This window comes from Cellulomonas sp. ICMP 17802 (assembly GCF_041295535.1).
Taxonomy (GTDB): Bacteria; Actinomycetota; Actinomycetes; order Actinomycetales; family Cellulomonadaceae; genus Cellulomonas.
On sequence record NZ_JBGFQZ010000007.1, the window covers coordinates 1 to 57,671 of the forward strand.

50 protein-coding genes, 2 tRNA genes and 1 pseudogene (1 of these 53 running past the window's edge) are annotated in these 57,671 nt (G+C 72.3%); 40 read left to right on the top strand and 13 right to left on the bottom strand.

Going from position 1 to position 57,671, the window contains the following annotated elements:
* Window positions 1–789: pseudogene (locus AB5970_RS08320) on the top strand (hypothetical protein); the annotation flags it as partial.
* Between the two features lie 53 nt (window positions 790–842).
* Window positions 843–915 (top strand) — tRNA-Ala (locus AB5970_RS08325).
* 57 nt (window positions 916–972) lie between these two features.
* Here the strand turns inward: AB5970_RS08325 and AB5970_RS08330 are convergent.
* The gene (locus tag AB5970_RS08330) at window positions 973–1,248 is read right to left on the bottom strand and encodes a GlsB/YeaQ/YmgE family stress response membrane protein (RefSeq protein WP_370503463.1); all 276 of its coding nucleotides are present in this window, start codon (window positions 1,246–1,248) and stop codon (window positions 973–975) included.
* 99 nt (window positions 1,249–1,347) lie between these two features.
* On the opposite strand from AB5970_RS08330, the gene AB5970_RS08335 reads away from it, so the two are divergent.
* Both AB5970_RS08335 and AB5970_RS08340 read left to right on the top strand, forming a co-directional pair.
* The gene (locus AB5970_RS08335; RefSeq protein WP_370503464.1) at window positions 1,348–2,334 is read left to right on the top strand and encodes a bile acid:sodium symporter family protein; all 987 of its coding nucleotides are present in this window, start codon (window positions 1,348–1,350) and stop codon (window positions 2,332–2,334) included.
* 64 nt (window positions 2,335–2,398) lie between these two features.
* A complete protein-coding gene (locus AB5970_RS08340; RefSeq protein WP_370503465.1) occupies window positions 2,399–3,865 on the top strand; it encodes a family 20 glycosylhydrolase in 1,467 nt (488 codons plus the stop codon).
* On the opposite strand, the gene AB5970_RS08345 is transcribed toward AB5970_RS08340, so the two are convergent.
* Window positions 3,862–5,613, bottom strand: coding sequence for a dolichyl-phosphate-mannose--protein mannosyltransferase (locus AB5970_RS08345; protein ID WP_370503466.1), 1,752 nt, complete (start codon window positions 5,611–5,613; stop codon window positions 3,862–3,864). The two genes, AB5970_RS08340 and AB5970_RS08345, sit on opposite strands and share 4 nt — an antisense overlap.
* A 66-nt stretch (window positions 5,614–5,679) precedes the next feature.
* Between AB5970_RS08345 and rsmI the strand changes: the two genes are divergently transcribed.
* The 13 genes from rsmI to AB5970_RS08410 all read left to right on the top strand — a co-directional run bounded on the left by rsmI (window position 5,680) and on the right by AB5970_RS08410 (window position 20,142).
* Window positions 5,680–6,537, top strand: coding sequence for a 16S rRNA (cytidine(1402)-2'-O)-methyltransferase (rsmI, locus tag AB5970_RS08350; RefSeq protein WP_370503467.1), 858 nt, complete (start codon window positions 5,680–5,682; stop codon window positions 6,535–6,537).
* A gap of 52 nt (window positions 6,538–6,589) precedes the next feature.
* The gene (locus AB5970_RS08355) at window positions 6,590–7,744 is read left to right on the top strand and encodes a PQQ-dependent sugar dehydrogenase (protein ID WP_370503468.1); all 1,155 of its coding nucleotides are present in this window, start codon (window positions 6,590–6,592) and stop codon (window positions 7,742–7,744) included.
* Between the two features lie 370 nt (window positions 7,745–8,114).
* Window positions 8,115–8,975 (top strand): DUF559 domain-containing protein, encoded by an 861-nt coding sequence (locus AB5970_RS08360; RefSeq protein WP_370503469.1) that lies wholly within the window; start codon window positions 8,115–8,117, stop codon window positions 8,973–8,975.
* A 345-nt stretch (window positions 8,976–9,320) separates the two neighbouring features.
* Complete coding sequence (gene metG, locus AB5970_RS08365) at window positions 9,321–11,114, top strand: methionine--tRNA ligase (RefSeq protein WP_370503470.1); 1,794 nt, start codon at window positions 9,321–9,323, stop codon at window positions 11,112–11,114.
* A complete protein-coding gene (locus AB5970_RS08370) occupies window positions 11,114–12,031 on the top strand; it encodes a TatD family hydrolase (RefSeq protein ID WP_370503471.1) in 918 nt (305 codons plus the stop codon). Before metG ends, AB5970_RS08370 begins: the two co-directional genes overlap by 1 nt.
* Before the next feature lie 232 nt (window positions 12,032–12,263).
* A complete protein-coding gene (locus tag AB5970_RS08375) occupies window positions 12,264–13,397 on the top strand; it encodes a ubiquitin-like domain-containing protein (RefSeq protein WP_370503472.1) in 1,134 nt (377 codons plus the stop codon).
* 326 nt (window positions 13,398–13,723) lie between these two features.
* Window positions 13,724–15,007, top strand: coding sequence for a ubiquitin-like domain-containing protein (locus AB5970_RS08380; RefSeq protein WP_370503473.1), 1,284 nt, complete (start codon window positions 13,724–13,726; stop codon window positions 15,005–15,007).
* A 77-nt stretch (window positions 15,008–15,084) separates the two neighbouring features.
* Complete coding sequence (rsmA, locus tag AB5970_RS08385) at window positions 15,085–16,023, top strand: 16S rRNA (adenine(1518)-N(6)/adenine(1519)-N(6))-dimethyltransferase RsmA (RefSeq protein ID WP_370503474.1); 939 nt, start codon at window positions 15,085–15,087, stop codon at window positions 16,021–16,023.
* Entirely contained in the window at window positions 16,020–16,958 is a 939-nt protein-coding gene (locus tag AB5970_RS08390; RefSeq protein WP_370503475.1) for a 4-(cytidine 5'-diphospho)-2-C-methyl-D-erythritol kinase, read from the top strand. Before rsmA ends, AB5970_RS08390 begins: the two co-directional genes overlap by 4 nt.
* Window positions 16,959–17,009: 51 nt before the next feature.
* Window positions 17,010–17,345: an ArsR/SmtB family transcription factor gene (locus AB5970_RS08395; protein WP_370503476.1), complete on the top strand. Its 336-nt coding sequence runs from the start codon at window positions 17,010–17,012 to the stop codon at window positions 17,343–17,345.
* On the top strand, window positions 17,342–17,800 hold the full coding sequence (locus AB5970_RS08400) for an SRPBCC domain-containing protein (protein ID WP_370503477.1): 459 nt from the start codon (window positions 17,342–17,344) through the stop codon (window positions 17,798–17,800). Before AB5970_RS08395 ends, AB5970_RS08400 begins: the two co-directional genes overlap by 4 nt.
* A gap of 22 nt (window positions 17,801–17,822) precedes the next feature.
* Window positions 17,823–18,290: an SRPBCC family protein gene (locus AB5970_RS08405; protein WP_370503478.1), complete on the top strand. Its 468-nt coding sequence runs from the start codon at window positions 17,823–17,825 to the stop codon at window positions 18,288–18,290.
* 64 nt (window positions 18,291–18,354) lie between these two features.
* On the top strand, window positions 18,355–20,142 hold the full coding sequence (locus AB5970_RS08410) for an ABC-F family ATP-binding cassette domain-containing protein (protein WP_370503479.1): 1,788 nt from the start codon (window positions 18,355–18,357) through the stop codon (window positions 20,140–20,142).
* Here the strand turns inward: AB5970_RS08410 and AB5970_RS08415 are convergent.
* From AB5970_RS08415 to AB5970_RS08430, 4 genes are all read right to left on the bottom strand, one after another.
* On the bottom strand, window positions 20,139–20,942 hold the full coding sequence (locus AB5970_RS08415) for an MBL fold metallo-hydrolase (protein WP_370503480.1): 804 nt from the start codon (window positions 20,940–20,942) through the stop codon (window positions 20,139–20,141). The genes AB5970_RS08410 and AB5970_RS08415 overlap by 4 nt on opposite strands.
* 67 nt (window positions 20,943–21,009) lie before the next feature.
* Window positions 21,010–22,185 carry an MFS transporter gene (locus tag AB5970_RS08420; protein WP_370503481.1) on the bottom strand — a complete coding sequence of 392 codons (1,176 nt, stop codon included), beginning with the start codon at window positions 22,183–22,185 and terminating at the stop codon, window positions 21,010–21,012.
* A gap of 4 nt (window positions 22,186–22,189) precedes the next feature.
* On the bottom strand, window positions 22,190–22,714 hold the full coding sequence (locus AB5970_RS08425) for a MarR family winged helix-turn-helix transcriptional regulator (RefSeq protein WP_370503482.1): 525 nt from the start codon (window positions 22,712–22,714) through the stop codon (window positions 22,190–22,192).
* A gap of 35 nt (window positions 22,715–22,749) precedes the next feature.
* Entirely contained in the window at window positions 22,750–23,349 is a 600-nt protein-coding gene (locus tag AB5970_RS08430; RefSeq protein ID WP_370503568.1) for a TetR/AcrR family transcriptional regulator, read from the bottom strand.
* Window positions 23,350–23,454: 105 nt separating this feature from the next.
* On the opposite strand from AB5970_RS08430, the gene AB5970_RS08435 reads away from it, so the two are divergent.
* The 8 genes from AB5970_RS08435 (at window position 23,455) to AB5970_RS08470 (ending at window position 30,464) form a co-directional block, all read left to right on the top strand.
* Window positions 23,455–23,526, top strand: a tRNA-Gln gene (locus AB5970_RS08435).
* A gap of 16 nt (window positions 23,527–23,542) precedes the next feature.
* Window positions 23,543–23,806 (top strand): hypothetical protein, encoded by a 264-nt coding sequence (locus AB5970_RS08440; RefSeq protein ID WP_370503483.1) that lies wholly within the window; start codon window positions 23,543–23,545, stop codon window positions 23,804–23,806.
* A 64-nt stretch (window positions 23,807–23,870) separates the two neighbouring features.
* Entirely contained in the window at window positions 23,871–25,487 is a 1,617-nt protein-coding gene (gene glmU, locus AB5970_RS08445) for a bifunctional UDP-N-acetylglucosamine diphosphorylase/glucosamine-1-phosphate N-acetyltransferase GlmU (RefSeq protein WP_370503484.1), read from the top strand.
* The gene (locus AB5970_RS08450) at window positions 25,484–26,467 is read left to right on the top strand and encodes a ribose-phosphate diphosphokinase (protein ID WP_370503485.1); all 984 of its coding nucleotides are present in this window, start codon (window positions 25,484–25,486) and stop codon (window positions 26,465–26,467) included. The genes glmU and AB5970_RS08450 overlap by 4 nt, the downstream gene beginning before the upstream one ends.
* A gap of 4 nt (window positions 26,468–26,471) precedes the next feature.
* Window positions 26,472–27,143 (top strand): SIMPL domain-containing protein, encoded by a 672-nt coding sequence (locus tag AB5970_RS08455; protein ID WP_370503486.1) that lies wholly within the window; start codon window positions 26,472–26,474, stop codon window positions 27,141–27,143.
* Window positions 27,144–27,401: 258 nt separating this feature from the next.
* The gene (locus AB5970_RS08460; RefSeq protein ID WP_370503487.1) at window positions 27,402–28,031 is read left to right on the top strand and encodes a 50S ribosomal protein L25/general stress protein Ctc; all 630 of its coding nucleotides are present in this window, start codon (window positions 27,402–27,404) and stop codon (window positions 28,029–28,031) included.
* Window positions 28,032–28,207: 176 nt separating this feature from the next.
* Window positions 28,208–28,828, top strand: a complete 621-nt coding sequence (gene pth / locus AB5970_RS08465) for an aminoacyl-tRNA hydrolase (RefSeq protein WP_370503488.1) — start codon at window positions 28,208–28,210, stop codon at window positions 28,826–28,828.
* Window positions 28,829–28,952: 124 nt separating this feature from the next.
* Complete coding sequence (locus AB5970_RS08470; protein WP_370503489.1) at window positions 28,953–30,464, top strand: sugar transferase; 1,512 nt, start codon at window positions 28,953–28,955, stop codon at window positions 30,462–30,464.
* Here AB5970_RS08470 and AB5970_RS08475 read toward each other — a convergent pair.
* Window positions 30,458–31,060 carry an acyltransferase gene (locus tag AB5970_RS08475; RefSeq protein WP_370503490.1) on the bottom strand — a complete coding sequence of 201 codons (603 nt, stop codon included), beginning with the start codon at window positions 31,058–31,060 and terminating at the stop codon, window positions 30,458–30,460. The genes AB5970_RS08470 and AB5970_RS08475 overlap by 7 nt on opposite strands.
* 251 nt (window positions 31,061–31,311) lie before the next feature.
* Here AB5970_RS08475 and AB5970_RS08480 point away from each other — a divergent pair, with 251 nt between their 5' ends.
* From AB5970_RS08480 to AB5970_RS08505, 6 genes are all read left to right on the top strand, one after another.
* Window positions 31,312–36,021, top strand: coding sequence for a DUF4082 domain-containing protein (locus AB5970_RS08480; RefSeq protein WP_370503491.1), 4,710 nt, complete (start codon window positions 31,312–31,314; stop codon window positions 36,019–36,021).
* A gap of 183 nt (window positions 36,022–36,204) precedes the next feature.
* Entirely contained in the window at window positions 36,205–37,263 is a 1,059-nt protein-coding gene (locus AB5970_RS08485; protein WP_370503492.1) for a Gfo/Idh/MocA family protein, read from the top strand.
* On the top strand, window positions 37,260–38,267 hold the full coding sequence (locus tag AB5970_RS08490; protein WP_370503493.1) for an NAD-dependent epimerase/dehydratase family protein: 1,008 nt from the start codon (window positions 37,260–37,262) through the stop codon (window positions 38,265–38,267). The genes AB5970_RS08485 and AB5970_RS08490 overlap by 4 nt, the downstream gene beginning before the upstream one ends.
* Window positions 38,264–39,394, top strand: coding sequence for a DegT/DnrJ/EryC1/StrS family aminotransferase (locus AB5970_RS08495; protein ID WP_370503494.1), 1,131 nt, complete (start codon window positions 38,264–38,266; stop codon window positions 39,392–39,394). Before AB5970_RS08490 ends, AB5970_RS08495 begins: the two co-directional genes overlap by 4 nt.
* A 1-nt stretch (window position 39,395) precedes the next feature.
* Complete coding sequence (locus AB5970_RS08500; protein ID WP_370503495.1) at window positions 39,396–40,115, top strand: NeuD/PglB/VioB family sugar acetyltransferase; 720 nt, start codon at window positions 39,396–39,398, stop codon at window positions 40,113–40,115.
* On the top strand, window positions 40,112–41,224 hold the full coding sequence (locus AB5970_RS08505) for a DegT/DnrJ/EryC1/StrS family aminotransferase (RefSeq protein WP_370503496.1): 1,113 nt from the start codon (window positions 40,112–40,114) through the stop codon (window positions 41,222–41,224). Before AB5970_RS08500 ends, AB5970_RS08505 begins: the two co-directional genes overlap by 4 nt.
* A gap of 108 nt (window positions 41,225–41,332) precedes the next feature.
* Here AB5970_RS08505 and AB5970_RS08510 read toward each other — a convergent pair whose 3' ends face one another.
* A complete protein-coding gene (locus AB5970_RS08510) occupies window positions 41,333–42,898 on the bottom strand; it encodes a lipopolysaccharide biosynthesis protein (protein WP_370503497.1) in 1,566 nt (521 codons plus the stop codon).
* A gap of 190 nt (window positions 42,899–43,088) precedes the next feature.
* On the opposite strand from AB5970_RS08510, the gene AB5970_RS08515 reads away from it, so the two are divergent.
* The 5 genes from AB5970_RS08515 to AB5970_RS08535 all read left to right on the top strand — a co-directional run bounded on the left by AB5970_RS08515 (window position 43,089) and on the right by AB5970_RS08535 (window position 48,459).
* Complete coding sequence (locus AB5970_RS08515; RefSeq protein WP_370503498.1) at window positions 43,089–44,018, top strand: glycosyltransferase family 2 protein; 930 nt, start codon at window positions 43,089–43,091, stop codon at window positions 44,016–44,018.
* Entirely contained in the window at window positions 44,018–45,043 is a 1,026-nt protein-coding gene (locus AB5970_RS08520) for a glycosyltransferase (RefSeq protein WP_370503499.1), read from the top strand. Before AB5970_RS08515 ends, AB5970_RS08520 begins: the two co-directional genes overlap by 1 nt.
* Before the next feature lie 28 nt (window positions 45,044–45,071).
* Window positions 45,072–46,244 (top strand): glycosyltransferase family 2 protein, encoded by a 1,173-nt coding sequence (locus AB5970_RS08525; protein WP_370503500.1) that lies wholly within the window; start codon window positions 45,072–45,074, stop codon window positions 46,242–46,244.
* Window positions 46,245–46,545: 301 nt separating this feature from the next.
* On the top strand, window positions 46,546–47,487 hold the full coding sequence (locus tag AB5970_RS08530; RefSeq protein ID WP_370503501.1) for a glycosyltransferase family 1 protein: 942 nt from the start codon (window positions 46,546–46,548) through the stop codon (window positions 47,485–47,487).
* 39 nt (window positions 47,488–47,526) lie between these two features.
* On the top strand, window positions 47,527–48,459 hold the full coding sequence (locus AB5970_RS08535) for a glycosyltransferase family 2 protein (RefSeq protein WP_370503502.1): 933 nt from the start codon (window positions 47,527–47,529) through the stop codon (window positions 48,457–48,459).
* 29 nt (window positions 48,460–48,488) lie between these two features.
* On the opposite strand, the gene AB5970_RS08540 is transcribed toward AB5970_RS08535, so the two are convergent.
* The 3 genes from AB5970_RS08540 to AB5970_RS08550 form a co-directional block, all read right to left on the bottom strand.
* Window positions 48,489–49,157, bottom strand: coding sequence for a polysaccharide deacetylase family protein (locus AB5970_RS08540; protein ID WP_370503503.1), 669 nt, complete (start codon window positions 49,155–49,157; stop codon window positions 48,489–48,491).
* On the bottom strand, window positions 49,150–50,019 hold the full coding sequence (locus tag AB5970_RS08545) for a glycosyltransferase family 2 protein (protein WP_370503504.1): 870 nt from the start codon (window positions 50,017–50,019) through the stop codon (window positions 49,150–49,152). Before AB5970_RS08545 ends, AB5970_RS08540 begins: the two co-directional genes overlap by 8 nt.
* A gap of 217 nt (window positions 50,020–50,236) precedes the next feature.
* Window positions 50,237–51,274: an O-antigen ligase family protein gene (locus AB5970_RS08550; protein ID WP_370503505.1), complete on the bottom strand. Its 1,038-nt coding sequence runs from the start codon at window positions 51,272–51,274 to the stop codon at window positions 50,237–50,239.
* Between AB5970_RS08550 and AB5970_RS08555 the strand changes: the two genes are divergently transcribed.
* Window positions 51,258–51,389, top strand: coding sequence for a hypothetical protein (locus AB5970_RS08555; protein WP_370503506.1), 132 nt, complete (start codon window positions 51,258–51,260; stop codon window positions 51,387–51,389). The two genes, AB5970_RS08550 and AB5970_RS08555, sit on opposite strands and share 17 nt — an antisense overlap.
* A gap of 270 nt (window positions 51,390–51,659) precedes the next feature.
* On the opposite strand, the gene AB5970_RS08560 is transcribed toward AB5970_RS08555, so the two are convergent.
* Window positions 51,660–52,400 carry a hypothetical protein gene (locus AB5970_RS08560; RefSeq protein WP_370503507.1) on the bottom strand — a complete coding sequence of 247 codons (741 nt, stop codon included), beginning with the start codon at window positions 52,398–52,400 and terminating at the stop codon, window positions 51,660–51,662.
* 201 nt (window positions 52,401–52,601) lie between these two features.
* On the opposite strand from AB5970_RS08560, the gene AB5970_RS08565 reads away from it, so the two are divergent.
* Window positions 52,602–53,285 carry a hypothetical protein gene (locus tag AB5970_RS08565; protein WP_370503508.1) on the top strand — a complete coding sequence of 228 codons (684 nt, stop codon included), beginning with the start codon at window positions 52,602–52,604 and terminating at the stop codon, window positions 53,283–53,285.
* Between the two features lie 108 nt (window positions 53,286–53,393).
* Here the strand turns inward: AB5970_RS08565 and AB5970_RS08570 are convergent, their stop codons facing one another.
* Window positions 53,394–54,977 carry a DUF4082 domain-containing protein gene (locus AB5970_RS08570; RefSeq protein ID WP_370503509.1) on the bottom strand — a complete coding sequence of 528 codons (1,584 nt, stop codon included), beginning with the start codon at window positions 54,975–54,977 and terminating at the stop codon, window positions 53,394–53,396.
* Between the two features lie 398 nt (window positions 54,978–55,375).
* Between AB5970_RS08570 and AB5970_RS08575 the strand changes: the two genes are divergently transcribed.
* Window positions 55,376–56,227 carry a hypothetical protein gene (locus tag AB5970_RS08575; RefSeq protein ID WP_370503510.1) on the top strand — a complete coding sequence of 284 codons (852 nt, stop codon included), beginning with the start codon at window positions 55,376–55,378 and terminating at the stop codon, window positions 56,225–56,227.
* A gap of 52 nt (window positions 56,228–56,279) precedes the next feature.
* On the top strand, window positions 56,280–57,671 hold the 5' portion of the coding sequence (locus AB5970_RS08580; RefSeq protein WP_370503511.1) for an acyl-CoA ligase (AMP-forming), exosortase A system-associated. It continues 174 nt past the right edge of the window; 1,392 of the gene's 1,566 nt are visible here — the first part of the coding sequence; the start codon lies at window positions 56,280–56,282; its stop codon lies beyond the right edge, outside the window.

Sequence of the window (57,671 nt, forward strand, 5' to 3'; positions counted from 1 at the left end):
GGTCACGGGGACGTCGAACCGCCGCGGGTCGCTCACGTGCACCGGTCCCCGCGCCACCTGGCCGGGCTGCTGGTCGCCGCGACCGTGGTCGGCTGGGCGGCCGTCGGGCTGAGCCCGCTGGTCACGTGGGCGGCCGGCGCCGTCCCGACCGTCCTGCTCGGCTCCGTCCTCGTGCTCGGCCGGCGCGCCGTGCTCGCCGGACGGGAGGCCGACCAGGCGTGGGAGCAGAAGATCGCCGACGAGCGCCGCGTGGCCTCCGGGCCGCGCACGGGTGCGATGCGGGCGGTGGCCACCGCCTCGCGCGCCGCAACCCCGGCTCCCACCGCGAAGCCCGCTCCCTCCTCCGCGACACCCGCCGTCGCCACGCCCGAGGCGCCCCTGGCCTTCGTCACCGGCCGCGCCGTCCATCCGTCGGACGCCAGCACCGAGGTCTTCGCGCGCATCGTCGAGGACAAGGGCGAGTCCGACGGCCCGGCGCGGCACGCGTCGACCGGGCAGGTCCCCGTGGTCCGTCGGTCGGTGGCGGAGCGCTCGGCGCCCGGCGAGGAGTCCGAGGACGAGGCCTGGTCGCCGGTCCCGGTCCCGCGCCCGACCTACACGATGAAGGCGTCGGCACCCCGCCGCGAGCCGGCCCCGCTGGAGAACCTCGAGGGCTCGACGGCCGCTCGCACGGCCGAGGTCGAGGCCCCCGCCGACACCGAGCGCGCCCCGCTCGAGGCGCCCGTGGAGACCACCGGCAGCCTCGACCTCAACGCGGTCCTGGCCAAGCGCCGCGCGGCGGGGGAGTGACCCCTCGATTTCGCGATCCGGCGGCCGCTGGTGTTAGTCTTTAGGCCGCTCGCGGGGCTGTGGCGCAGTTGGTAGCGCGTCTCGTTCGCAATGAGAAGGTCAGGGGTTCGAATCCCCTCAGCTCCACCCGCACACGAAGGCGGCCCCCCATCCGGGAGGCCGCCTTCGTCGTCGTACGGGCGGTCAGAGCAGGCTGCGGCGGCGTCCGCGCGAGCCCGAGACGGCCGCGACACCGATCGCGGCGAGCACGACCTGGAACAGCAGCTCGATCCAGTCCACGCCCGGGGTGTCCTGCACGCCGACGAGGCTGGCCAGGTAGGTGCCGATCAGCGCGGCCACGATGCCGATCACGATGGTGAGCAGGATCGAGATGCGCTGCCGCCCACGGACCAGGAGCCGGCCGAGGATGCCGATCACGGCGCCGATGATGATGGCGGAGATGATGCCTTCGGGGGTCATGGGAACTCCTTGACTTCGAGGGGTTCGTTCGGGTACGACGGCTGAATCTAGGGGGGATCCTCCGGATCCGCGCGCCGAGCGCGGTGACAGACTGTCGCCGTGCTCTCGGTCGCGCCCACCGCCGGACTGGCCTCGCGGGTCCGCGGATGGGTCGACCCGCTGGTCGTCCTGATCCTCTCCGCGCTGCTGCTGGGGCTGCTGGTCCCCGCGCGCGGCACGGCCGCCGAGGTGCTGGCCGTTTTGCGGACGGCGGCGATCGTGCTGCTGTTCTTCCTCTACGGCGCGCGCATGGCCACGGACGAGATCTGGGCCGGGCTGCGCAACTGGCGGCTGCAGGGCTCGATGCTCGCGGCCACCTACGTCGCGTTCCCGGTGCTCGGCCTGCTGGTCCAGCTGCTGCCCGACGCCGTGGTCTCGCCGGAGCTCAAGACCGGCCTGCTGTACCTCTCGTTGCTGCCGTCGACGGTGCAGGCCTCGGTGGTGTTCACGTCGATCGCGCGCGGCAACGTCGCCGGGGCGATCACGGGCGCGACGATCTCCAACCTCGTCGGCATCGTGCTCACGCCGGTGCTGGTCGGCCTGCTGCTCGCGCGCACCACGGGCGGCATCGGCAACCCGGCGGGCATCCTGCTCCAGCTGCTGCTGCCGTTCGCGGCCGGGCAGGTGCTCCAGCGGTGGATCGGCACCTGGGTGCGCGCGCATGCCCGCCTCACGCGCGTGACCGACCGCGGCGCGATCGCGCTCGTGGCGTACACGTCCGTGAGCTCGGCGACGGTCTCCGGGGCGTGGGCGCACGTCACGTGGGTCGTGGTGGTGGTGCTGGTGGTGGTCTGCGCGGCGATGCTGGCGACCATGCTCGCGCTCACCTGGACGGGTGGCGGGCGGCTGGGGCTGGCCCGCGGCGACCGCGTCGCGCTGCTGATGTGCGGGTCCAAGAAGAGCCTGGCCACGGGGCTGCCGATGGCCGCGGTGCTCTTCACCCCGGCGCTCGCCGCGAGCGTCGCGCTGCCCGTGATCGTCTTCCACCAGCTGCAGCTGGCGACGTGCGCGGTGCTGGCGCGCCGGTTGGCCGCGCACGTCGAGTAGCGTCTGGCCTGGACCGGCTCGCCCGGACCGTCTCCGCCGCCGTCCCGCCTCGCCGAGGAGCTTCGTGCCCGACGTGATCGCCGTCGTCCCCCAGCCCGCCGTGCTCGACCGCACCGGGGACGCGCCCTTCCTGTTCACCGATGCCACCACCGTCGTGGTGGACGGACGCCCGGACCTCATCGGCATCGCCGTGCTGGCGGCGGACCTGCTCGGCCGCGTGAGCGGACGCGCCGTCGAGGTGCGCTACGCCGAGGCCGGGGTCTCCGACATCGTGCGGCTGCGGCTCGTCGAGTCCCTGCCGGCCGGCGACGAGGCCTACCGCGTGGTCGCGCGCAACGGGCGCGTCGACCTCGAGGCCCGGACGCCCGCCGGGCTCGTGCGCGCGATCGTCACCCTGCGCCAGCTGATCGTCACGGCGCCCGGCGGGGTGCTCCGCGTGCCGGCCGTGCGCATCGAGGACTGGCCGCGGTACGCCTGGCGGGGGCTGTCGATCGACGTCGCCCGGCACTTCGTCACCGTGCCCGACCTCAAGGTCGTCATCGGCCTGATGTCCCACTACAAGCTCAACGTGCTGCACCTGCACCTCACCGACGACCAGGGCTGGCGGCTGCACGTGCCGTCGCGGCCGCTGCTCACCCGGCTGTCCAGCAGCACGTCCGTCGGCGGCGACCCGGGCGGGTTCTACTCGCCCGAGGACTTCGCCGACATCGTGGCCTACGGCGCCGTGCGCGGCGTCCGCGTGGTGCCCGAGGTCGACGTGCCCGGCCACGTCAACGCCGCCACGCACGCCTACGGCGAGCTGACACCGTCGGGTGAGCCGACGGAGGCGTACACGGGGATCGAGGTGGGCTTCAGCCGCCTGCACGCGGACCTGCCCGCCACCGGCCCGTTCCTCACCGACGTGTTCGCCGACGTCGCCGCGATGACCCCGGGCGAGTACGTCCACATCGGGGGCGACGAGGTGCTGACGATGGAGGCCGACGAGTACGCCACCTTCGTCGCCGCCGCGTCGGCGGCGGTGCGCGCGGCGGGCAAGAAGGTGGTCGGGTGGCAGGAGATCGCGCACACCCCGCTCGAGCCCGGCACCGTCGTGCAGTACTGGGACACCCGCGTGGACCCGGCGCCGTTCGTGGAAGCCGCCCAGGCCGGTGCGCTCCTGCTGATGTCGCCGGGCTCCAAGGCGTACCTCGACATGAAGTACGACGCGAGCACCGAGCTGGGCCTCGAGTGGGCCGGGCACATCGAGCTGCGCGACGCCTACGACTGGGAGCCCAGCACCCTGATCGAGGGCGTGCCCGCCGCGTCCGTCATCGGGGTCGAGGCGGCCCTGTGGACCGAGACCCTGCGCAACCTGCCCGAGCTCCTGCAGATGCTGCTGCCACGGCTCGCGGCCGTCGCCGAGGTGGCGTGGTCGTCGCCCGAGCGCCGCGACTGGGACGGCTTCCGCGGGCGGATCTCCCAGCACGCAGCGCTGTGGGACCGCCTGGGCCTGGCCTGGTACCCGAGCCCGCAGGTGGACTGGACCCGCTAGACCCAGGTGCGCAGCCACATGTGGGCGTGCCAGAAGTTGTACGGCACCACCCAGCCGGTCCACACGGGGTAGAAGAACGCGCTGACCAGCAGGATCAGGCCGACCAGCAGCCCGCAGCCGATGATCGCCCAGCGCCTGCCGCGCGGGTCGAGGTCCTTCGGGCCGACCACCAGGCCCATGACGTAGACCAGCGTGAGCACGACCCAGGGCGTGAACGCGATCGAGTAGAACGTGAAGATCGTGCGGTGCGCGTAGGCGAACCAGGGCAGCCACCCGGCGACGATGCCGGACAGCACCGCGGCGGCGCGCCAGTCGCGGAACCGGAACAGCCAGACGACCGCCACGATGATCGCCGCCGCCGCGCACCACCAGAGCACGGGGTTGCCGAGGGCGACGATGGCCTGCGAGCAGCTGGGGGCGCCGCACGCGTCGTGGGCCGCCTGACCCGTGAGCCCGGAGATCTCGGTGGGGTAGAAGAACGACGTCGGGCGCCACTGCACGATCCAGCCGATCGGGTGCGCCGCGTAGGAGTGCGGCGTCTCGAGCCCGTTGTGGAACGCCCACATGTCCTGGTGGTACTTCCAGAACGACCGCAGCACCGGCGGCAGCCACTGCACGCCGAGGTCCGGGTTCTGCTCGGCCCAGAGCCGGCCGTAGGACTCGCGGTGCAGGAACCACGACCACCAGCTGCCGACGTAGACGACCACCGCGATGCCGACCATGGCGACCCCGGCGACGATACCGTCCTTGAGGATCCCGGCGCGCCACCAGTGACGGACGCCGATCGCGCGCCGGGCCGTGAGGTCCCAGGCCACGCTGAGCAGCCCGAACACCGCCAGGAAGTACATCGCGGACCACTTGGTGCCCAGCGCGAGCCCGAGCAGCACGGCCGCCGCGAGCCGCCACCAGCGGACCCCGAGCCGCGGGCCGTCGCCCAGGTCGCCGCCCGCGTCGAGCACGGCCGCCGCCCGGTCGGCCAGCCGTCGTCGGGCCTGGTCGCGGTCCAGCAGGAGCGCCCCGAACGCCGCGAGCAGGAAGAACATGAGGAAGGGGTCGAGCAGGCTGATGCGGGACATGACGATCGCCTCGCCGTCGACCGCCATCAGCAGGCCGGCCACGGTGCCGAGCGCGGTCGACGCGAACAGCCGCCGGCCGATGCGCGCGACCATCAGCACGGCGAGCGTGCCGCAGACCGCGGCCGACAGCCGCCACGCCGCCGAGCTGCCCACGCCGCCCCCGACGTGCATGCCCAGCGCGATCAGCCACTTGCCCACCTGCGGGTGCACCACGTACTCGCCGACGTGGGTCAGGCCGCTGGTGTCGCCCGCCTCGAACGCCGGGTTCGGGTTGTCGCCCCACTGCGCCTCGAAGCCGTTGACCAGCAGCGAGTAGGCGTCCTTGACGTAGTACGTCTCGTCGAACACGAGGCGGTGCGGCCGGCCCAGGTCCCAGAACCGCAGGAGCCCGGCGAGCACGGTCACCCCGAGCGCCCACAGCCACCCGGTGAGGCGCGCGCGGGGGTCGCGGTCGAGCGCGAGCGTGTCGTCGCCGAGCAGCCGCCGCAGGAACCGGCCGCGGTGCGACTCCTCGGGCCCCTCGACGTCGCGGACGGGGCTGTCCACGAGGCTCGTCGCGAGGTCGTCCGCGGGCTCCTCGTGCGGCGTCGGCAGCTCGGGGCCGGGGGAGGCGGTGGCGCCGCCCTGACGGTCGGTCAGGGTCGCGGCGTCGTCGGGTCCGGTGGGCGGCACGCGGTCATCGTAGGGGCGAGGACTGTGCGGCGGGAGAGGGCCGGTGGGAGGTGGCAGGCTGACCGCGTGAGTCCCACCGAGCAGACCCCGGGCCGCCTCGTGCTGGCCGCGACGCCGATCGGCAACACCGAGGACGCCTCGGCGCACCTGCGCCGGCTGCTCGCCGAGGCCGACGTCGTGGCCGCCGAGGACACCCGACGGCTGCGGGCCCTGGCGGCGCGCCTCGGGGTCGAGATCGGCGGACGCGTGGTCAGCCACCACGAGCACAACGAGGCCGAGCGGTCCGCGGACCTGCTCGAGGTCGTCGCGGGCGGCGGCACGGTCGTCGTCGTCACCGACGCCGGCATGCCCGCCGTCTCCGACCCCGGGTTCCGCGTGGTCACCGCGGCGGTCGCCGCCGGGCTGCCCGTCACGTCCGCGCCCGGTCCGAGCGCCGTGCTCACCGCGCTCGCGCTCTCGGGCCTGCCCACCGACCGGTTCTGCTTCGAGGGCTTCCCGCCGCGCAAGCCGGGCGAGCGGGCGCGGGCCCTCGAGCTGCTGGCCGACGAGCGCCGCACGATGGTGTTCTTCGAGGCGCCGCACCGGCTCGACGACACGCTCGCCGCGATGGCCGACGCGTTCGGCGCGGACCGCCCGGCCGCGGTCTGCCGCGAGCTGACCAAGACCTACGAGGAGATCGTGCGCGGCCCGCTCGCCGAGCTGGTCGCGTGGGCGTCGGCGGACCAGGTGCGCGGGGAGATCGTCGTCGTGGTGGGCGGGGCCGTGAAGGCGGTCGAGCTGTCCACCGCCGACCTGGTGGCCGAGGTGCTGTCCCGCGCGGACGGCGGCGAGCGCCTGAAGGACGCGGTCGCCGAGGTGGCGGCGGCGGCGGGCGTGCCCAAGCGCGACCTGTACGCGGCGGCGCTGGCGGCCAAGACGCGCTGACGGGTGATCCTCGCCGTCCGGTCCGGCCCCGGCGTGCAGGCCCGCGCCGGCCGTGGTCGGCTGGAGCATGGGCTGGCTGGGCAGGAGCGTCGCGGCGAGCGTGCTGGTCGTCGCGCTCGCGGCCTGTGGTCCCGACGACGCCGGCCCGGGCCCCCTGCCGTCGAGCGCGCCGTCGCCCACGTCCGCGGTGTCGGTCGCGCCGCCCAGCGGCCCGCCGAGCGTCCAGGTGACGGACGTCGAGGAGATCATCGGTGACCTCGACGTGCCGTGGGGGCTCGCGTTCCTGCCGGACGGCGAGGCGGTGGTCACGCTGCGCGGGGCCGCCGGCCTGATCCTCGTCGGCCCCGACGGTGCCGCGACCACCGTGACCGGGCCGGGCGCCGACCAGCTGGCGTCCCTCGTGGTCCCCGCCGGCGAGGGCGGCCTGCTCGGCGTGGCGGTGCTCGGGTCGTCGGGGAGCTCGGTGGACCTGGCGCTGTACGCGACGGCCGCCGACGACAACCGTGTGCTGCGCGGCACGCTCGACGGGTCGACCCTGGGCGAGCTGCACCCGATCCTCACGGGCATCCACAAGGCGGGCAACCACGACGGCGGCCGGCTGGCGGTCGGCCCCGACGGCTACCTGTACGTGACCACCGGCGACGCCGGCGACCGGCCGTCCGCGCAGGACCCCGACAGCCTCAACGGCAAGATCCTGCGCATCACGGCCGACGGCGACCCGGCGCCGGGCAACCCGTTCCCGGGATCGCCCGTGTGGAGCCTGGGCCACCGCAACGTGCAGGGCCTCGGCTGGTCGTCGGACGGGCGCATGTTCGCCTCCGAGTTCGGCCAGGACACCTGGGACGAGCTCAACGTCATCGTGCCCGGCGGCAACTACGGCTGGCCCACGATCGAGGGCCCCTCCGACGACCCGGACTTCGTGGCGCCCGTCGCGACCTGGGCCACGGACGACGCGTCGCCCAGCGGGCTGGCGGTCACCGACGAGGGCGTCTACCTGGCCGCGCTGCGCGGCGAGCGGCTCTGGCGCGTCCCGCTGACCGCCACGGGGGTCGGGACGCCCGAGGCGCTGCTGGTCGGGGAGTACGGACGGCTGCGGGCGGTCGGGGTGGCTCCGGATGGGTCGCTGTGGGTGGTCACCGGCAACACCGACGGCCGCGGCGACCCGGGCCCGCGCGACGACCGGATCCTGCGCGTCGAGGTCGGCTGACCCGTCGCTCCCTGCCGCACTGGTGACGTGTGGTGCAGCCGTCGCCGGATCGGGGGCGCACCCGTCCCACGAGCACCACGTGCGGCAGCCTCGGACGCGGGGATCGGCGGTCGTCAACCGGTCCGCCTCCGGTTCCCACCGATCGGCGTCGGACCCTGCCGCACTAGTGACCTGCGGTGCCGCCGTCGACGGATCGGGGGCGCACCCGTCCCACGAGCACCAACTGCGGCAGCCTCGAACGGGGCGAACCGGCCGGGCGCCCGCTGCCCGCCGCAGGACCGGCCGCCCACAGCCCCTGCGCGGCGCTGCCTTCTCCACAGCATCGCGCGGTCGGTTCTCTCGGGTGACGGTGCGGTAGTCGGATGCGCGGGTGCCCGATGCGATCTCTCAGCGGCTCGCCGCGCTCGGCGGGGCGGCCCGACGGAGCGAGCTCGTACGACGGCGCGGGGACGTCGATGCCCTGCGGCGAGCCGTCGACGACGGGGCGGTCGCGCGGGTGGGACGCGGGGTCTACTGCATCGAGGGCGCGCCGGACGCGCTCGTCGCAGCCGCCGCGCACGGAGCGCTGGTCGCCTGCGTCTCCGCTGTCGCGCTCGCCGGCGTCGCCGTCGTCGTCCGACCTGAACACCCCCACCTCGCGGCGCCGAGAGATCGGGGCGTGGTGCGGTCGACCGTGCGAGACGCGTTCCCGTGCGTCATCCATCGCGAGCTCGTTCCCGGCGAGCGACGTTCGCCGGGTGCCACGGTCGTTCCGCTGGCGACGGCGCTGGCGCGGATGCTGCTGTGCTGCCCGCCGGACCACGCGGTCGTGTCGATCGACAGCGGAGTCCAGAGGAGGCTGGTGACGACCGCGGCCATCGCTGACTCGCTCGGTGCCACGGCACCCGTCGGTGCGCGAGTGGTGCTGGCGAGGGCCGACGGGCGGAGCAGGTCGCCCATCGAGACGCTCGCGCGACTCGCGCTCCGGGCGGCCGGGCTCCCGGTCGAGGTCGCCGTGGTGGTCCCGATGGTCGGTGAGGTCGACCTCGTCGTCGCGGGACGAGTCGTCGTGGAGCTCGACGGTTTCGCATACCACTCCGGGCCGGTCGAGTTCCGTGAGGACCGGCGCCGGGACCGCGAACTCGCGCTGCAGGGGTACGTCGTCCTTCGTTTCACCGCGCAGGACGTCCTGCACGACGTCGCGCGCCTCGTCGCCGTCGTTCGCGCCGCAGTCGGCATGTCACGGCGATGACCGGGGATCGCCGCCGCGTCCGACGCTGCCGCACTGGTGACGAGAGAGTCCGGAGTTGCGGCTACCGAGCACCACGGCGCCCACGGTCACCCAGAGCGGCAGGGTGCGACGCCGACGCCGCGAGAAGGTTCCTCGCGGAGCGCACCAGCCTCGGGCGCGGTGGGGGCCACGGACGACGCGGAGAGCGCCGGCATCGAGTGCGGCAGGGTGCGACCGCCCGACCCGACGGCCGCGGCGACCCCGGCCCGCGGGACGACCGGATCCTGCGCGTCGAGGTCGGCTGACCGGTCGCTCCGCGACGGACGCCCCCGCGACCGGCCGGCGCGCTCACCTAGGATCGGCCGCATGTCTCGCATCCTCTCGGCCGTCGCGTGGCCCTACGCGAACGGCCCCCGCCACATCGGTCACGTCGCCGGCTTCGGTGTCCCGTCGGACATCTTCAGCCGCTACATGCGGATGGCGGGCAACGAGGTGCTGATGGTCTCGGGCACCGACGAGCACGGGACCCCGATCCTGGTGCTGGCGGAGCAGGAGGGCGTGAGCCCGCAGGAGCTGGCCGACCGCTACAACCGCGTGATCGTCGAGGACCTGACCAACCTCGGGCTGAGCTACGACCTGTTCACGCGGACCACGACGCGCAACCACTACGCGGTCGTGCAGGAGATGTTCCGCACGGTGCACAAGAACGGCTACATGATCGAGCAGTCGACCATGGGCGCCATCTCGCCGAGCACCGGGCGCACGCTGCCCGACCGGTACGTCGAGGGCACCTGCCCGATCTGCGGGTACGACGGCGCGCGCGGCGACCAGTGCGACAACTGCGGCAACCAGCTGGACGCCATCGACCTCATCAACCCGCACAGCCGGATCAACGGCGAGACGCCCAAGTTCGTGGAGTCGAACCACTTCTTCCTCGACCTGCCGGCGTTCGCGAGCGCGCTCGAGGCATGGCTGCGGACCCGCGAGGGCTGGCGCCCGAATGTCCTGAACTTCTCGCTCAACCTCATCGACGACCTGCGCCCGCGGGCCATGACGCGCGACATCGACTGGGGCATCCCGGTCCCGCTGCCCGGGTGGGAGGACAACCCGAACAAGCGCCTGTACGTGTGGTTCGACGCGGTGATCGGGTACCTGTCGGCGTCGATCGAGTGGGCGCGCCGCAGCGGCGACCCCGACGCGTGGCGCCCGTTCTGGAACGACCCCGAGGCCCTGAGCTACTACTTCATGGGCAAGGACAACATCACGTTCCACTCGCAGATCTGGCCGGCGGAGCTGCTCGCGTACGACGGCCGCGGGACCAAGGGCGGCGCGCCGGGCGAGTTCGGCACGCTCAACCTGCCGACCGAGGTGGTGTCCAGCGAGTTCCTCACCATGGAGGGCAAGCAGTTCAGCTCGTCGCGCGGCGTGGTCATCTACGTGCGCGACCTGCTCTCGCGCTACCAGCCCGACGCGCTGCGCTACTTCCTGTCGGTGGCCGGCCCGGAGAACCAGGACTCCGACTTCACGTGGGCGGACTTCAAGACGCGCACCAACACCGAGCTCGTGGCGGGCTGGGGCAACCTGGTCAACCGCACCGCGAGCCTGATCCACAAGAACTTCGGCGAGGTGCCGACGCCCGGCGAGCTGCTGCCCGTGGACCAGGGCCTGCTCGCGACGACGGCGGCGGGGTTCGGCAAGGTCGGCGAGCTGCTGGGCGGGCACCGCAACAAGGCGGCGATCGGCGAGGCGATGCGCGTGGTCCAGGAGGCCAACCGCTACATCTCGGAGACCGAGCCGTGGAAGCTCACGGGCGACCGCGACCGCCTGGGCACGGTGCTGCACACGGCCGCGCAGGCGGTGAGCGACGCCAACACGCTGCTGGCCCCGTTCCTGCCGCACTCGGCGCAGAAGGTGCACGAGGTGCTGGGCGGCACCGGCACGTTCTCGCCGCTGCCCCGGATCGACGAGGTCACGGACCTGGACGACGACTCCCGCCACTACCCGGTGATCACGGGGGACTACGAGCTCGGCCGCACGGTCGCGCCGTGGCAGTCGAACCCCCTCGTCCCAGGCACGCCGATCGCCAAGCCGGTGCCGGTGTTCACCAAGCTCGACGACTCGATCGTCGAGGAGGAGCTCGAGCGGCTGCGCCAGGCCTGATGGCGAGGACCAAGGATCGCAGCTGGCCCGCGCCCCCCGAGCCGCTGCCGGACGCGGTCGTCGACAACCACACCCACTTCGACACCGTGCTGCCCTGGCAGGCCGACGGGTGGGACGTCGACGGCCGGACGCCCGACCTCGCCGCGCACCTCGAGCGCGCCGCCTCCGTCGGCGTGACCCGGATGGTCCAGGTGGGCTGCGACCTCGACGCCATCGCCTGGACCGACGCGGCCGTCCGTGCGCACCCGCAGCTGCTCGGCGCCGTGGCCGTCCACCCGAACGAGGCGGTGCGCCACGCGGGCGTCGTCGAAGCGGCCCCCGACGGGCTCGACCCGGAGGCGCCGTACGAGGTGGGGCTCGCGGAGGCGATCGGCGTGGTGGAGCGGACCGCGCGCGCCAACCCCCGCATCCGCGCCATCGGCGAGACCGGCCTGGACCACTTCCGCGCCGGCCCCCGCGGCCGCGAGGTCCAGCGGGAGGCGTTCCGCGCGCACATCGCGCTGGCCAAGGAGCTGGGCCTCGCGCTGCAGATCCACGACCGCGACGCCCACGACGAGGTGGTCGAGGTGCTGCTGGCCGACGGCGCCCCCGACCGCACGGTGTTCCACTGCTTCTCGGGAGACGCCGAGCTGGCCCGGCTCGCGGTCGCGCACGGCTGGTACCTCTCGTTCGCCGGCCCGGTGTCGTTCGGCCCGAACGACGAGCTCCGCGCGGCGCTCCGCGAGGTGCCCCCGAGCCTGCTGCTGGTCGAGACGGACGCCCCGTACCTGACCGTCCACCCGTTCCGCGGGCGCCCGAACGCGCCGTACCTGCTGCCGGGCACGGTCCGCACGGTCGCGGAGGTGACCGGGCGGGACCTGGCGGAGGTCTGCCGCGGGCTGTCGGCGACGGCGGAGACCGTCTACGGCACGTGGTGAGGGGTATGTCCCGGTCTGTCGCCGGACACACGGGTGACCGTGGTCCCGGAGGGCGGACCTCGACTACCCGCGTCGGTCACGGATCGGTTACGGTCGGACTCGTTCGCCGCGATCTGGACACGTGTCCGTGCGCCGGACCCGACCACCGGCCGAGAGGAACCACCGCGTGAAGCCCGACCAGGAGCGTGCGACGCAGCGTCGCGGACTCCGTGGTCGACGTGCCGTTCGCGTGGTGGCCCAGGCCGCCGTGCTCGCCGTCGTGGCGGCCGCGACCAGCGCCTTCGCGGTCCTGCACAAGACGGTCACCGTCGACGTCGACGGCTCGTCGGTCCAGGTCGAGGCCTTCGGGCGCACGGTCGGGGACATGCTCGCGAGCGGCGGCATCGAGGTGGGTGACCGCGACCTGGTGGCCCCCGGGCTGGACCAGCCGATCGCGCGCTCCGGCCAGATCGTCGTGCGGCACGGTCGCGAGCTCGCTGTCGAGGTCGACGGGTCGCAGCGCGCGGTGTGGACCACGGCGCTGACGGTGGGCGAGGCGGTCGACGGGCTCGGGCTGCGCGACGACGAGGTGCGGCTGTCGGCGTCCCGGTCCGCGGAGCTCGGCCGCGACATGCTGCGGGTCTCGACGCTCAAGACGATCCACCTGGTGGTCGACGGCCAGGTGATCGACGGCCTGAGCAGCGCCGCGACGGTCCGCGACGCGCTGCGGGACATCGGCCTCGTGCTCGACGACGGCGACCAGGTCTCCGTCCCGCTCGACGCCACGGCGGTCGACGGCCTCGTGGTCCTGGTGACCCGGGCCAGCACCGGCGGCGAGACGGTGACCGAGGCGATGCCGTTCGAGTCCCAGGAGGTCGAGGACCCCGGGATGGTCAAGGGCAACTCGGTCATCACCACCAAGGGCAAGGCCGGCGTCCGCACGACGACCTACCAGCTGGAGGTCGTCGGCGGCGTCGTCGTCGGTCGCACGCCGATCGCCTCGGTGGTCACGGTCCCGCCGGTCACGCAGGTCACCAAGGTCGGCACCGCCGAGCTGCCGGACCCGTCCGTCGTCGCGGTCGAGCCGGGCACCGCGCAGGCGCTGGGCAAGGAGATGGCGGCCGCCCGGGGCTGGGGCGACGACCAGTTCGCGTGCCTGCTCTCGCTGTGGAACCAGGAGAGCGGCTGGCGCGTCAACGCGGCCAACAAGTCCTCCGGCGCCTACGGCATCCCGCAGGCGCTGCCGGGCTCGAAGATGGCGACGGTCGGCGCCGACTGGCAGACCAACCCCGCCACGCAGATCACCTGGGGCCTGAACTACATCGGCGGCCGCTACGGCAACCCGTGCGGCGCGTGGGCGCAGCACGAGGCCAAGGGTTGGTACTGATTCACCCCTTGCGAGCGAATTGACCCTGTGACGGCGCTCACGCCGCCTGACGTGGGGCGACGCCCGAGATCGCGGCCCGACGACGCACGGATGTACCGCATCACGCGGTAGGCGCGCTGGCGTTTGGGTCACGATCCGGTTACGGTCGGTGACGCCTCGCGATCTGGACGTCAGACCATCTGTGCTGACGAACGGCCCACGGGGCGTCGGCGCCCGCTCGCGTGGGCCGCCGTGACGGCCGGATCGGGGATCCGGTACCGACGGGTGACACCCCCCTCCGGGTGTCCGCCGAACCTCCCTCCGGGGTTCTCCGCCGGGTGTCGCACATGCGGCGCGCACCGCACCCCGTGCCCGGGCACCTCGACGGCTGGAGCCCCGTGCAGTTCTCGACCCTCATCCCTGGACCTTTCGCGCGATCCCGCGCCGCGTCCGAGCCCGACAGCACGGACGAGCCCCGCACGAAGGACCACCGGTCCGGTCGGGCACGCATCCTCCCCATCACCGCCGCCGCAGCGGCCCTCGTCCTCGCGGGCGGGTCCGCGGCCTTCGCCCACGCGCAGAAGACCGTGACGCTCGACGTGGACGGCAACGTCTCGCAGCTCAGCACGTTCGCGGGCTCGGTCGACGGGCTCCTCGACGACCAGGGCGTCGTCGTCGGCGCGCGCGACGTCGTGAGCCAGGACGGCTCCCTGGGCGAGGGCGCCGAGATCGTGGTGCGTCACGCGCACCAGGTCGCGGTGACCGTCGACGGCCAGGAGCAGTCCGTCTGGACCACCGCCCTGTCCGCCGACGAGGCGCTCGACTCCCTCGCGGCGCGCGGCCAGTCCGTCGCGCTGGTCGCCTCGCGGTCCGCCGCCGGTGGCCGCCCCGAGCTCTCGCTCGACCTCGCGCTGCACGGTGCGGCCGATGTGGTCGTCGACGGGCAGACCCTGCCGGTCGTCGACGCCGACGCCCGCGTCGCCCAGGTGCTCGGCGAGCTCGGCGTCACGCTGAACCCGCTCGACCGCGTCTCGGTGGTCCGCAACGACGCCGGTCGCGTCCAGGTGATCGTCAACCGCGTCACCATGCAGGACGTCACCTCCACCGCGGCGGTCCCGTTCGCGTCGAGCACGCAGCAGGACGCGTCGCGCTACACCGACCAGAAGCGCACCCTGACCGCGGGCGTCCCCGGCGTCCGCACGGTCGTCGAGCGCGTCACCACGGTCGACGGCGTCGAGTCGGGCCGCGTCACGCTGTCCGACGCCGTCACGCAGGCGCCCGTGGACGAGGTGCTGAGCGTCGGCACCAAGGCGCGCCCGGTCGTGGTGAAGCCGAAGGCGGCGCCGGTCGCGGCCGCCACCGGCACGCCGGTCACCGCGGGTGGCAGCGCCGACTCGCTCAACTGGGCGGCCCTGGCCCGCTGCGAGTCGGGCGGCAACCCCGCCTCGGTCTCCGCCAGCGGCAAGTACTACGGCCTCTACCAGTTCTCGCTGGGCACCTGGGCGGGCGTCGGCGGCTCGGGTCTCCCGTCGCAGGCGTCGCCCGACGAGCAGACCGCTCGCGCGAAGATGCTCTACAACCGCTCGGGCGCCGGCCAGTGGCCCGTCTGCGGGAAGAACCTCTTCAGCTGATCTCCGGCTGACCACGCAGAACCCCCGTCCGGGCCTCCCGGGCGGGGGTTCTGCCGCGCTCGCCTAGGCTCGTGCGCATGTCGACCGCCACCACGCTGCTCGGGCCCGCGGAGATCCGCGAGCTGGCGGAGCGCGCGGGCGTGCGCCCGACCAAGCAGCTGGGCCAGAACTTCGTGCTCGACGGGGGCACGGTGCGCAAGATCGTGCGGCAGGCCGACGTCGCCGAGGGCGACCGCGTGGTCGAGGTGGGGCCGGGTCTCGGCTCGCTGACCCTCGGCCTGCTGGAGGCCGGGGCCGACGTCGTCGCCGTGGAGATCGACCCCACGCTCGCCCGGCTGCTGCCCACCACGGTCGCGCGGCACGTCCCCGGCCTGACCGTGGTCGCGGGCGCCGACGACGAGCCCGTGGTGCTCCGCGACGACGCGGGCCGGGACCGCCTGACCATCGTCTTGTCCGACGCCCTCGACGTGCACGAGCTGCCCGGGCCGCCGCCCGTCGCGCTCGTCGCCAACCTGCCCTACAACGTCTCCGTGCCGGTGCTGCTCACGTTCCTCGAGCGGTTCGGCTCGCTCGAGCGGGTGCTCGTCATGGTCCAGGCCGAGGTGGCCGACCGGCTCGCGGCGCCCCCCGGCAGCCGCACGTACGGCGTGCCCTCGGCGAAGGCCGCGTGGTACGCGTCGGCCCGCCGGACGGCCACCGTCGGGCGCTCGGTGTTCTGGCCGGCCCCGAACGTCGACTCGGCGCTCGTGCGGTTCGACCGGCGCGAGCCGCCCACCACGGTCGCGCCGCGCGAGGCGGTGTTCGCGGTGGTCGACGCCGCCTTCGCCCAGCGCCGCAAGATGCTCCGGTCCGCGCTGGCCACGCTCGCCGGCTCGCCGGACGCGGCCGTCGCGGCCCTCCTGGCGGCCGGCGTGGACCCGCAGGCTCGGGGCGAGCGGGTGGACATCGGGGGCTTCGCGCGCATCGCGGAGCACCTCGGGCCGGTCGCCGGACGACCTGGCACAGTGGAGCCGTGACGCTGACTCCCGTGGCCCCGCTGCCCGAGCACGAGGTCAAGGTCCGCGCGCCCGGCAAGGTCAACCTGTCGCTGCGGGTGGGTCCGCGCGAACCGGACGGGTACCACGCCGTCTCCACCGTGTTCCAGGCGGTCTCGGTGTTCGAGGAGGTCGTCGCCACCCCGGCAGACGACCGTGTGCTCACGGTCAGCGGACCGCAGGCGGAGCTCGTGCCGACGGACGGGTCCAACCTGGCGCTGCGGGCCGCCGCGCTGCTGGCGGACCGGGCGGGGATCGACGACGGCGTGCACCTGCACGTCCTCAAGGGCGTGCCCGTCGCGGGCGGGATGGCCGGCGGGTCGGCCGACGCCGCCGCGGCGCTCGTGGCGTGCGACGCCCTCTGGCGCACCGGTCTGAGCCGGGACGACCTGCTGGAGCTCGCCGCCGAGCTGGGCTCGGACGTGCCGTTCGTGCTGGCCGGCCACACCGCCGTCGGCTCCGGCCGGGGCCACCTGCTCACGCCCGCGCTGAGCCGCGGGGAGTTCCACTGGGCGTTCGCCGTGCAGGACCGCGGGCTGTCGACCGCCGCGGTGTACCAGGCGTTCGACGAGCTGCACGGCTCCGCCGTCGTCCCCGACCAGGAGGACGACGTGCCGCTCATGCAGGCCTTGCGCGCGGGGGATCCCCGGGCGCTCGGCGCCGCGCTGCACAACGACCTGCAGATGGCCGCGCTCGAGCTCGACCCCGGGCTGGCCGAGCCCCTCGCGGTCGCCCAGGACGCGGGAGCGCTCGGCGTCGTGGTGTCCGGCTCGGGTCCCACCGTCGCCGCCCTCGGGCGCAGCCGCCAGCACGCACTGGTGCTCGCCGCCGCGTTCACCGCGTCGGGCGTCGCGGACCGCGTGCTCACCGCCTCGGGCCCCGTCGCCGGCGCGCGCGTCGTCAGCACGACCGACTGACCGTCCCCGTCCGCTCTTGACTTCTCGCCGCGCGCGGCAATACTTAAGCACATGCTTAACAGTGGCGAGCTCGACAAGGTCTTCAAGGCCCTGTCGGACGCGAGCCGCCGCGCGATGGTCGAACGCCTGGTGCGCGGTCCGGTCTCCGTCAGCACGCTCGCCGCACCGTTCGCGATGTCCCTGCCGGCCGTCCACCAGCACCTCGCGGTGCTCGAGGACGCGGGCATCGTCACCTCGCACAAGATCGGCCGGGTCCGCACGGTCCAGCTCGCGACCGACGCCCTGACGGGCGCGGGGGAGTGGATGGGCCGACAGCGCCTGCCCGCCGAGCGCCGGCTCGACCGGCTCGGCGACTTCCTCGCGACCACAGGAGAGGACGAGACATGACCAGCACCACGCAGCGCACCCAGGTGCACAGCACGTTCCAGCTCGAGCGCACCTATCCCGCCCACCGCGCCCGGGTGTGGGCGGCGTTCGCCGACGCCGACGCCAAGCGGCGCTGGTTCGGCGGCGAGGGCGTCGCCGAGTTCTCCGACGACGTCCGGGTGGGCGGCCACCAGGTGACCGCCGGCTCGATCCCGGGCGGTCCCGCCTACCGGTACCGCTCCACGTACACCGACGTCGTCGACGGCGAGCGCCTGGTCGCCACCTACGACATGTGGCTCGACGACGCCCACATCTCCACGTCGATCAGCACGATCACCCTCGAGGACGCCCCCGACGGCACCCACGTCACGTGGACCGAGCAGGGCGTGCACCTCGACGGCCACGACACCGGCGCCGAGCGCGAGCACGGCACCGGCGAGCTCATGGACGCGCTCGGCGCGTCGCTCCGGATCTGAACCCCACGAGAGGAACGACCTCATGACCACGCAGACCAGCAGCAGCATCGCGCACGCGACGTTCGTCGTCGAGCGCACCTTCGACGCACCGATCGACCGGGTCTGGGACGCGTTCGCCGTCCCGGAGCAGCACGCGCAGTGGTTCGGCGCGGAGGAGAACTTCAACCAGACCGAGGCCTCGGAGGACTTCCGCGTCGGCGGCCAGGCCGTGCAGGACGGCCAGTGGCACGGCGGCCCGACCAGCCGCTACGTCGCCACCTACACCGACATCGTCGAGCGCGAGCGGATCGTGTCGACGTACGACATGTGGGTGGACGGGGCGCACCTGTCGACGAGCCTGACGACGACCGAGCTCGAGGCCGTCGACGGCGGCACCCGCGTCACGTTCACCGAGCAGGGCGTGTACCTCGACGGCAAGGAGGACGGCAGCGGACGTGAGGAGGGCTTCCGCGGCATCCTCGAGGCGCTCGCGGCGTTCCTGGCGCGCTGAGTCCCGCTCCCGCTGCCGCCGCGGAGCCAGGGCGAGCGCCCGTCTGCGGGTAGCCTTCCTGCAAATGGCTCACCTTCTCGGCGCTGACCGCGTCACGCTCACGCTGGGCACGCGCACCCTGCTGGACCAGGTCTCCCTCGGGCTCGACGACGGCCAGAGGATCGGCGTCGTCGGGCCCAACGGCGCCGGCAAGTCGACCCTGCTGCGGGTCCTGTCCGGGCTCCAGCCGCCCGACGACGGCCGCGTGACCCGCGCGGGCGGCGTCCGGGTGGCGGTGCTCGAGCAGCGGGACGACCTGCTGGCGGGCAGCACCGTCCTCGACGTCGTGCACGGGTCCGCCGACGAGCACGAGTGGGCCACCGACTCGCGCATCCGCTCGGTGCACGCCGGGCTGCTCGCGGACGTCGCGCTCGACGCCGACGTCGCCACGCTGTCGGGCGGCCAGCGCCGCCGGGTCGCGCTCGCGGCGCTGCTGGTGCGCGACGACGAGGTGCTCGTCCTGGACGAGCCCACGAACCACCTCGACGTCGAGGGCGTCGCGTGGCTGGCCGCCCACCTGGTCGAGCGCTACACCGGGTCGAACGGCGCGCTGGTCGTGGTCACCCACGACCGCTGGTTCCTCGACGCCGTCTGCACGCGCACGTGGGAGGTCCACGACGGCGGGGTCGACCAGTACGAGGGCGGCTACGCCGCGTACGTGCTGGCGCGCGCCGAGCGGGCGAGGACCGCGTCGACCACCGAGGAGAAGCGGCAGAACCTGCTGCGCAAGGAGCTCGCGTGGCTGCGCCGGGGGGCTCCCGCGCGGACGTCGAAGCCGAAGTTCCGCATCGACGCCGCCAACGCGCTGATCGAGAACGAGCCGCCCCCGCGCGACCAGCTGAGCCTCACGCGCATGGCCACGGCCCGGCTGGGCAAGGACGTGCTCGACATCGAGGACGCCTCGGTGGTCTACGGCGACCGGGTGCTGCTGCACGACATCACCTGGCGCCTGGGCCCGGGCGACCGGGTCGGGCTGGTCGGCGTCAACGGCGCCGGCAAGACCTCGCTGCTCCGGCTGCTGTCCGGCCGCCAGCAGCCGACGACCGGCCGGGTGAAGCGCGGCAAGACGGTGCAGGTGGCGGAGCTGACGCAGGACGTCGAGGACCTCGACGAGCTGGCCGGGCTGCGCGTGATCGAGGTGATCGAGAGCGAGAAGCGCTCGGTGGTCGTCGGCGGCAAGGAGCTGACCGCGGCGCAGCTGGTCGAGCGGCTCGGGTTCGACCGCGAGCGGTCCCGGACCCCCGTGCGCGACCTGTCGGGCGGCGAGCGCCGCCGGCTGCAGCTGCTGCGGCTGCTCGTCGGCGAGCCCAACGTGCTGCTGCTCGACGAGCCGACCAACGACCTCGACACCGACACCCTGGCCGCGCTGGAGGACCTGCTGGACGGCTGGCCCGGCACCCTGATCGTCGTCTCGCACGACCGCTACCTGCTCGAGCGCGTCTGCGACACGCAGATGGCGCTGCTGGGCGACGGCCTGCTGCGCCAGCTGCCCGGCGGCGTCGAGCAGTACCTGGACCTGCGGCGCACCGCGACCGCCACGACGTCGTCCCCGCTGGACGCGCGGCCCGCGAGCACGCAGGCCCCGGCGGCGGTCTCGACGGCCGACCTGCGCACCGCCCGCAAGGAGATCGCCCGGATCGAGCGCCGGCTGTCCCGCATCGCCGACCAGGAGGCGGTCCTGCACCAGCGCATGTCCGACCAGGCCACCGACCACCAGGCCGTCCTCGCCCTCGACGCCGAGCTGCGCGCGCTCGCCGCAGAGAAGGACGAGCTGGAGACGGCCTGGATGGAGGCCGCGGAGGTCGTCGGCTAGGCCTGCCTCTGGGCGAGCTGCTCCAGCTGCCGCTCGTGCGTGCCGGCGACCCAGTCCCAGCCGGCCCGGGCCGAGGGGCCGACCCGCGGATCGCTCGGGACCTCGTCGGCACGCAGGGCGAGCAGGTACGCCGTGTCCAGGTCGATCCGGTCGCGCAGCTGGTCCCGGCCCCCGACCGACCCGTGGCCCGGGACGACGACGTCGACCTCGCCCGCGACGCCGTCGAGCAGCCGCAGCGCGGCGAGGTAGTCCCCGAGCGGGTCGGCGGTGCCACGCAGGTCGAGCAGAGGGACCAGGACGTCGGACAGCAGGTCGCCGGCGACGAGCACACGGCGCTCCTCGACGAGCAGGGCCGCGTGGCCGGGGGCGTGCGCGTCGTGCTCGACGATCCGCACCGCGGGCCCGTGCCAGGGGATCCGCGTCGCACCGGCAGGCAGGCCGGTGATGCCGCCCAGCAGGTCGAGCGGCACCTCGTCGGGGATGCCGACGAGCCTGGCGACCGCCGCCACCCCGCCCGACAGCCGGTCGGCCGCCGTGGCCGCGCAGCGCGCGGTGCCGTAGCGCGGTGCGTCGCCGAGCCCGGGGTGCCACAGCAGGTGGTCCCAGTGGGGGTGCGTCGAGAAGCCCACGACGACGGACTGGCCCAGCTCCTGGATGTCCTCGACGAGGCACGCCAGCTCGTCGCCATACACCCCCGCGTCGACGAGCAGCACGCCGTCCGGGCCCTGCACGACGACGGCGTTGCTCTGGCAGAAGACGCTCTCGTGGACCAGCACACCCTCGGCGACCTGCGTGAGCATCAGCGGCCTTCCTCGTCGTCGGCGACCGGGTACCCGTGCATGGTGGCACGGGCCGGGGAGCGCGTGCCTAGCCCTCGCGACGCATGCTGCGCAGCGCCAGGGCGGAGGCGGTCCCCATGGTCAGCAGGGCCGCGAGGACGACGAGCAGCGGCGCCGTCCAGCCCCCGCTCGAGCTGTGCACCGCGCCGAGCACGCTGGGCCCGAGGGCCGCGCAGCCGTAGCCGATGCTCTGCACGGTCGCGGACATGCGCCGCGCCGCCGCCTGCGACCGGGCGGTCGACGCGATCACGGTGAAGATGACCGCGAAGTTGCCGCCCTGCGCCACGCCCGCGAACGTGCACCAGAGCGCCCACCCGGAGGGCGCGAGCAGCAGGCCGAGCGGCAGGGCGAGCCAGCCGACGGCGATCGCCGCCGACACGGCCGCCACCGGCGCGCGCCGACCGAGCGCGATCGGCACGGCGATGCCGCCGACCATGCCGAACAGCTGGAACAGCGCCGCGGCGCCGCCCGACGCGGCCCGCTCGAGCCCGAGCGTGTCGTGCAGGAGCGACGGGAGCCAGGCGCTGACCGCGTAGTACCCGAACGCCTGACCGGCGAACGCGACCGCGAGCAACCACGTGACCGGCCGCCGCCACACGTTCGGCGCCGCCGCGGTGGCCACCAGCACGGCGGGCTCGGCCCGGTTGAAGGGGTACGCCCGCTGCCACACCACCAGGGCCGCGACCGCGAGCAGCCCCCAGGACGCCAGCGCCCAGCGCCAGCCGACCACGGCCGCCAGCGGGGCGGTCAGGGTGGTGGTCAGGACGCTGCCGCCGTTGAGCGCGGCGGTGTACAGGCCGGTGACGCGGGGCACGTGGCCGGGGAAGTCGCGGCCGATGACCACGGGGACGGCGACGTTGCCGGCCGTGATGGCGACGCCGATCAGCACGGTGCCGACGAGGGCGGTGCCGAACCCGTCCGCGGAGCGCAGCAGGGTGCCGGCCAGCACGGTGACCAGCGACGCCGCGACCACCCGCCCGGTGCCCAGCCGCCCGAGCAGCACGGCCATCAGGGGCGTGGCCAGCGCGAAGCACAGCACGGGGATGCCCGTGAGCACGCCGACGCCCGCGGCGCTCAGCCCCAGGTCGGCCCGGACGTCGTCGACGACGGGTGCCAGGGCGGTGATCGGCGCCCGCAGGTTGAGCGCGTACAGGAGGACGGCGGCGAGCAGGAGCCCTCGCGCGGCGGACCGCGCCGCCGTCATGCCCTCACGACGCGTCGAACGGCGCGGTGACCTCGCGCAGCAGGTCGGCCAGCCGGTCGCGGTCGGCCTCGTCGAGGTCGCCCAGCAGGCCGCGCTCGACGTCGAGCAGGTCGGCGAACGCCGCGTCGACCCGGGCCAGGCCGGCGGGCGTGAGCTGGACCAGCACCCCGCGGCGGTCGTCGGGCGCGGGCTGCCGCTCGACCAGGCCGTGCTCGGCCAGGCGGTCGATCCGGTTGGTCATGGTGCCGCTGGTGACCAGCGTCTGGGTGAGCAGCGCCCCCGGGGAGAGCCGGTACGGAGCGCCCGCCCGTCGCAGGGCGGAGAGCACGTCGAACTCCCACGTCTCCAGGTCGTGCCGGGCGAACGCCGACCGGCGGGCCAGGTCGAGGTGCCGGGCCAGGCGGCTGACCCGCGAGAGCACCGTGAGGGGGCGGACGTCGAGGTCCGGGCGCTCGCGCTGCCAGGCGAGGACGATCCGGTCGACCTCGTCGCGGGACCCCGGGGCGTCCGGGGACGTGCGTGCCACCATGACGCGAGATTACTCGACGTCGACAGAGATCCGGCTCACACGCTGCCGGTCAGCGTGGGCCGGCGCTCGAGGCCGGACAGGCCGTTCCACGCGAGGTTCACCAGGTGCGCGGCGACCACGTTCTTGCTGGGGCTGCGGGCGTCCAGCCACCACTGACCGGTGAGCGCGACCATGCCGACCAGCATCTGCGCGTAGATCGGCGCTGTCTTGGGGTCCTGGCCCTGCTTCTTGAACTGGTCGGCCAGCAGGTGCTCGACCTGCGTGGCCACGTCGCCGATCAGGCTCGAGAACGTGCCGGTCGCCTGCGCCACAGGGGAGTCCCGTACGAGGATCCGGAACCCGTCCTCCGACGCCTCGATGTACCCGAGCAGGGCGAGCGCCGTGCGCTCCACCAGCACCTTCGGGTGCCCGCCGCCCTCGAGCGCGCCGCTCAGGGCACTGGTCAGGGCCTGGATCTCGCGGTCGACGACGACCGCGTAGACGCCCTCCTTGCCGCCGAAGTGCTCGTACACGACCGGCTTCGAGACCTCGGCGCGGGCGGCGATCTCCTCGACGCTGGTGCCGTCGAACCCCTTCTCGGCGAACAGGCGGCGCGAGACGTCGAGCAGCTGGGCCCGCCGCTGCGTCCCCGTCATGCGGGAGCGGGGTGCGCGCTTGCTGTCGGTGGCCACGCGCCCATCATGCCGTGAGGGTCCCGTCCTGCCTGGCAGACTTGGCGGCCACGACGCGTCGGGCGTCGGTCCGCCCTGGTGTAACGGCAGCACGCCGGCCTTTGGAGCCGTGCAGTCCAGGTTCGAATCCTGGGGGCGGAGCGGTACGGTGCGGAACATGGCGACGACGCGCGGGACGCGTGCTCCGTACCTCCTGCTCGGCGTGCTGGTCTTCGTGGTGGTGTCCCAGGTGGTCGACCTCGCCGTGGGTGCGCCCGAGGTCGGCGTGCGCGTCGCGGTGATGGTGGCCGCGGCCGTCGGTGCGGTGGCGACCGGCGTCCGGATCGTCCGCCTGCGGCGCGTGGTGCCCCCGCCGCCCCGCTCCCTCACCCCGGCGCCCGAGGACCCCGGCGCGGCCGGAGCGACCTCCGCGCGCGGGTAGAGTGCACGGTGCGCACGAGATCCGCCGCCCGAGACCCGGGCAGATCCGCGAGGAGCACCCCCAGGTGACGTTCCCCCGCCCGGCCGCCGTCGTCGTCCTCGCCGCAGGTGAAGGAACCCGGATGCGCTCGGCGACTCCCAAGGTCCTGCACACGCTCGCCGGCCGCAGCATGGTCGGCCACGCGCTCGCCACGGCCCGAGCCCTCGACCCCGGCCGCGTCCTGGTGGTCGTCCGCCACGAGCGTGAGCGCGTCGCCGCGCACGTCCGCGAGCTGGACCCGCAGGCGCTGCTCGCCGACCAGGACGAGATCCCCGGCACGGGCCGCGCGGTCCAGGTGGCCATGACGGCCCTCGACGCGGCCGCCCAGGCCGACGCGGCGAAGGACACCAGCGCCGGCTCCGCCACGCACGCGCAGGTGGCCGGCGCGGTCGTCGTCATCGCGGGCGACGTCCCGCTGCTCGACGCCGCCACGCTGCACGAGCTGCTCGCGGCCCACCACGCCGACGGCAACGCGGTCACGGTGCTCACCACCGAGGTGGCCGAGCCGACCGGCTACGGGCGCATCCTGCGCGAGCCCGGCACGGGTGACGTGCTGGGCATCGTCGAGGAGAAGGACGCCGACGACGCGCAGCGCGCGATCACCGAGATCAACTCCTCGATCTACGTCTTCGACGCCGACGTGCTGCGCGGTGCGCTCGGCCGGCTCGGCCGGGACAACGCGCAGGGCGAGGTGTACCTGACCGACGTCCTCGCGATCGCGCGGACCGACGGCGGGCACGTGCGCGCACTGCGCACCGACGACCCGGTGCTGGTCGAGGGCGTCAACGACCGCGTCCAGCTGTCGGTGCTGCGGGCCGAGATGAACCGCCGCATCCTCGAGGACTGGATGCGCGAGGGCGTCACGGTGGTCGACCCGGCCACCACCTGGGTGGACGTGGACGTCGAGCTCGAGCGCGACGTGACCCTCCTGCCCGGCACCCAGCTGCACGGCGCCACGGTGGTGCGCGAGGGCGCGACCGTGGGCCCCGACACCACGCTGACCGACGTCGAGGTGGGCCCCCGGGCCAGCGTCGTGCGCACGCACGGCCTGCTCGCGGTGATCGGCGCGGACGCCAGCGTGGGCCCGTTCGCCTACCTGCGCCCGGGCACGGTGCTCGGCGACGCGGGCAAGATCGGCACGTTCGTCGAGACCAAGAACGCGCAGATCGGCACCGGCTCCAAGGTCCCGCACCTCTCCTACGTGGGCGACGCGACGATCGGCGAGCACACGAACATCGGCGCGGCGTCGGTCACGGTCAACTACGACGGCGTGAACAAGCACCGCACCACCATCGGCTCGTACGCCCGCACGGGCGCGGACAACATGTTCGTCGCGCCCGTCACCATCGGCGACGGCGCGTACACGGGGGCCGGCAGCGTGATCCGCCGCGACGTGCCGTCCGGCGCGCTCGGCGTCAGCGCCGGCGCGCAGCGCAACATCGAGGGCTGGGTGACCCGGGCGCGGGCCGGCACGGCCGCCGCGAACGCCGTCGTCCGCCGCCCCGGGGCCGACGACGACCTGTCGCCCCAGGCCCGCGCCGAGCGCGAGCGCGCCTCCGCGGCCGCCGCCGACGCACCACCGACGCCACCGCCCGCACGTCCCGACTCCACCGGCCCGAACACGAAGGACTCCGCACGATGACCGGGATCATCTCCTCGGACGGCGAGAAGCGTCTGGTGCTCCTCTCGGGGCGCGCGCACACCGACCTCGCCACCAGCGTCGCGGCCCACCTGGGCATCGAGCTCCTGCCGACCACGGCCTACGAGTTCGCCAACGGCGAGATCTACACGCGGTTCGGGGAGTCGGTGCGCGGCGCCGACACGTTCGTCCTGCAGTCCCACGCGTCGCCCATCAACACCTGGATCATGGAGCAGCTGCTCATGGTCGACGCGCTCAAGCGGGCCTCCGCCAAGACGATCACGGTCGTCGCGCCGTTCTACGGGTACGCCCGCCAGGACAAGAAGCACCGCGGCCGCGAGCCGATCTCCGCACGCCTCATGGCGGACCTGTTCAAGACCGCCGGCGCCGACCGGCTGATGAGCGTCGACCTGCACGCCGCGCAGATCCAGGGCTTCTTCGACGGCCCGGTGGACCACCTGTGGGCCATGCCGATCCTCACGGAGTACGTGCGCAGCCGCGTCGACACCACCAACGTCACGGTCGTCTCGCCCGACGCCGGGCGCATCCGCGTGGCCGAGCAGTGGGCCGCCAAGCTGGGCGGCGGGCCGCTGGCGTTCGTGCACAAGACGCGCGACATCCGCAGCCCCAACAAGACGGTGGCCAACCGCGTGGTCGGCGACGTCGAGGGCCGCAGCTGCGTGCTCGTCGACGACCTCATCGACACGGCCGGCACGATCGCCGGCGCGGTCCGCGTGATCCTGGAGGCCGGGGCCAAGGACGTCATCGTCGCGGCCACCCACGGCGTGCTCTCCGACCCCGCGGTCGAGCGCCTGCAGGGCTGCGGCGCGCGCGAGGTCGTCATCACGGACACGCTGCCCATCGCCGAGGACCGCCGCTTCCCGCAGCTGACGGTGCTGTCGATCGCCCCCTTGATCGCACGCGCCATCCGCGAGGTGTTCGACGACGGCTCGGTGACGTCCCTCTTCGACGGCCAGGCCTGACGCCATGAGCGGCCACGACGACGAGCAGCGCGGTCGTCGAGGGCCGCGCGGCGGCGTGACCGTCACGGGCTCGGGGGCGGCGGACGCCGTCCCGGACGTGGCGATCGCGGACCTGGGCGCCGAGGCCCGCGCGGTGGACGCCGAGCGCGCGCTGGGCCTCGCCGCGGACTGCATCGACCGGATGCGCGCCGTCCTGCGCGAGGCCGGCGTGGACGACCACGCCCTGCGCACGACGCAGTCGAGCACGTGGACCGACGGCTCCGCGCTGGGCTCGTCCCGCGTCGTGGCCCGGCTCGGCCTGCAGGTCCGGCTGCGGGACGTCGGGTCGGCGGGCGACCTGGTGGCCGCCGCGGTCGGCGCGGGCGGCGAGCCCGCGCGCATGGACGGCATCCGGCTCGAGGTGAGCGACCCGACCGAGGCGCGGTCCCTGGCGCGCGAGGCCGCGTGGACCGACGCGGTGACCCGCGGCAGCCACTGGGCCGGGCTCGCGGGCCGGCGGCTGGGCGAGGTGCAGTGGGTGCAGGAGGGCGGCTCCGGCGACGCCCCGGTGTTCCTCGGCCGGGCCAAGGGCATGACCGCGGCGATGGCGGTGCCGGTCGAGCCGGGCGTGCAGGCGGTGACCGCTTCGGTGACGGTGCGCTGGGCGTGGGCGGACGAGGATCACGCGGGCCGCTGACGAGCGGGTTGGGCAGCACGGCTCCGACCGGGTAGTCTCTCCAGGTTGCCTCGGCGAGGGACGAAGGACGGTCGACGAAGGTCCACGACCACCTGCGCTCCGTGATCGACTGGGCGAGCGCCTCCGCGTGCCCGTCCTGCGTCCCGCGTCGAGGCCACCACATCTGCGTTCAACGCGTCGCCGGCCTCCGTGTCGCGTCGCCACCAATCAACCGCCACGTCGCGTCCACTACGCCGACGTCAGCACTGGGGAGTACACGTGTCCGAGGTCAAGCTCGTCGCCACCACCCGCACCGAGTTCGGCAAGGGTGCCGCGCGCCGCCTGCGTCGCACCGACCAGATCCCTGCCGTCCTGTACGGGCACGGCTCGGACCCGCTGCACGTCGCCCTCCCGGGCCACGCGACGATGCTCGCGGTCAAGCACGCCAACGCGCTCTTCGCCATCGAGCTCGACGGCAAGACCACGCTCGCGATCACCAAGGACGTCCAGCGCGACGTCGTCAAGAACACGATCGAGCACGTGGACCTGCTCATCGTGAAGAAGGGCGAGAAGGTCTCGGTCGACGTCCCCGTGACGATCGTCGGCGAGTCCGCCCCCGGCACCATCCACGTCGTCGAGACGCAGACGCTGTCCCTCGAGGCCGAGGCGACGCACCTGCCCACCGAGGTCGAGGTCTCCATCGAGGGTCTCGAGGGCGGCAACAGCGTCAACGCGGGCGACGTCACGCTGCCCGCCGGCTCGGTGCTGCTGACCGACCCGGAGATCACGGTCGTCTCCGTGAGCGTCCCGCACGCGTCCGCCGAGGACGTCGCCGCCGAGGAGGCCGCGGCCGAGCTCGCGGCGTCGCAGTCGGCTGCGTCCGCGGCCGCCGCGGAGTCCGAGGGCTGAGCCGCAGCGCAGTGAAGGGTGAGGGTCGCGGAGCGGCACTCGCCCGGAGCGGAGCGCAGGCTCGGACCGACCATCTGCCCGAGGGCTGACGCTCAGCTTTCCCTTCGACGCCCGGTACCGTTCCGATGGTGCCGGGCGTCGTCGTTCCCGCACGAACCCCGCACGAGGAGAACCCGATGAGCGACGGACCCTGGCTGGTCGTCGGCCTCGGCAACCCCGGCCCGCAGTACGCCGGCAACCGTCACAACGTCGGCCAGATGGTGCTGGACGAGCTGGCACGCCGGGCGGGTGCCACGTTCGGCACCCGGGCCTCCGGGCTGCTCTCGCGCCGCCCGCAGGCCGCGGTCGCCGAGGCGCGCCTCGGGGTGCTCCCGGGCGGTGCGCCGGGACCGCGGGTGGTGCTGGCCAAGCCGACGACGTACATGAACGTGTCGGGCGGACCGGTCGCCGCGCTGGCCAAGTACTACGACGTCCCGCCCGAGCGGACGGTCCTGGTGCATGACGAGCTCGACATCCCCTTCGCGGACGTCCGGCTCAAGCGCGGCGGGGGCGAGGGCGGCCACAACGGCCTCCGGGACACCACCAAGGCGCTGGGTACCAAGGAGTACGTTCGAGTCCGGGTGGGTGTCGGCCGCCCGCCGGGCCGCATGGATCCGGCGGACTTCGTGCTGCGCGACTTCGCGAAGGCCGAGGTCAAGGACCTGCCCTGGCTGATCGACGCCGCGGCGGACGCGGTCGAGCTCGTCGTCACCGTCGGCCTCGAGGCGGCGCAGCTCAAGTTCCACACCAAGGCCTGAGCACCCGGCCGCCCCACGCGGGTGAACTATGGGTGAAAACGGACAAAAGGGTCTATCTCCTACCGATCTACCCGCATAGCCTCCGAGTCGGACACATGAACGACTAGGGGCGAACGGGCTGACGATGACGATCCTTGACGATCCGGCGGAGAACATGGATGTTCTCCTCGACCGGCGCAGGGCCGCAACGGGTCCGCGGCGTTCGTGGGCCTCCACGGAGCCTTTCGTCACCCACCCCCGCCCGGCCCTGCCGGCCTACGACGCGGCCCACTGGGGCTCCGTGGCCGGCCACTACGTCCGCCAGGCGTTCGCGGTGGACCTGGCCGTCGCCGTCCTCGTCGTCGCCGGCGTCGTGCTCGTCGGCGGCCCGGCCTCGTGGTGGTCGGTCGTCGCCGGTGTCGTCTTCCTGCTCGTCGTCGCGTTCGGCCGTGGGTACGACCGCAAGACGCTGGGCGACGGGCCGGTCGAGTTCCAGGCGGTGCTCCGCGCGGGTCTCGGCTCGGCCGCGATCGTGGCGCTGGGCAGCGTCGCGCTGGCGGTCCCGCTGCCTCGTCTCGAGGTGGCCGTGACGGTGGTGCTGCTCTCGGTGGCCACGGCCGTCGGTCGGCACGTGCTGCGGCGGTCGCTGCACGGCCGGCGCAGCCGCGGGGTCGCCATGTCCCGGACGCTCGTCGTGGGCGACGCCACCTCGGTGCACCACCTGATCCACGACCTGCGCGGCGCGACGTACCACGGCTACCAGGTGATCGGGGTGTGCCTGCCGGCCATCACCGACCGCCCGCCGCAGGACGGCGTCCCCACGCTGGGGGCGCTGGCCGACATCCCGCAGGTCGCCTACGACCACCAGATCGACGTCGTCATCGTCTCGGGCAGCGAGCTGTCGGGGGACGCCCTGCGCCGCCTGTCGTGGGCGCTCGGCCGGGCCGGCGTGGACCTCGTCGTGGCCCCCGGGCTGGTCGAGGTGCTCGGCCCGCGCGTCCACCTGCGGCCGACCGCGGGGCTGTCCCTGCTCGAGGTGGAGACCGCCTCGCCGCGGCGGCGGATGCTCGCCAAGTCGGCGCTGGACCGCACGCTCGGCAGCGCGATCCTGCTGGCGGCCTCGCCGGTGATCCTGTTCGCCGCGCTCGCCGTCCGCCTGACCAGCCGGGGCCCGGCCTTCTTCCGCCAGCGCCGCATCGGCGTGGACGGGCGCGAGTTCACCATGTGGAAGCTGCGCAGCATGTACGTCGACGCCGAGGAGCGCCGGGCGGCGCTGCTGGTCGAGAGCGACCGCGACGGCCTCATGTTCAAGATGCACGACGACCCGCGGATCACGAAGGTCGGCAAGCTGCTGCGCCGCTACTCCGTCGACGAGCTGCCGCAGCTGTGGAACGTGGTCCGGGGCGACATGTCGCTGGTCGGCCCGCGCCCGCCGCTGCCCGCGGAGGTCGACGAGTACCACGACGCCGTCTACCGGCGGCTGCGCGTGCGGCCCGGCCTCACGGGGCTGTGGCAGGTGAGCGGCCGCGCCGACCTGTCGTGGGACGAGTCGATCCGGCTGGACCTGCGCTACGTCGACAACTGGTCGGTCGCCATGGACCTGCTGATCCTGTGGAAGACGGGGCGCGCGGTCTTCGGTGGCTCCGGGGCCTACTGAGCCAGCCGGAGCACGCCGTCCCGCTCGACGTACCGCTCGCCGGTGGTCGGGCAGACCCAGTCGTCCCCGCCGTCGCGCTCGAGGGGCGCCCCGGCGCGGCCCACCCAGCGGATCCGCCGCGCCGGCACGCCCGCCACCAGCGCGAAGTCCGGCACGTCCTTGGTCACCACCGAGCCCGCGGCCACCAGCGCCCACCGCCCGATGGTCACGGGCGCGACGCACACCGAGCGCGCGCCGATCGACGCGCCCGTGCGGACCGTGACCCCGACGGCGTGCCAGTCGTCGGCGGACTTCAGGCTGCCGTCGGGGTTGACCGCCCGGGGGTAGTAGTCGTTGGTGAACACCACGGCGGGGCCGACGAACGCGCCGTCCTCCAGCACGGCCGGCTCGTAGACGAGCGCGTGGTTCTGGATCTTGCACCGGTCGCCGACGACCACGCCGGGCCCGATGTACGCGCCGCGGCCGACGATGCAGTCGGCGCCGACGCGAGCGTCCTCGCGGACCTGGGCCAGGTGCCAGATGCGGGTGCCGGCGCCGATGGTCGCGCGGGGGTCGACGTCGGCCGTGGCGGCCACGTTCGGGCGGGACTCGGGCACGGTGGGCTCCTGGTGGGTCGGCGGTGGTCGGCCGATTGTGGCGCGTCCTGGCGGCCCGGTCGATGGGCGGCTACGGCATCTGGGCGACAGTCCCTGTCAAGCCGGGTGATATCTGCGTCAGACCGCCCTCGATGCCCGAGATGTCCTTTATCGTCCGGTATCAGGAGGCCATCCCCGTGGCTCCACATCGGCGAGGGTGTGCTGGGCAGGCGCTCCCCGTTCGGAGCTCGACCTCGACTACGGAGCGCCCCATGAGATCCCGCACCTCCCCACGCCGCATCGTCGGACTCATCGCTGCCCTCGCGACTGCCGCGTCCCTGGTCGTCGTCGCGGCGAATCCCAGCGCGGCCGCCGACCCGTGCGTCGCCGGGGGGAATCCGATCGTGTGCGAGAACTCGAAACCAGGCACGGATCCGTCGGTCTGGGACATCACCGGCGCGGGCGACGACGAGATCCAAGGCTTCGCCACCGACATCTCGGTGAACGTGGGCAGTACGGTCCAGTTCAAGATCAAGACCGCCGCCAAGAAGTACAACATCGACATCTATCGGACCGGGTGGTACGGCGGCCTGGGCGCGCGCCTCATCACGTCGGTGACGCCGTCGGCCTCGCTGCCGCAGACTCAGCCGCAGTGTGTCTCCGACGCCACGACCGAGCTGTACGACTGTGGGAACTGGGCGGTCTCAGCGAGCTGGGCGGTGCCGACGACCGCGGTGTCCGGGGTGTACATCGCCAAGCTCACGGACCCGGCGACGGGCGACACGAGCCACATCATCTTCGTCGTGCGCAACGACGCGAGCACGTCCGACGTGGTCTTCCAGACGTCCGACCCGACGTGGCAGGCGTACAACACCTACGGCGGATCGGACTTCTACCAGGGGGCAGCCAACGGTCGCGCCTTCAAGATCAGCTACAACCGGCCGTTCGCCACCCGGTCGCACGAGGGTGGTCGTGACTTCTACTTCAGCTCCGAGTACGCGATGGTGCGCTTCCTGGAGAGCAACGGCTACAACGTGAGCTACATGGCCGGCGTGGACACCGACCGCCGTGGCGCACTCATCAAGAACCACAAGGTCTTCATGTCCGTCGGTCACGACGAGTACTGGTCGGGCGCCCAGCGCGCGAATGTCGAAGCTGCTCGGGACGCCGGCGTGAACCTCGCCTTCTTCAGCGGCAACGAGGTGTACTGGCGCACGCGATACGAGAACTCGGTCGCCGGAACGCCCACCTCGTACCGCACCCTCGTCTCGTACAAGGAGACCTGGGGCAACGCCAAGATCGATCCCAGCGCGGAGTGGACCGGAACGTGGAGGGACCCCCGCTTCGCCGCCACGAGCGCGGGGGCCGGTCGCCCGGAGAACGGGCTCACGGGAACGATGTACATGTCCAACTTCTCGGACCTGGCGGTCACGGTCTCGTCGGAGGAGGGCAAGTTCCGACTGTGGCGCAACACTTCGTTGACGTCTCTCGCGTCGGGCTCGACGGCGGCTCTCGCGCCGCACACGGTCGGCTACGAGTCCGACGAGGACATCGACAACGGGGCGCGACCGCCGGGGCTGGTGCGCCTCTCGACGACTACGGGTGCGGTCCCGCAGTACCTGCAGGACTTCGGCAACGTCGTGCTGCCTGGGAACACGACTCACCACTTGACCATGTACCGGGCCTCGAGCGGAGCGCTCGTGTTCTCGGCAGGCACGATCCAGTGGGCCTGGGGGCTCGACCAGGAGCATGACGGCGCGGGGGCGCCCGCCGACTCGCGGATGCAGCAGGCGACGGTCAACGTGCTTGCCGACATGAAGGCTCAGCCCGGAAGCCTGATCGCTGGGCTGGTTGCCGCGACGGCGTCCACGGACACCACGAAGCCGACCGTCAGCATCAGCTCGCCGGCGTCGGGTGCGGCGATCGCCAACGGCGCGACTGTGGCGCTGAGCGGCACTGCCGCCGACGTCGGTGGCCGCGTGGCCGGTGTCGAGGTGTCGACCGACGCCGGCGCTTCCTGGCACCCGGCCACGGGCACGACGGCATGGAGCTACACCTACGTGCAGGCCGGGCTCGGGTCGACCCCGGTTCAGGTCCGCGCCGTCGATGACAGCGCCAACATCGGTACCGCGGCAACCAGGTCGTTCTCCGTGGCGTGCCCCTGCTCGATCTACGGGTCGACGCTGCCGGCCGTTCCCGCAGTGAACGACCCGGGTGCTGTCGAGCTCGGTCTGAAGTGGACCCCCACGACCAGCGGATTCATCACGGGTGTGCGCTTCTACAAGGGGACCGGGAACACGGGTACCCACGTCGGATCGATCTGGAGCGCGTCCGGGACGCGACTCGCTTCCGTGACGTTCGCGAACGAGTCGGCCACCGGCTGGCAGACGGCGACGCTGTCCGGTGCGGTCGCGGTCACGGCCGGAACCTCGTACGTCGTCTCGTACAGCTCCCCGGCGGGCAACTACGCCGCAGAGGCGAACGCATTCTGGTATCGAGGTCGCTCGGCGCCACCGCTCCAGGTCAGCGGCGGGTTCGGGAGTTCGGGCTCAGGGACGTATGGCGGCATCGGTACGTTCCCGACGCAGACGTATCAGTCGACCCAGTACTACGTCGACGTCGTCTTCTCGACGGTCGACACGACACCGCTCACCATCGGTGGGCAGTCGCCGCTCGCGGGTGCGACCAGCGTGCCTGTCGGCACAGCACCGAGTGTGGTTCTGTCGAAGACGGTCGTCTCCGGCTCGGTCGCGATGACGCTCACTCCGCAGGGAGGCGCCGCCGTTGCAGGTGTCACGAGCTACGACCCCACCACCAGGCGTGCCAGCTTCACCCCGTCCTCGCCTCTCGCACGATCGACGACGTACACCGCGGCCGTCACTGCGACGGCGGACGGCTCGGGAATCTCCGGTCCCTCGTCATGGTCGTTCACCACCGCGGCCCCGGACCAGGTCGCCGGTGCGCGCACCGTGAGCCTGTACAACGACTCAGACGTGCCGGGGGTCCTCCAGGACGCCGACACCGCGGCCGTGACTCTGGGAACCCGGTTCGCGAGCAGCGTCGACGGCACCGTCACAGGCGTCCGCTTCTACAAGGGTCCGAACAACACCGGCACCCACACGGGCCAGCTCTGGGCCGCAGGAGGGACGACGCCGCTGGCGCAAGCGACGTTCACCAACGAGAGCACGACGGGTTGGCAGACTGTGACGTTCGCGTCGCCGGTGGCCATCACGAAGGACACGGACTACGTCGTGTCGTACCGGGCGCCGGCCGGCTCCTACTCGGCGACGATCAGTGCGTTCTCAGGCACGGGAGTGCAGCGTGCACCGCTGCGCACCGCACCCGACAGCGGCGCGTACACCTATGGCACCGGCTACCCGGCGTCGAGAAGCTCGACGAGCTACCTGGTCGACGTGGTGTTCGTGCAAGCCGCTCCCGCGCTCGCGGTCACCGCTCAGTCTCCGGCTCCGGCAGACCCGGGGGCATCGACGACGGCACCGATCTCGGCGACCTTCAACGTCGCCGTGAAGGCGAGCGCGACGCTGGCCGTCAAGGCCGGCACGACGTCGGTCTCCGGCACGGTGTCCCGGTCGGCCGACGCCTTGAAGCTCACATTCACGCCGTCGGCCGCGCTCGCGGCCACGACCACCTACACGGTGACAGCGAGCGGACTCGTCTCGACTGACGGGGTGTCGCTTGCCGACGTGGTCTGGTCGTTCACGACCGCTGGTGCGGACGGATGCCCGTGCACCCTCTTCGGTGGCCAGGTCCCCGCCTCCACCTCGGTGAACGACCCCTCCGCCGTGGAGCTGGGGACGTCGTTCGCGGCGACGGCGTCGGGGAATGTCACCGGCGTGCGCTTCTTCAAGGGAGCCGGAAACGGCGGTACGCACACCGGGTCGTTGTGGAGCTCGACGGGACAGCTGCTGCGCACCGTGACATTCACCGGAGAGTCGGCCACGGGATGGCAGACCGCCACGTTCTCGAGCCCCTACGAGGTCACGCCGGGGACTACCTACGTGATCTCGTATCTCGCCCCCCAGGGCCACTACGCGGCCACGTCCTCCGACTTCACCGTCGACCGGACGGTGGGTCCGCTGACGACTCCTGCGGCAGGCAACGGTCGCTACCGTTACGGCGCCACCGGTGGCTTCCCCACTGACACGTGGCAGCAGACGAACTACTTCGTGGACGTGGTGTTCTCGACCGCACCGCCGAGCCCGCCGACGGTGACCTCGCAGGCGCCCCCCGCCGGGGCCACCGGCATCTCGACGGTTGCCACGGTCGCGGCAACGCTGTCGAAGGCGCCGCCGACGGGCACACCCACCATCGCGCTCAGTACCCCCGGTGGACCGATCGCCGGGACGAGCTCGTACGATGCCGCGACGCTCAAGGTGTCCTTCGCCCCCAGCACCGCGCTGCCTTCGGGGACCCTGATCTCGGTGGCCACGAGTCTCGCGGGCGTGGCGGTGGCCGGGGGGGCGTGGACCTTCACGACCGCCGCGGCGGCGCCGAGCGCGGTCTCGCTCTGGGCGGACTCCGAGCTGCCGACCTACGACGCGTGGGACGACACCTCGGCGGTGATGGTGGGCACCCGCTTCACGGCCAGCGTGCCCGGCTCGGTGACGGCCATCCGATTCTTCAAGGGAGCGGCCAACACGGGCGTCCACACCGTGAGCCTCTGGGACGCCTCCGGCGCCAAGGTGTCCGAAGCGGCGTCGACCGCCGAGTCCGCCTCGGGCTGGCAGACAGTTCCGTTGCCGACTCCGGTCGTACTGACGCCTGGCCAGGTCTACACGGCGGCCAACTACTCGACGACGGGGCGGTACGCAGTGACCTCGAACGGCCTCGCCGCCACACGCACCGTGGGTCCCCTGTCGACGGTCGCGAACGGCGGCGCCTACGTGTACGGGACGACTTTCCCGGTCAACTCGACGCCGACCTTCTTCGGCATCGACCTCGTCTTCGTCCCCGGAGGCTGAGGGCTCCGACGGCCCGCGGCCGCCGAGCGTCGCCCCGCGACCTCGGCGGCCGTCGGCCTGCTCGGACGGGTGCCCGCCGTTCGGGTGTTCACCCGTCGCAGCGGGGTGAAAATGTCCGGTATCTACGGACATGCCCCCTCTCGGTGGTGACACTTGAGTCCACCGAGACGTAAGGGGAACGACATGACCGAGCAGCTGCGCGCGGCTGTGGTGGGGGCCGGGTACTGGGGACCCAACCTGGCTCGCAACTTCCGGACCAGCCCCGACTGGGACCTCGTCGCGGTGTGCGACCTGGACGCCGACCGCGCCCGCAAGGTCGTCGGGGCGCGCTCGACGGTGGACGTCATGACATCCCTGAGTGACCTGCTCGCCCGCGACGACGTCGACGCGATCGCGATCGCGACCCCGGCCCGGACGCACGCCCCGATCGCCCTCGCGGCGCTCGAGGCGGGCAAGCACGTGGTCGTCGAGAAGCCGATCGCGGACCACGGCGCCGGTGCCCGGACGATGGTCGCGCGCGCGGCCGAGCTCGACCGAGTGCTGATGGTCGACCACACCTTCTGCTACACGGCGCCGGTGCTCAAGATGCGCGAGCTGATCGCGGAGGGCCACCTCGGCGAGATCCTCTTCGTCGACTCGGTCCGGATCAACCTCGGCATCGTGCAGCCCGACGTGGACGTCTTCTGGGACCTGGCGCCGCACGACCTGTCGATCCTCGACTTCATCCTCCCCGGCGGCCTGGTCCCCTCGGGGGTCGCGGCGCAGGGCGCGGACCCGCTGGGCACCGGCCAGTCGTGCGTCGGCTACCTGACCCTCCCGCTGCCGGGCGGCGCGATCGCCCACGTGCACGTCAACTGGCTGAGCCCCACCAAGATCCGCCAGATGGTGGTCGGCGGGAGCAAGCGCACGCTGGTGTGGGACGACCTGTCGCCCCAGCAGCGGCTCACGGTCTACGACCGCGGCGTCGAGCTGGGCCAGCCGCTGCCCGACAAGACGACCGCCAACATCTCCTACCGGCTGGGCGACGCGTGGGCTCCTGCCCTGCCCGAGAAGGAGGCGCTGGGCGTCATGGTCGGCGAGTTCGCCGCGGCCATCCGCGAGGGCCGGGCGCCGCGCACCGACGGGCACGCCGGCCTGCGCGTCCTCGACGTCCTCGAGTCCGCCTCCCTCAGCCTGAACGACGGTGGTCGGCTGACCCCCGTCGCACCGTCGCTCGCACCCAGCCTGGAGACCGTCGCATGAGCACCATCCAGGGGGCCCGGGTCCTCGTCACCGGCGGGGCCGGCACCATCGGCTCGACCATCGTCGACCAGCTGGTCGACGCGGGCGCCGGCCACGTGGTCGTCCTCGACAACCTCGTCCGCGGCCGGCGCGAGAACCTCGCCGACGCGCTGGCGACCGGCAGGGTCGAGCTGGTCGAGGGCGACCTGCGCGACCGCGACCTCGTGCACGACGTGACGCACGGGCAGGACCTGGTGTTCCACCAGGCGGCGATCCGGATCACGCAGTGCGCCGAGGAGCCGCGCCTGGCTCTCGAGGTCCTGGTGGACGGCACGTTCACCGTGCTGGAGGCCGCCGCCGAGCACAAGGTGGACAAGGTGATCGCGGCGTCGAGCGCGTCGGTCTACGGGCTGGCCGAGCAGTTCCCGACGGGGGAGCGGCACCACCACCACAACAACGACACGTTCTACGGCGCCGCCAAGTCGTTCAACGAGGGCATGGTGCGCAGCTTCCGGGCGATGTACGGCCTCGACTACGTGCTGCTGCGCTACTTCAACGTCTACGGGCCGCGCATGGACGTGCACGGGCTCTACACCGAGGTGCTCGTGCGGTGGATGGAGCGCATCGCCGACGGCCAGCCGCCCCTCATCTTCGGCGACGGGCTGCAGACGATGGACTTCGTCGTGACCACCGACATCGCGCGGGCCAACCTGCTCGCTGCGAGCAGCGACGTGGTCGACGGCGTCTACAACATCGCCAGCGGGACCGAGACCAGCCTGCTCGAGCTGGCCCAGGCCCTGCTGCGGGCGATGGACTCCGACCTGTCCGTGGAGCACGGTCCGGACCGCGCGGTCAACGGCGTGACCCGACGCCTGGCCGACACCACGGCCGCCCGCGTGGACCTCGGGTTCGAGGCGGAGATCGGGCTCGAGGACGGGCTGCGGGCGCTCGTCGAGTGGTGGCGGCCGCTGCGCAGCGAGATCGCCGCCGGCCGCGCGCTGAGCCCCGCCGGGGCGCGCGCATGAGCCGCATCAACGTCATGCAGCCGTGGTTCGGCCCCGAGGAGATCGCCGCCGTCAGCGAGGTCATCGCGTCCGGCTGGGTGGCGCAGGGGCCGCGCGTCGCCGCGTTCGAGGCGGCCTTCGCCGAGGCGATGCAGGTCGAGCACGCCGTCGCCGCGTCGTCGTGCACGACCGCGCTGCACCTCGCGCTGATCGTGGCGGGCGTGCAGGCCGGTGACGACGTAGTCGTGCCGTCCTTCTCGTTCATCGCCACGTCGAACGCGCCCGTCTACGTCGGCGCACGGCCGGTCTTCGCGGACGTCGACCCCGTGACCGGCAACCTCACCGCCGCCTCGGTCGAGGCCGTGCTCACCGACGCGACGCGGGCCGTCGTCGTCGTGGACCAGGGCGGTGTCCCGGTGGACCTCGCCGCGATCCGCGCCGTGACCGACCCGCGCGGCATCGTGGTCATCGAGGACGCGGCGTGCGGCGCGGGCTCGACCTACCGCGGGCGGCCCGTCGGCGCGGGCGCGGACGTCGCCGCGTGGTCGTTCCACCCCCGCAAGATCGTGACCACGGGCGAGGGGGGCATGCTCACGACGCCGCACGCCGAGTGGGCGGAGCGGGCGCGCCGGCTGCGCGAGCACGCGATGAGCGTCTCCGCGGCGGCCCGGCACGCGAGCGTGCTCGCGCCGCCGGAGGAGTACCTCGAGGTGGGCTACAACTACCGGATGACGGACCTGCAGGCGGCCGTGGGCATCGTCCAGCTGGGCCGGCTGCCGGAGGTCGTCGCCCGCCGTCGCGAGATCGCGGCGACGTACTCCAAGCAGATCGCCGAGCTGCCGGGGCTGCGCGCCGTGGCGGACCCCGAGTGGGGTACCTGCAACTTCCAGTCGTTCTGGGTCGAGGTCGGCCCGGAGTTCCCGCTCGACCGCGACGGGCTGCTCGCCCACCTGGCCGACGCCGAGATCTCGGCGCGCCGCGGGATCATGGCGACGCACCGGCAGCCCGCGTACGCGCACGCCGCGCACGCGCCGCTGCCCGTCACGGAGCACCTCACCGACTCCACGCTGATCCTTCCCGTCTTCCACCAGATGTCGGAGTCCGAGCAGTCGCGCGTCGTCGACGCGCTGCGTTCGGCGGGTCGCTGACGTGGCCACGCCGCTGATCCTGGTCGCCGCGAGCGGCCTGGCCCGCGAGGTCCTGGCCCTGGTGCGCGCGCACGGCGGGTACGAGGTCGTGGGCTTCCTCGACGACGACGAGGCGCGGCACGGGACGATGCTCGACGGCGTCCCGGTGCTGGGCGGCCTGGCCGCGGTCGTCGACCACCCCGGGCCCGAGCTGCTCGTGTGCGCGGGACGGGGCGCGGTCCGGGAGCGGCTCGTCGAGCGGCTGGACGAGCTCGGCGTGGCCCCGATCCGGTTCGCGACGGTCGTGCACCCCGGCGTCGAGGTCCCGGCCGGCTGCGAGGTCGGCGCCGGGTCGATCGTCCTCGCCGGGGTCGTCCTGACCGCGGCCGTGGTGGTCGGCTCCCACGTGGTCGTCATGCCGAACGTCACGCTGACGCACGACTGCGTCCTGCAGGACTTCAGCACCGTCTGCGCCGGCGTCGCCCTCGGCGGCGGGGTCCTCGTCGGGCGCGGCGCCTACGTGGGCATGAGCGCCAGCGTCCGGGAGAACGTGCGCGTCGGCGCGGGCGCGGTGCTCGGCATGGGCGCCGCCCTGCTGGTGGACCAGCCGGACGGCTCGACGTGGGCCGGCGTGCCGGCCCGGCCGCTGGGAGCGCCGACGGGCTTCGCGCGGCACCGGATCGAACAGTGGCCCGCGACCGCGGAGACCGCTGACGCAGTCGACGAAGGAGCACGGGCATGACCACGATCCCGCTGGTGGACCTCGGGGCCCAGCAGGCCGAGATCGCCGAGGAGGTGCGCGCGGGCCTCGACGAGGTCTTCGCGGCCACGGCGTTCGTCGGCGGACCCGCCGTCGGCCGGTTCGAGGCCGCGTACGCCGCGTTCACGCAGGTCACGCACTGCGTCGGGGTGGCCAACGGCACGGACGCCCTCGAGCTCGCGCTGCGGGCCGTCGGCGTGCGCCCGGGCGGCGAGGTCATCGTCCCGGCCAACACGTTCATCGCGACCGCCGAGGCCGCGTCGAGGATCGGGGCCGTCCCGGTGCCCGTCGACGTGGACCCGGTCCACCTGCTCATCGACCCGGCCGCCGTCCGCGCGGCCGTCGGCCCGCGCACCGAGGCGATCGTCCCGGTGCACCTGTTCGGCCAGGTCGCGCCGGTCGAGGAGATCGGCAAGATCGCCGCCGACGCGGGCGTCCCGATGATCGAGGACGCCGCGCAGTCGCAGGGCGCGCTGCGGCACGGCCGTGCCGCGGGCTCGTTCGGGCTCGCCGCGGGCACCAGCTTCTACCCCGGGAAGAACCTCGGGGCCGCCGGGGACGCCGGCGCGGTGACGACGTCCGACGCCGCGGTCGCCCGCACCGTCCGGGTGCTGTCCGCCCACGGCTCGGCGCGCAAGTACGAGCACGAGGCCATCGGCATGAACTCGCGGCTCGACACCGTGCAGGCCGTCGTCCTCGAGGCGAAGCTGCGCCGGCTGGCCGGGTGGAACGACGCCCGCCGTGCCGCCGCCGCGCGGTACTCGGAGCTGCTCGCGGGCGTCGACGGCGTGCGGGTGCCCGTCAGCGCCGCCGGCAACGAGGACGTGTGGCACCTGTACGTCGTGCAGGTGGAGGAGCGCGACCGCGTGCTGCGCGCGCTCAACGACGCCGGCATCGGCGCGGGCATCCACTACCCGACGCCGGTGCACCTCACGGGCGCGTACGCCGGGCTCGGGCTGGGGGTCGGCGCGTTCCCGGTCGCCGAGGCCGCCGCCGGGCGCATCCTGTCCCTGCCGATGTTCCCGCACCTGACGCCGGCACAGCAGGGCCGGGTCGTCGAGGCGCTCTCTGCCGCTGTCCGGGAGAGGTAGCTCGGCACAGCTCGGCGTCGCTCTTGGCCCACCGTGGTGCGGGTGGAGCAATGGTGGGCACGCCTGTCGTCATGCGCGCCCGATCCGGGCGCTCGTCTCTGCCGCCGACTAGACCCGGGTGGCCTCAGGAGCGTCGTCCGGAAGTCGGTCCGGCCCGGCGCCGAGCAACGACAGTCGAGAGATCCTGGCGCGTACCCCCGACGGAATCGGGGCGAGCTCGAGCGCATCGCGGTACACGGGCGTGGCGACGAGGCGAACGAGCAGGATCTGAACCGTCACCATGACGAGTCCGACGACGGCACACTGCACGACCAGAGGTCCGGGTGTGACCTGGAGTGCGAGCCAACCCGCGGCGGAGGACGCGCCCGCACACACCACGACGGAGCCGAACTGGCGCGCAAGCGCCGGTGCGGCGATTCCGACGTGCCGCGAGACCAGGGCCCATCGGGCGATCGTCGCGGCGAGCGCCACGCCCACGAAGGCCCACGCGACAGCCGTGAGGCCGCTGTGCACCGCGACGGCGGTGGCACCGACGGTCACCACCTCGGTCACTATCGCGTAGCCGAACCACACGCCGGGCCGCCCCAGGGCATAGAACAGACTCTGGTCGACCATCGCGCCGAGTGTGAGCACGCCAGCCACGGCAAGGCCGCGTGTCACGGCGACCGCGGGATCCCACTGTGGCCCGAACAGCAGCGGCAGCACGACGGGGGCCGCGACGGCGACGAACGTCAGGACCGGGGACACCGTCAGGTACGTGAGGGCGGACGCCCGCATGTAGGCGCTGCGGAGTCGGTCGGGAGTGCTGCGAACCTGCGCCAGTACGACGGTGGAGACGGGAATGATCGCTGAGCCGCCGAGGTCTTGGGCGACTTGCACAAGCCGCTGGGCGATCGCGAGATAGCCGAGTCCCGTCACGCCCAGTGCAACTGCGACGATCGCGGTCTCGGCCCAGTTACGGGCCACGCCGAGGATGTCGACGGCGACGATCTTGTAGCCGAACCGCATCATTTCCGCGAAGCGCTCGCGCGAGAACTGAAGGCTGGGGAGCCAGCGCGCCGATATCCAGGCCGCACCGGTCTGGATGGCCGCCGCCGTCAAGGTCTGGGCAACGAGCGCCCAGACACCCGCGCCCGACAGGGCGAGAACGACCGCCACGACCTGTGCGGCGCCGGCGGCAATTGCTGACTGCATGGCGAGGCGCTTGAACGCGAGGTGTCTACGAAGCAGGGCCGACGGGACCGAGCCGCAGACGACGAGGGGCACGGAGAGAAGGAGAACCCGGAGCACCGGAGCTGCATCCGGCACGTTCAGCAGATCCACGATGGCCGGGACGGCTGCCGTCAGAGCGCCGCCGAGCACCACCGCTGCAATCAAGGAGAACCAGAAGCCTGTGCTCAGCGTGCGGCGATCCGGGTCCTCGACCTGCACGAGGTAGGTCGACAAGCCGAGGTCGGAGAGCAAGAGCACGAAGGGGACGACTGCGGAGGCGACCGCGACGACACCGAAGTCCTGCGGATCGAGCAACCGGGCGAGGATGGCGATCGTCACCAGCCCCGTCAGGCGCATGAGCCACTTCTGAGCCGTCATCCACAGGGCGCCTGACGCGGCCTTCTTGCCGAGTCCGGGCGACGTCGGCGCCGGCTCTCGCTGGGGGTCGTCCTGCAGTCCCAAGGTCGGTGCCTCCAGTAGCGACGCTCACGCGGATCCGGAGCCATCGTAGGCGTGGCCCCCAACTCATCCCTCAGCGGTGGCGCAACGTCACCCGCACGCACAAGGGTGATTTTCGGGACATTCCGCACTGCGCCGTCGTCGGGCCGGTGACACTGGTGTGCCCGGAGGGAGGAACCGCATCGTGAGGGTCTTGTGCATCTGCGTCGTCCGCGACGAGGTCGACGTCATCGCCCAGTCGCTGACAGCCGCGCTGGCGTGGGCCGACCGTATCGGTGTGCTCGACAACGGCAGTGTCGACGGGACAGCGGAGGTCGTTCGGGACCTGGCCGAGCGGGACGACCGCATCCTCTACCTCGGTTCGGACGCTCGACCCTTCGGGGACGACATCCGCATCGGGATCTTCGAGGCTCTGCGTCGAGAGGCGCGCGACGGCGACTGGTGGTGCCGCCTCGACGCCGACGAGTTCTACGTGGGTGACCCGCGTGTCCAGCTGGCCCGGGTCGCTCAGGACGAGCACAGCGTCTGGACCGCCAGCCTGAACTACTACTTCACGGATCGCGACCTTGCGCGCCACCTCGCGGAGCCGGGCTTCTACGACAGTCCCGATGTGCCGATCACCGACAAGCTGCGTCACTACATGAACTACTGGTCGGAGCCGCGCTTCTTCCGCCACACCTCAGGGCTGACCTGGCGGCCGGGCGACGGCGGGTTCCCGCGTGCGATCTGGTCGCGGCCGGCAAGTACCGAACGGGTGCTCGTCCGTCACTTTCCCTACCGGTCGCCCGCGCAGATCGACAAGCGTCTCGCCACCCGCGCACGCGACGCGGAGACCAGTGTCACCTTCGAGCACGAGAATGGTTCAGCGTGGGTGCAGGCGGTCGTCGACTTTCGTTCGGATCCCGGTACTTTCGCGCACCCCGCGGAACGCGTCACGCAGACATGGCGCGATCGAGTCGTCCCGGCAGAGGTGCTGGACTATGACGACCACGACGGACGGTTCGTCATCAACGACCAGTTGATGCCGCCGATCCCGGCGCCGCGCAGGATGCTGCCCCGCCCACTCGCTCGAGTTCAGCGAGCTGTCGCTCGAGTGGGTCGCACCGACCGGAGCGGGTTCTAGTGTCGACGCGAGACCGCACCTTCACCGTCGTCATCCCTTGCTACAACTACGCGCGCTTTCTTCCCGACGCTGTGCGCAGCGCCCTGGAGCAGCCGGACGTCGACGTTGAGGTGATCATCGTCGACGACGCGTCGTCGGACGACAGTCTCCAGGTCGCCAGCGGGCTCGCGGCCCTGGACCGACGCGTCACTGTGATCGCCAACGGAGTCAACCGAGGTCACATCGCGACGTACAACGTCGGGCTCTCGCGCGCACAGGGCACCTTTCTCGTCCTGCTGTCGGCTGACGACGCGCTGGCGCCGGGGGCACTCTCGCGGGCGGCGGCCGTCTTCGAGCGGCACCCAGGGACAGCGCTCGTGTACGGCTACACCGAGTCCTTCGTCGATGATCTGCCGGCCGTCGATCCCCGATGGAGCCCGTCCCACTGGTCAGGCGAGGAGTGGGTCCGACTCGTCGTGCGCCGGGGGCGGAACCTCCTGCGCAGCCCAGAGGCGATCGTTCGGCGCTCGGTGCACGAGCAGGTGGGCGGCTACGACCCCTCGCTGCCGCACGCTGCGGACATGGCGATGTGGCTCGAGCTCGCCGCGCGCGGCGACGTCGGTCGGGTCAACGGCACGACCCAGGCCTTCTATCGTGTCCACGGGTCGAACATGCACATGCTCACGTTCGCGGGCCCGGTCCGTGACCTGGGAGACCGGCTCGAGGTCTTCGACCGGTTCTTCAAGGGGACCGGGAGCACGTATGCCGACGCGCCGCGACTCCTGGCGCAGGCCCGCGAGCGTGTCAGCGTCGATGCCCTGTGGCAGGCGGCCCTTGCGCTGGACCGCAACGTGGGGGACGCCTCGGCCGTCGAGCGACTCCGCGAGATCGCGCTCGAAGCCGACCCGGAGGCGACGAGGTCACCTTTGTGGTGGGTGTCCCACCCGGAGGACGACTGGCGTGCAGCCCGCTCGACGGTGGCTCGAAGGGTCTATGCAGAGATGTGGCGTTATCGCTCTCGCCGTTGGCGGAGGTCGGGAACATGACGAACGACACGCGCCGCGCGGGAGGGCTATGAGCGAGGGCTGGCTTCACACGTTCGTCGAGACCCACGCGCTCGACCCCTCCTGGAGGCGCGTCATCAGCGCACTCGACCGCCGCCATCTCCGTCCGATGGCGAGCGGGCCCGCTCGGGCAGGAGCCAGGGGGGCGCCGGCGCGTGTCTCGGTCGTCATCCCCTGCTTCAACTACGGGCGCTACCTTCCTGCGGCGGTCGCGAGCGCACTCGACCAAGACGGTGTCGATGTCGAGGTGCTGGTGGTGGACGACGCGTCGACGGACGGCAGCGGTGAGGTCGCCGACTCGCTGGCTGCTGCCGACGCGCGGGTCCGAGTCCTGCACAACGACGCCAACTCGGGACACGTCGTCACGTTCAACAACGGTCTCGCCGCCGTCACGGGGGAGTTCGTCGTTCGGTTGGACGCCGACGACCTTCTGACGCCGGGGTGTCTCGAACGGGCTGTCGCGCTGTTTCGTGCCGTGCCGTCGGTCGGGCTCGTCTACGGTCATCCCCGGCACTTCCTGGACGACGACGTGCCGCCAGCACGAGAGCGCGAGCTGACCTGGACCGTGTGGCACGGCGTCGACTGGTTCGGCGAGCGCTGTCGGACGGGCGTCAACTGCATCACGACCCCGGAGGCCATGGTCCGCCGGTCGGTGATCGACGACATCGGGCCTCTCAACACCGAGCTGCGGTTCGCGCAGGACATGGAGATGTGGTGCCGCGTCGCCACCGTCTCCGACGTCGGTCATGTGGCCGGGGCCGACCAAGCGCTGCACCGGGACCACGCCGGGAGCATGAGTGTCACCGACGGTGCCCCCCTCCTGGTGGACCTTGAAGAGCGCGCGACGGTGTTCAGGGTGGTCGGCGAGTCGATGGGCGAGCGGGTGCCGGCCATCGTGCCGATGGTTGCGAAGGCGAGGTCGGCCCTCGCCACCGAGGCGCTCCGAGCGGCCCAGCACCTCATCGACAGGCACCGTGCGGAGCCTGGGGTGGTCGAGGACCTGCTCGAGTTCGCGCGAGACCTCCATCCGAGCTCGAGGACGAGCGCGAAGGCGAGCGTGGTCACGGACTCGTTCGGCCGTGCGGAGACCGCGCTCGCGCGCGCTGCGGGGGTCGTGCGAGCGGCTTCTCACCGCGTCGGATACGAAGCAGCATTCCTCCGCTGGACAGTCAGAGGGCTGTAGGGCGCGTGGACCAGACACGAGGTAGGCGATGATCCAGATCGCAGGGCGGCTCGGCGAGGCGACCCGCGTGATCCGAGAGACCGGGCCGAGTGGGCTCTACAAGCGCACGGTCAGGCGCTTGTACCGCTCGTCGGGTGCCTCCGGTCTCGAGTTCGGGCTGCTTCCCGGAGATATCGCTGACTCCACCCAGGTCCGGTGGCTCACACCCGCACAACGCCCGGCGCCCGGAGCTCCGATCCACGTGTGCTGGGTGACCTCACCACCGGCCCCCGGTTCCGGAGGGCATACGACCCTCTTCCGGATGGCGGAAGAGCTGGTGAAGGCGGGACACCGATGCACCATCGTGTTCTACGACGTCTTCGGCGGGACCTTCGAACGTCACGAGCGTGCGCTTCGCATCGGGTGGCCGTGGCTTCACGCCGACGCGGTGGAGCTCGGCGACCATCTCCCCCCGGCGGACGCCTACGTCGCGACATCGTGGGAGACGGCGCACGCCATCGCCTCGCGGGGCGACGACGCCGGCCGGCGCCTGTACTTCGTGCAGGACTTCGAGCCGTACTTCTATGGTCACGGCTCCCAGTACGTCCTGGCGGAGGACACCTACCGGTTCGGCTTCCGGACGATCACGGTCGGGCGCATGCTTGCGGAGATGTTGCAGAAGGACTTCGGGGTGAGGGCCGAGGTCGCGGAGTTCGGCTGCGACACGGACGTCTACTCGTTCAGGAATCGCGGCGAGCGAGAGGGTGTCGTGTTCTATGCGCGTCCTGAGGTCGCGCGTCGTGGCTACGAGGTGGGGATGCTCGCTCTGGAGGAGTTCCACCGCCGGCACCCCGAGCAGCCGATCCACCTGTTCGGCGGAAGCCCTACCGGTCTGCGGGTACCTGTCGTCCAGCATGGCCGGATGACGCCCGCTCAGCTGGCCGCCCTCTACAACCAGTGCATCACGGGCTTGGCTCTCTCCTTCACGAATGTCTCGCTGGTGCCTATCGAGATGATCGCGTGTGGTGCGATCCCCGTCGTCAACGACTCGGCTGCCGCGCGGCCCGGACTGACCAGTCACTATGCCCGGTGGTCGCAACCGACCCCGGTGGCGCTCGCAGCCGCCCTCAGCTCGATCGTCGAGCACGCAGACGTCGCCGGACATGCTGCTGAGGCTGCCGCCAGCGTGGCTGGTGCGAGCTGGAGTGACGCGGCGGCGACGGTCAGGTCCGTAGTCGAGCAGGAGGTCTACGGTGGCTCGTGAGCCTGCGGCGGCGGGCGATCGCACCAGGATGGGCGGCCTGTGAGCCCGTCGAGCCTCAACGTCGTCGTCGTCGCTTTCAACAGCGCTCAAGTTCTCCCTGGGCTCCTGGCGTCCCTCCCCGACGGCCTGGCGGGACTGGACTGGCACCTGGTGGTCGTCGACAACGCGTCCTCTGACGACTCGGTCGACGTCGTGCGCAGGCTCGCGCCTGACGCCACGGTTGTCGCGACCGGCCGAAACGGCGGCTACGCGGCGGGTGTCAACGCAGGCGTCGCTGCAGGTCCACCCTGCGAAGCCGTCCTCGTGCTCAATCCGGACGTCCGGCTCGACCCGGAGTGCGCTCCTCGACTCCTGCGGGCACTCCGGTCCTCGGGCGCGGGCCTGGCCGTTCCTCGGCTGCGCGATGCACGTGGCGAGCTCATTCCGTCGATGCGTCGTGAGCCGAGCCTGGTCAGGGCGGCGGCAGACGCGCTGATCGGGGCTGAGCGTGCCGGACGGATCGGCACGCTGGGGGAGGTGATCACGGATGCAGGCCGCTACGAGGCGGACACGTGGACCGATTGGGCCGAGGGCTCCACGCTCCTCGTGAGCCACGAGTGTCTGACGGCGTGCGGTCCGTGGGACGAGACGTTCTTCCTCTATTCCGAGGAGACGGAGTTCGCTCTTCGTGCGCGGGACAGAGGGTTCCGCACGCGATACGTGGCCGTTGCGGGCGCCGTGCACCTCGAGGGGGACTCGGCGGCGTCACCCAGGCTGTGGCCGCTGGTCGTCGCGAATCGGTTGGTCCTCTTTCGCCGTCGTCACGGGCCCGTGGCGACGTCGGCGTTCTGGGTGCTCCTCGTGATTCGGGAGGGCTCGCGCGCACTTCTTGGGCGCGACACCAGTCGCGCCGCGCTCCGCGGACTTTTCCGACCCCGCTGGCTCTGGTCGCCCAAGGGCCCGCAGGCACTCGTCTGGTCCGCGCCCGCATGACCGACGGGCCAGACCCGACGAACCGTGCGCTAGCGGACCCTTTTCACGAGCCCCCTGGCGGTTGCCGTCAGCCTCGCCGAGATACGTCGGGCGTCCGCTACCGTCTCCCGGAAGCTCTCGGCGGTGTCGTCCGACCGCACGCTGAATCGTGGCTGGAGCCACGCACGCTCTCGGGCGAGACGCCGGTCCGAGGTGTACACCCGGCGATAGCCCGCCCGGCGGAGCTGGGAGAGCGCCACGCGGTCGTACCTGCCCAGCGGCAGTGCCGCGTCGTCCACTGGGCCTCCGACGACCTCCGCGATCCGTGCGCGGGCGGCCACGAGCTCACGATGCCGCGCGGCCTCGTCGAGATGCCGCCAGGGGACGTGGTCCATGCCGTGGGTGCCCACGGTCATCCCTTCCGCCACGAGCCTCCTGACATCTGCTGACGACAACGACCCAGGAACGTCCAGTCTGCCGGCGAGCACGAAGAACGATGCAGTGAGACCCCGCTCGCGAAGCGCCGGGAGGGCGATCTCGATGTCGGATGCGCAGCCGTCATCGAAGCTCACGGCAGCATCGGGCCGACCACCGATGTCGTCGAGGATCGCCAGAAAGGTCGACCGGGGAACCCAGTACGCCGCGTCGGCGGCGGGGATCGCTGGACCCGCATCGCCGATCCCATGGAAGCAGACGTTGAGCCGACGCGAGTCAGGCAACCCGTCCTCCGGCGCTCTCTCGCGACGAGTCGTCCCGCAGCCACGAGTCGGACGAGAGGCTGCGCGCACGCACGGCTGCGGCCACCGTGATGACGACATAGACCACGGCGGCTACCGCGAGTGACGGCTCACGCAGGACGACGTCCCGAAGCCAGCTGGTCCTGTCGGACTGCCTGATGGCGACGTCGACCTTGCCCTCAGCGGCCGCCTTCCGCAGAAGTGCGTTGCCACGCCGCACGCGTGCGAGTCTGCGGACCAGGTCCCGTGTACGCATCGGTGTCTCGACCGTCGTCGACACGGACGAGAGGATGCGCTTCTCATCGGACGAGAACAGCGAGTCCAGGTAGAGGTCGTCTGCGATCAAGCGAGGGAACGTCCCGAACCGTTGGCGACCGGCATCGGACAAGGCGATCATGCCCCGACCGTAGAGGCCGTTACGGGCGGCAGGAAGGCGGGACTGGATCGCATAGTAGGAGCGGACGGCCCACGGCCTCCCGGTCAGGACCAGGTGACGGCCCGGTGCCGCCGCGAGAACCGCGCCGGACGAGTCCGAACCCGGACGGAATGCGGAGCAGACCTCCCTGAGGGTGTGAGCATCCGTCATGATGTCGGCATCGAGGTACACGCGTGGGTAGCTGCTCGTCGCGGCGTCGCCCGCGTCGAGTGCGCCCGCCTTCCCAGGCTCCGCGAGATCGATGACGGCGACGCCCCTGGCGCGTGCGACCGCGGCCGTGGTGTCGGTGCAGCCGTTGGCGACGACCACGATCTCGAACTCCCCGTGCACAGCGCCGGCGAGCAGGGCATCGAGGTTCGCTCCGATGGAGCTGGCCTCGTTGTGTGCGGGGATCACGATGCTCGTCATCGCCGGTGCGCCAGCTCGTCCGCGCGGTTCATGGGTGCTCCCTGAGTGTCCTGTGGGCTTCTGTACGCGGACCACGGCACACGTTGCCCGAGCCCACCGCACAAGGCAAGGACGAGATTCTCGTGCGTCGCTCGGGCGCCGAGCGCTCGCGGCTCAGGGGAGTACCCAGACAGTCCGTTATCGCCGCGAGTGTCAGGACCGCGCCCGTGCGCGTTCCTCAGGGTGCCCGGCTGCCGTCGCTGAGCACCCCCGACTGATCGCCGTGAGCGCGCGGTACCGGAAGCTCGACGGGATCCTGAGAGGCATGTCGCGGTTCGGCCCTGCCCGACGGCGGCCACCAGTCGGGAGGGGGAAGCTGGCTCCGCCCGCGCACGGCCAGCAGTGCGCCGGAGATGCCGAGCGTCAGGAGCATCGTCCCCATCATCATGGGGAACCCGAAACCGTCGAAGAACGCGAGGGAGACGGAGCCCGCGGCGATCCCGGCCGCGAGCGACAGCGCCAGGTCGCGCGAGCGCTCGTCGATCCACAGGCGACGGCGCCGCAGAAGCAGCCAGATCGCGGTGACCGGTATCGCGACGAAGGCGATCGTCCCGACGATCCCCACGCTGACCAGTAGCCCCAGGTAGGCGTTGTCGAAGACCCGATACTTCGGAAGGAACGTCCCGAGCCCGTGGCCGAAGAAGGGCCACCGCTCGACGAACTGGACCGCGATGGCGTAGCTGTCGGTGCGTGACGCGATCGACGGGTCGTCCTTGGCGCCGACGAACATGTTGCGAACCGACCGGAAGAGCGGCGGCAGCGCTAGGCACATGAGGACGAGAACGACCACCGACGTCGGGCCGACGACCATCCGGAGCCTTCGCGGCCAGCCCAGGAGCAGCACCACCAGGACGACGACGAGTCCGATGTACGCCGAGCGGGATCCTGAGAGCCCGAGTGCGACGAAGATCGTCGCCGCCGGGAACCACCTCCGGAACCTGCCGAGTCCGTGCGAGTGCAGGGCCACGTGGAGCGCGATCGGCAGCAGGATGGTGAGCAACGCGCCGAACTCGATCGGGTGGGTTGCCGTCCCCGCGACCCGGATCAACCCGTTCCGGAAGTTGGTCCCGCTCTCGTAGGACGCCGTGAGCCCAGGGATCGCGATGCGGTCGACCAGAGACTGACGCGTGACGTACTGCGCGATACCCAGAGTTGCCATGAGCCCACCGGCGAGGGCGAAGCGCCGGACGATCGTCTCGATGTCGACGCCCCGCACGAGCCCGTCGTGCGCGACCAGCAGGACACCGGTCATCGACAACGTCGAGAGCAGCGCGACGTTGGCCTGGCTGGCCTCGTCGGACTCGATCGGTCGCATCATCGCGAAGACGTAGCTGACGCCGACGACGAGCAGGAAGCACACGAGGGCTAGTCGGATGGGCCGGCGTTCCCCGGACTCGCTCGACGTGCGCCACAGCTGGGCGAGGAACCAGATGAATGCGCAGCTCAGCCCGAAGAGCAGGGAGGGGGCTCCAGCGCTTCCGAGCGCGTGGACCGTCAGTCTGGTGGGGATCCCCAGCAGCAGGACGAGGTAGACCGTGACGAGGGTGAGAATGCCCGCACGATGGATCGGCTGCGGTCGCGGAGTCGGCACCGATCAGCGCCTATCGGCGTTGTGGAGCTGGGGCCGTCTGTTGTGCCCACTGCGCGCTCAACGGTTCGGCTGGCGTCGGCTCGTCGGCGGCGGTGGTGCTGGAAGCGCCGCGCGCTTCGCCTGGCGTCGAACGTCGCCGTCCGGAGCGGCGGGACGCACGACGCACGAGGAGGCTGTCCAGGGCGACGGCGCCGGCGAACGCGAGCACGAGCCCAGCCCCACCCGCAAGGATCGCAGCGCGGAGAGTCGACCCTCTGACGATCGTCGCCCGTTCGTCGATCGTCAGGGGCACGGCTCGGACCCGGGACTCCTGGGGCGCGTCGACGTTGTCCTGGAGCGTCTGCAGCGCATCCGGGAGGAGCTCAACCGCTCCTCGGAGAGATGAGATCGCCCCGTCGGGTGTGGGCGCCTCGGTGGTGAACACGACGAGCGGTCCGCGCGACAGGGGGTCGACCTGCACCGTGAAGAGTGCCCCGGGGAAGTCCTCGCCGAACTTCTGCTGCACGTCGGAGGCGGAGAGGTAGGCGACCGCGAGCGAGGCTGGCTGCTCGAGCCCGCCGAGCTGGAGCAACGGGTTCGTGCCCTCCTTCACGTCAGCCTGCGGAGGGAGGAGCAACATGCTGCCGGCCGCACTGTAGCTCGGGGGCACGAACTGGAGCGCGGCCACGACGAGCGCGCCACCGACCAGCACCCCTGCGACGACGACGTACCACCGCCGCAGGAGCGACGCCATGACTGCGGTGAGGTCCACGTGCTCCCTGCTCGATCGGTGGTCCTGAGACCGTGCAACGGATGTACACCGGGGCTGTCCGGCGGCATTCCCAGGCTAACCGTTCGAGTGTTGGGCGATCTGCGTGCACGCGGAAGTTCGCCCGGTCCGTCACTCTTTCTCCACGCTCTCACCAGCGCCGATGCGCGCGCGTCTCTGCGAGAATCGAGCCGGGAGGCATCGGTGAGCATCTGGGACGTGCTGCAGGCGTTCGTACGTCGGTGGTACGTCTTGATGCTCGTGGTTGCTCTCGCGCTCGGCGCAAGCTACGTCGTCAAGCAGAGTCGGGGCGTCTACTGGTCGCGCGCGGAGGTCACGTTTCTCGCGCCGACGAGCTCGAACAACCCCAACGCCCTGCAGACGACCTCGACCGATCTGGTGATCACCGCGGGAATCGTCGCGAAGCGCATCAACGGGAACCTCACCTGGAACAAGGTGTCCGATCCCGCCGCCACGATCGTCGGCGAGGGCGTGTACGACGGGTGGATCGTGCGACTGCCGGACAACGGCGGTCAGTGGAGCCGCTACTACCCCCGGCAGGTGCTCGTCGTCGAGGTGAGCGGGCCCACCGAGGACGCTGTACGCGCACGGCAGCAGGACCTGTTCCAGCGGATCGCCGCCGAGCTGGCCGACATGCAGCAGGGCGTCGCTGCGGGCGACCTCATCACGACCACCGTCGTGCCGGATCCCCCCAACGTCTATTACATGTCGGGGAGCAAGACCAAAGCGATCGCGATGATCTGGCTGATCGCCGCGGGCGGCGCCACGGCAGCCGTCGTGGAGCTCGAACGCCGTCGGTCGCGACGACTCGACTCGGAGGGAACGACCCTCCCGTCGATACGCGCACGGCAACCGGCGTCCCGCTGAGGGAGGGCGAGCAACGAGCGAGGGCCTCCGGTGTGTGCATGTGAATCACTCCACGCACCGGAGGCTCTCGCTCGCGACTGTCGCGCTACAAGCCTGTGGCGAACGCGCCTAGAGGCGCTGCCCCGCCTTGGGCCCGTCGTACCAGTAGTTGTTGGTGACCGTCACTGCGGGTGAGTCCACCGAGGTCATCGGCCCGAACGCGCCGCTCTGGGGATGGATGACCGTGGTGAAGTAGTTGCCCGAGATGGAGATGTCGGACACCTTGGCAAGGTCGTCGGTCCCCCGCTGGTAGCCGCCGTAGATCGCGTACGAACCGCCTCCGACCAGGTTGCCGCTGATCGTGACACGGCGCATCGAGTCGGCCGAGCCCGTGGAGAGGATGATCGCGGACGTCGCGCCCTCACCGACGATGATCGTGTTGTGCAGGATCTTGGTGTCGTCCGAGCCGAGTGACTGGATCCCGTCGTTGTGCGAGTCCGCGGTGACGACGAGGTCGTGGATGTAGGTGTCCTGGACCGTCACGTTGTCGCCGACCTTGAGGCCGTCGACCGTCCCGTGGATGTTGACGCGCGTCATGGTGAAGTTGTGTCCACCCACGGCGGAGTCGTTCGCGGTGTTGCCCATGCCGTCGAACTCGCTGTCGACGATCTGCAGGTTCTTGGCGCCGCCGTCGTTCAGGATCAGCCAGAAGCCCTCTGCCTTGATCTTCGAGTTCCGGATCGTCACGTTGTCAGCGCCAGGCGCGATGACGAGGGTCGTCGTGATGAGCTTGCCGTCGATCACGGTGCCGGGCTGGGTGATCCGCGAGGGGCCCGTGTACGGAGTGAGTGCGACGCCTGCCGGAACGCCGGTCGTCGATGCGCTCGGGAAGCCGTTGCTCGCGGGCGGGGTCGTCGGCGACGTCGTGGGGGTCGGCGTCGGGGTGGCCGTCGGCTTCGGGGTAGCCGTCGGGGTGGCGGTCGGCTTGGGGGTGGCCGTCGGCGTCGCGGTCGGGGTCGGCGTCTGGGTGGCCGTCGGCGTCGGGACCGGCGTCTTGGTCGGCGTCGAGGACGGGGTCTGCGACGGCGTGGCCGTCGGCGTGCCGGCGTCACCCGTCGACGGGGCGAAGACCGGGTCGACCCAGTACTGGCTGCGGTTCCAGGTCTTGGTGGGGAACGCGCTGCTCTTGCCGTACGAGTAGACGCCCGAGCTGCCGCGCGGCACCGCGAGCAGGTCCGTGGTGGAGCCGGACCAGAACTGCTGCGCCTGGAAGTAGCGGCCCTTCGGGGCGAGGTAGGACGCGACGTAGCTCGAGGACGCCTTGAGGTTCACGGGCTTGTCGAAGTAGGCCGTCTGCCAGCCCTTGGTGGTCTCGCCGGTGAACGTCACGGACGCGAGGCGCTTGCCGGTGCCGTCCCAGAGGTTCCCGACGTGGGTGCCCGTGTTCTCGGCGGTCTTGTAGAAGCGGACCCCGAGGACGATGCCGTCCTTCGTCGGGGTGAACGGCGTGCCCAGCTCGACACTGTCGGTGTCGCTGTCCACCGCGCCGGTCGAGGGGGCGGCGTCGCCCCAGACCGTGACCTTGCCACTGATCGCCTGTGCCGCCTGCGCGGCAGTGAGGGTGGCGCCGGAGCTGGCGATGCTGAGGGTGACCCCAGCCACCGCTGCTGCTGCGACGGTGGCGACGACTCGCGCCAGGGTCGCGCGCCGCATGGGCGCTCGGTGCGTTCTCGTACGGTTCACGTGGTGTGTCTCCCAACCCATCGCGGCGCCGCCGGGAGGTCTGGATCGACCGATGTCCCATGTCTCCGTGCGGAGGGGCGCCGTTTGTCACTTTCAGATAACGAAGCGGCCCTCATGCTGGCATGGGTGAACTTACCGACAAACCTTCACCCGGACGGAGCAATCGGAATTATCCTCGGATCCCTCCCTGAACTGGGCGAATGTCCAACGAAACTCGATCCGAGATTTGTCTCATGATGTGAGACGAACTGAGGCGGTTGCCCCATGAAACCGGGCATCTCCGGACATCCTTCGCCCGGTCGGGTGACACCCCCGACGGGCCCTGCGGGCGATGACATGCCCGGGTTGACATGGCAGGCTGCACGACCGTGACGCCCCCGGTCCGCATCACCCCCGTCGACGACGAGAACCTGCTCGAGGTCGCCCGGTTCCTGCACGAGAACCTCAACGGCGGCCTGTCGGTCGAGGGCTGGGCGCGGGCGCTCGTCCCCCCGTGGCAGACGGCCGAGCCCACGCACGGGTTCTGCCTGCAGGAGGACGGGCGGCTGGTCGGTGTCTACGCCGCCTTCTACTCGGAGCGGGTGATCGGCGGCCGGCAGCGGCGGGTGTGCAACCTGGCGGCCTGGTGCGTGCTGGACGGCCACGGGGCCCAGGGCCTGCGCCTGCTGCGGGCGCTGCTCGCGTCGGGGGCCGACGTGTTCACCGACCTGTCGCCCAGCGGCTCGGTGGTGCCGATCGACCTCCGGCTCGGGTTCCAGCCGCTCGACACGACGACCGACGTGCGTCCCAACCTGCCGTTCTGGCGTCCGCGGGTGCGGCTCGTCCGCGACGAGCGCCGCATCGCGGGCCTGCTCACCGGCCGGGACGCCGAGATCTTCCGCGACCACGCCGGCGCCGCCGCGGTCTCGCACGTGGTCCTGCTCGTCGGTGGGATGCCCTGCTACGTCATGTACCGGCGGGTGCGCCGCAAGCGGATGCCGCTGTTCGCCGCGCTGGTCCACGTGGGGGACGCGGCCCTGTTCGCCCGCGGCGTCGGGCGGCTGGGCGCGCACCTGCTCGTGCGGGGCATGCCGGTGCTGCTCGCCGAGCGCCGCGTGGTCGGCGGGCCGGTCGGGTTCTCGAGGACCGTGCAGGGCCGCCCGAAGCTCTTCCGCGGGGCCGACGTCGAGGCCGCGGACATCGACGACCTGTACAGCGAGATCACCTGCGTGACGTGGTGACTTCACCCCATGTGTCCGGGATCTGCCCCACGGCGGTCGTTACGCTGACGCCGTGGCGACGGTCTGGCACGAGCTCCTCGAATCGCGGTCGCAGACGGCCGCCGACGCTCCTGCGCTCTCCTTCAAGACGGAGACGCTGAGCTACGGGGAGCTGTGGGCCGCGGCGCGGCGCTGCGGATCGGCGTTCGCCGGCCTCGGCATCGCGCGCGAGGACCGCGTCGCCGTCTTCCTCGAGAAGCGCCCCGAGACCGTCACGGCGTTCCTCGGCGCGTCGGTGGCGGGCGGCGCCTTCGTCCCCGTGAACCCCCTGCTCAAGCCCCAGCAGGTCGCGCACATCCTCACCGACTCGGGCGCCCGGGTGCTGGTGACGTCCGCGCCGCGGCTCGACCTGCTGGCCGAGGTGCTGGCGCAGTGCCAGGACCTCGAGCACGTCGTCGTGGTCGACGGCTCGGCCGCTCCGACCGGCACCGCCGCCGCCGTGCACGGGTGGACCGAGCTGATGCGGGACGCGGCCACCGAGCCCCCGCCGCCCGGCATCGACGTCGACGTGGCCGCGATCCTCTACACGTCGGGCAGCACCGGGCTGCCCAAGGGCGTGGTGCTGAGCCACCGCAACCTCGTCGTCGGCGCCCAGAGCGTCAGCCAGTACCTCGAGAACACCGCCGACGACGTCATCCTGTCGGTCCTTCCGCTGAGCTTCGACGCGGGCCTCTCGCAGGTCACCACCGCCCTGTCCGTGGGCGCGCACGTGGTCCTGCTCAACTACCTCGTCCCCGCCGACGTGCCGCGCGCCTGCGCCCGCTGGAAGGTCACGGGCCTGACCTGCGTGCCGCCGCTGTGGATCCAGATCTCGGCCCTCGAGTGGCCCGACGACGCGCGGACGTCGCTGCGGTACTTCGCCAACACGGGCGGCCGGATGCCCAAGACGATCCTCGACCGGCTGCGCGCGCTGTTCCCGGACGCGCGGCCCTACCTCATGTACGGCCTGACCGAGGCGTTCCGCTCGACGTACCTCGACCCGGCCGAGGTCGACCGCCGCCCGGACTCGATCGGCAAGGCCATCCCCAACGCCGAGATCCTGGTGGTCCGGCCCGACGGCACGCGCTGCGACCCGGGGGAGCCGGGCGAGCTGGTGCACCGCGGCGCGCTGGTGTCGCTGGGCTACTGGGGCGACCCCGAGCGCACGGCCCAGCGGTTCCGGCCCGTGCCGGGTCCGACCACGGGCCACCGGCTGCCCGAGCTCGCGGTGTGGTCGGGCGACACGGTCGTGGCGGACGAGGACGGCTTCCTGTACTTCGTCGGGCGTGCCGACGAGATGATCAAGACGTCCGGGTACCGGGTCAGCCCCACCGAGGTCGAGGAGGCCGCCCTGCGGACGGAGCTCGCGGTCGACGCGGTCGCGTTCGGGGCCGACGACCCGCGGCTCGGCCAGCGCATCGTGCTC

Bases quoted from the DNA above. Each gene is read 5' to 3' on its own strand.
- AB5970_RS08330 (WP_370503463.1), bottom strand. From the start codon at position 1,248: ATGACCCCCGAAGGCATCATCTCCGCCATCATCATCGGCGCCGTGATC.
- metG (WP_370503470.1), top strand. From the start codon at position 9,321: ATGTCTCGCATCCTCTCGGCCGTCGCGTGGCCCTACGCGAACGGCCCC.
- AB5970_RS08370 (WP_370503471.1), top strand. From the start codon at position 11,114: ATGGCGAGGACCAAGGATCGCAGCTGGCCCGCGCCCCCCGAGCCGCTG.
- AB5970_RS08380 (WP_370503473.1), top strand. From the start codon at position 13,724: ATGCGGCGCGCACCGCACCCCGTGCCCGGGCACCTCGACGGCTGGAGC.
- rsmA (WP_370503474.1), top strand. From the start codon at position 15,085: ATGTCGACCGCCACCACGCTGCTCGGGCCCGCGGAGATCCGCGAGCTG.
- AB5970_RS08395 (WP_370503476.1), top strand. From the start codon at position 17,010: ATGCTTAACAGTGGCGAGCTCGACAAGGTCTTCAAGGCCCTGTCGGAC.
- AB5970_RS08400 (WP_370503477.1), top strand. From the start codon at position 17,342: ATGACCAGCACCACGCAGCGCACCCAGGTGCACAGCACGTTCCAGCTC.
- AB5970_RS08405 (WP_370503478.1), top strand. From the start codon at position 17,823: ATGACCACGCAGACCAGCAGCAGCATCGCGCACGCGACGTTCGTCGTC.
- AB5970_RS08410 (WP_370503479.1), top strand. From the start codon at position 18,355: ATGGCTCACCTTCTCGGCGCTGACCGCGTCACGCTCACGCTGGGCACG.
- AB5970_RS08415 (WP_370503480.1), bottom strand. From the start codon at position 20,942: ATGCTCACGCAGGTCGCCGAGGGTGTGCTGGTCCACGAGAGCGTCTTC.
- AB5970_RS08420 (WP_370503481.1), bottom strand. From the start codon at position 22,185: ATGACGGCGGCGCGGTCCGCCGCGCGAGGGCTCCTGCTCGCCGCCGTC.
- AB5970_RS08425 (WP_370503482.1), bottom strand. From the start codon at position 22,714: ATGGTGGCACGCACGTCCCCGGACGCCCCGGGGTCCCGCGACGAGGTC.
- AB5970_RS08430 (WP_370503568.1), bottom strand. From the start codon at position 23,349: ATGACGGGGACGCAGCGGCGGGCCCAGCTGCTCGACGTCTCGCGCCGC.
- AB5970_RS08440 (WP_370503483.1), top strand. From the start codon at position 23,543: ATGGCGACGACGCGCGGGACGCGTGCTCCGTACCTCCTGCTCGGCGTG.
- AB5970_RS08450 (WP_370503485.1), top strand. From the start codon at position 25,484: ATGACCGGGATCATCTCCTCGGACGGCGAGAAGCGTCTGGTGCTCCTC.
- AB5970_RS08455 (WP_370503486.1), top strand. From the start codon at position 26,472: ATGAGCGGCCACGACGACGAGCAGCGCGGTCGTCGAGGGCCGCGCGGC.
- pth (WP_370503488.1), top strand. From the start codon at position 28,208: ATGAGCGACGGACCCTGGCTGGTCGTCGGCCTCGGCAACCCCGGCCCG.
- AB5970_RS08470 (WP_370503489.1), top strand. From the start codon at position 28,953: ATGACGATCCTTGACGATCCGGCGGAGAACATGGATGTTCTCCTCGAC.
- AB5970_RS08480 (WP_370503491.1), top strand. From the start codon at position 31,312: ATGAGATCCCGCACCTCCCCACGCCGCATCGTCGGACTCATCGCTGCC.
- AB5970_RS08485 (WP_370503492.1), top strand. From the start codon at position 36,205: ATGACCGAGCAGCTGCGCGCGGCTGTGGTGGGGGCCGGGTACTGGGGA.
- AB5970_RS08490 (WP_370503493.1), top strand. From the start codon at position 37,260: ATGAGCACCATCCAGGGGGCCCGGGTCCTCGTCACCGGCGGGGCCGGC.
- AB5970_RS08495 (WP_370503494.1), top strand. From the start codon at position 38,264: ATGAGCCGCATCAACGTCATGCAGCCGTGGTTCGGCCCCGAGGAGATC.
- AB5970_RS08505 (WP_370503496.1), top strand. From the start codon at position 40,112: ATGACCACGATCCCGCTGGTGGACCTCGGGGCCCAGCAGGCCGAGATC.
- AB5970_RS08525 (WP_370503500.1), top strand. From the start codon at position 45,072: ATGAGCGAGGGCTGGCTTCACACGTTCGTCGAGACCCACGCGCTCGAC.
- AB5970_RS08530 (WP_370503501.1), top strand. From the start codon at position 46,546: ATGGCGGAAGAGCTGGTGAAGGCGGGACACCGATGCACCATCGTGTTC.
- AB5970_RS08545 (WP_370503504.1), bottom strand. From the start codon at position 50,019: ATGACGAGCATCGTGATCCCCGCACACAACGAGGCCAGCTCCATCGGA.
- AB5970_RS08555 (WP_370503506.1), top strand. From the start codon at position 51,258: ATGTCGACGCCCCGCACGAGCCCGTCGTGCGCGACCAGCAGGACACCG.
- AB5970_RS08570 (WP_370503509.1), bottom strand. From the start codon at position 54,977: ATGCGGCGCGCGACCCTGGCGCGAGTCGTCGCCACCGTCGCAGCAGCA.